Raw genomic sequence first — 57671 nt, 5'->3', positions numbered from 1 at the left:
CCACCGGCGGCGCACATCGTCACCAGGCCACGCCTGAGATCGCGCCGCTCGAGTTCGTCGAGAACGGTACCGATCAGGATCGAGCCGGTCGCGCCGATGGGATGACCGAGCGCGATCGAACCGCCATTGACGTTGACCTTGTCGCGGTCGAGCTTGAGGTCGCGGATGAATTTTTCGGCGACGACGGCGAAGGCCTCATTGATTTCGAACAGGTCGATATCATCGAGCGTGAGGCCGGCCTTGGCCAACACCTTGCGCGCCGCCGGCACCGGCGCATTCAGCATCAAGGTCGGGGAGTCTCCCATGTTCGCCATCGCAACCACGCGCGCCCGCGGCTTCAGGCCATGCGCCTTGGCATAATTCGGCGACGCCAGCAAAATGGCCGCCGAGCCGTCGACGACGCCGGAGGAATTGCCGGCGTGGTGCATGAAGTTGATGTCGAGATCGGGGTACTTGTCCAGAATGAGATTACGATAGGTCGTGCCCTTGTCGTCGAGCGGATAGTCCGCGACCGCGGTAAAGGCTGGCTTCAATCCGGCAAGGCCTTCCAGCGTCGTCTGCGGGCGCGGATATTCCTCGCGGTCCAGCGCAAGGCTGCCGTCCTCGCGGTGAACCGGCACGAGGCTCTTGACGAAATGACCGCCCTTGATGGCGGCAGCCGCCCGCTTCTGGCTCTCCAGACCGAGTTCATCGACGTCCTGCCGCGAAATACCCTCCAGCGTCGCCACGGCATCGGCGCAGACGCCCTGATGCGACTGCGGGTGCCGGGCGCGCAGACGAAGATTGCCATTGTCCATCATGAACGGCCCCTCGCCGCGGCGGCCCTCCATCGACATCATCTCGGTGCCACCGGCGATCACGAGATCCTCGGAGCCCGCCATGATGGCATTGGCCGCCATGTTGACGCTGGTGATGCCGGAACCACAGAACCGGTCCAGCGTGACGCCGCTGGCGCGCACGTCATAGCCGGCATCCAGCGCCGACATCCGGCCGAGATCGCCGCTCTGCGCTCCGCGTTGGGAACTGGTGCCCCAGATGATGTCGTCGACATCAGCGGTATTGATCCCGGTGCGATCGGCCAGCGCTCGCAATACCGTGGCGCCGAGTTGCTGTGGATGGATACCCGCGAGCGCACCCTTGCCGGCCTTGCCAATGCCACGCGGTGTCCTGCAGGCGTCGATGATCAGCGCGTCAACCATGGTGCTTTCCTCGCGGTTATTGGTTGGCTGCATTTGCAGCCGGTTAAGCCTTGGAGTCAATTCCCCGACGTGCCGGGCTGCTCTGCAACACGTTATGATACTTTCCGCGCTACGGGCATTTGGTACGCCGCGACCTCTCCACGTCATTGCGCAGCGAAGCAATCCATAACTCGGCAAAACGGATAGCTGGATTGCTTCGCTTCGCTCGCAATGACGGGGATGGTACAGCGCCAACCAATGGTGTCGTCCTCCGCGAAAGCGGGGGACCCAGTACGCCGCGGCTTCTCGATTCAATCATTGGCGCCTCTGGAATACTGGGTCACCCGCCCCCCGTGCGCAATTGCGCACTCGGGCGGGTGACGACAGTTGAATATGTGTTCACGATCTCGCGACGCATTGCGCCCGAGCTTTGCAAGTAACTTCCTTGCCCTCTCATCAAGAGGGCGCAGGGAAGACCGGGTGCGCGCTGCACCCGCGGTCTCGTGTGCGGTTAGCACAAAACAAAGTGCACACGAGCATACAGGGCAGCGGAGAACACCCGGCCTTCCCTGCGCAATGGCTTTACGGCTTATGCCGTGATCTCCCCGGAGACGAGTTCTTGGTTGACTCCGTCGCTGCCGTTCGCGCTTGCGCTTCTCCGACAGCTTGACGCCTGCAACGGGTGCCAGGACCACACGGTTTTGCCGTACGCTTATTCACGCCATCGTCGAGACGTAAACCAGCGTCCACCGCAACCCGCCCAACGTCCGTGACGACGGCCGACGCCCTTCTGAGTAGGACGGGATGGCCAAAGATAGCACCTGATTTGGCCTTCTGCAAAAGCGAAATTTGCCCGACGGGCCAATTTGTCGCATCTCCATCGTCATTCCGGGGCTCGCGAAGCGAGAGCCCGGAATGACGGAGACAGGTACGCAGCGATATCCGGGATTCTTCTCAAAGTTACCCGGATATCGCTGCGCTCATCCGGGCTACGGGCCGCTCTACCGAGCCCGCAGTTCGTAGGGTGGGCAAAGCCTAGCGTGCCCACCATTCAGGCCATCGAAGTAGATGGTGGGCACGGCGCAAGAGCGCCTTTGCCCACCCTACTTAGCCCGCAGTGCCAAGATCTTTTCGGCGGCGCGCAGATGCGGCTTGTCGATCATTTTGCCGTCGATCTTGACGACGCCGGAGGCTGGATTGTCGTTGAAGGCTTTGACGATCTTCTCCGACCAGGCGATCTCTTCGTCCGTCGGCAGGAAGGCGGCGTTGACGACATCGACGTGCTTGGGATGGATCACCGCCTTCGCCAGGAATCCATCCTGACGCGCGGCGATCGATTCTTCCCGTAAGCCTTCGAGATCGTTAATGTCGGTAGCGATGGTATCGATCGCGACGACGCCGGCGGCCGCGGCGCTGATCAGGCAGAGGTCGCGTGCCAGCAAGAACGGCCCGTGATATCGGCCCGCGGTCCGGTTGCGCGAGGCGCCGAGCGACGCCGCGAGATCCTCCGCGCCCCACATCATGCCCCACAGCCGCGGGCTCATGTTCTCGAAGTCGAGCAGCTTGAGCACCGCGCGCGCCGTCTCCGTCGCCACCGTCACGATCCGGGTGGTTCCGTGTTCGATGTCAGATGCGGCTTCGAACGCATCGAGATACAGCGACAGCCTATTAACGTCGGCAGCACCAGCGCATTTCGGCAGCACAACACCGTCGGGCCGGCCCGGGATCACGGCGGCGAGATCGCCCAGCGTCATGCCGGTATCGAGCGCGTTGACGCGGATATAGACCTTCTGGTTCGGGTTCCGCACAGCGAGCATTTCGCGCACGGTGCGCCGGGCGCCGACCTTCTCGTCCGGCGCGATCGAATCCTCGAGATCGAGGATCAGCGCGTCAGCCGCGGTCTTCCTGGCGTTTTCGAACTTGCGCAGGCTGTCGCCGGGAACGAACAGGAAGGATCGCATCAAATCACGCCTTTGGTTTGCAATGCATCAGGCCGGTGCGACGGCAGCTCGCGACTACTTCGCCGCGCTGATTGGTCATGGTGTGTTCGAACTCGACGATCCCCTGCGTCGGCCGCGATTTGCTGGCGCGTTTGGAGATAATCTTCGTATGGGATTTCAGCGTATCGCCGTGAAACACCGGTTTAGGGAATTTGACGTCGGTCATGCCCAGATTACCGACCGTCGTGCCCAGCGTCGTATCGTAGACGCTCATGCCGATCATGATGCCAAGCGTATAGAGGCTGTTGAACAGCCGTTGGCCGAATTCGGTATTCTCGGAGAAATGCGCATCGATATGCAGCGGCTGCGGATTCATCGTCAGCAGGCTGAACATCGTATTGTCCATCTCGGTGACGGTCCGGCTGAACTCATGATGAAACTCCCGGCCGACCTCGAACTCCTCGAAATATAATCCGGCCATCAGCGCCCCTTGTAGTTTGGTGTCCGCTTCTCGACGAACGCGTTCAACCCTTCCTGACAATCTTCCGTCGTCGCCACCAGCGCAAAGCTCTCGGCGGTGTTCTCGACCGAACGGCGGAAATCGGCATCGACCGCCCGCATGAACGAATCGCGGCCGATCTTCATCACGATCGGCGACTTGGCGGCGAGCTTCCGCGCAATATCGCGGGCGCGCTCGAGCGCGGTCCCCTTCGGGACCACTTCGCTCAGAAGACCCATGCGGAATGCAGTCGCGGCATCAAAGGGCTCTCCCAGAAACAGCGGCCCGAACGCCTGGTGTTTCCCGACCAGCCGGGGCAGTTGCACGAAGTGGATCGCCGGGATCAGTCCGACATCGATCTCCGGATAGCCGAAGGTCGAGGCGTCGCCGGCGATGATCATGTCGCAAGAGATCGCAATCGTCATGCCGCCGGCCCGCACCGCGCCGTCGACCGCGGCGATGGTGGGCTTGCCCATGCGATACTGGGTGTCGTTGAGCGCGAAATACAGCCGCTCGAGGAATTTCTTGGTTTCGATCCCGGGCTTGCCCCTGACGATGTCGAGGTCGAGCCCGGCACAGAACACCTTGTGCAGGCTGCCGATGATGACTGATGATACCGACGGATCGTCCTTCGCTTTCTGCAGTGCGGCCAGTAGTGCATCGATCAGCGGCATGCTCAGCGCGTTGACTGGCGGCCGATCCAGCATGATCTCCGCGATCTTGTCCGAGACGGTGTAGCGAACGAGTTCAGCGCTCATGATGCCGCTTCCTTATTGTCTGGCCTGACGCACCGCGCCGGCTGCGATCAAATCATCGATGGTGCTGCGATCGAGTCCGGCCTCGGTCAGGATCGCTACGCTATCCTGTCCGATATCCGGCGCGGGGCAAAGTGCGTCTTCGGAAAGGCTGGCAATACCCGGCGTGCGCGGCGTGTAGACCGGGCCGACGCCGGGGGTATCCTGGCACACCGACGCGTTGGTCGCTTCGACGTGAGGATTGCGCAGCCACTCCCCGGGATTGAGGATGCGTTCGGCAATGATATCGGCCGCATGCAACCGCGACAGCCAGACGTCGGTCGGTCGCGCCAGGAAAACCTCGCGCAGCTGCGAGATCAACGTGTCGGCCGCGTCGGCCCGGCTGGCGAAGTCCGCAAAGCGCGGATCGCTGGCGAGATCGTCGCGCTCGATGGCGGCACACAGCCGCTTGTATTGCGGCTCGTTGACCAGCGTCACCATCATCCAGCCATCGCTGGTCTGATAGGAACCTGCCGGCACGTTAAGCGCCCGCGGTGCGCCGCCCTCCAGAATATGCTCGGCGACCTTGTGGCCGAGCAGCGCCGCCGTCGACTGGCAGAGATTGACGTCGATCCAGCGACCGGTGCCGGTGGTCGCGCGCGCGAACAGCGTGGTTGATATCGCCTGGAAGGCGTAGACGCCGGTCACGACGTCGGAGACGGTCGTACCGACCCGGTGCGGGGTCTTGTCGTTGCCGACATTGATCGACACCAGGCCGGAAAACGCTTGCGCAACGGAATCCGAGCCGGGCCGTTTTGAGTAAGGCCCGCTCTGCCCGAATGCGCTCACCGAGAGATAGATCAGGCCGGGATTGTCGCGCGAGAGTTCCTCGTAGCCAATTCCAAGCCGGGCGGCGACACCGGGGCGAAAGCCTTCGATCAAAACGTCGCAATCTTTCGCCAGTTTCCGGGCGATTGCGATCGCGTCCTTGTGCTTCATGTCGAGGCAGAGGCTGCGCTTGCCGCGGTTATAGACCGCCGACAGCGTCGTATGGCTCCCATAGGTCGTTCCCAGGAAACGCGACCAATCCCCCTCCGGGGGCTCGACCTTGATGATTTCGGCACCGTAGACGCCGAGCAGCATCGCGCAGTAGGGCGAGGCGATGCCCTGCCCGAAGTCAAGCACACGCAAACCGCGATACGGCGCCTCATGCGTCGGCGTTAGCATCCGATTGACTGCCATTGTTCCCCCACAGGAGCGCAATCGGTTCTGATGAAATCAGAACCGAAGCCCTCGATTCTTTTTTTTGCGCGTTTTCTTCACGCGAACCGGTATCCACTTCGCTTGAAAACGCTATGGCCGGGCCGAAAGCTACAGCGCGAGATAGCGCTGACGAATGTTTTCGTTGGCTTTCAGCTCTTCGATACCGGATGTGTAGACGATCTGGCCCTTGTCGATAACCGTCGCGTGGCTCGCAAGGCCAAGGCAAAAATGCATGTTCTGCTCGGCGATCAACACCGTGGCGCCGGTGCCGCGAAGCTGTCGCAGCAATTCGCCGATCCTTTGCACGATGATCGGCGCCAGCCCCTCGCTCGGCTCGTCCAGCAGCAAGAGCGCCGGATTGCCCATCAGGGTGCGTGCAATCGCCAGCATCTGCTGCTCGCCGCCCGAGAGGCGTCCCGCGATCCGGTGCCGCAAGGGCTCCAGCAGCGGAAATACATCGTAGATGCGCCGGATCGACCATTCGTCCTGGCCGTCGGGGCCCTTCTTGGCGCCGATCTCCAGATTGTCTTCCACCGTATGCTCAGGGAAAATCTGGCGATCCTCCGGCACGAAGCCGAGGCCGGCGCGGGCGATGTGATGCGGCTTCAGCCCGGATACGGTCCGGCCCCGCAGGGTGACCTTGCCGCGGCGCGCCGGCGCCAGGCCCATGATGGCCTTCATCGTGGTCGACTTGCCGGCGCCGTTGCGGCCGAGCAGCGCCATGGTCTCGCCCTGCCGCACCGACAGGCCAACGCCGAACAGTATCTGACTGCTGCCGTAGAAAACGTCGAGGTCCTCGACCTGCACCACCGGCTGCGCGCTCATATCGCAGCCTCCGCGTGATGTTCGGTGCCGAGATAGGCCTCGATGACGGCCTCGTTGCGGCGAACCGCATCGGGCTTGCCGGTGGCGAGAATCCGGCCGTAGCACAGCACCACGATCTCGGGCGCGATCTTGAACACGATATCCATGTCGTGCTCGATGAAGACGACCGTGATCTTCTGTTTCTCCCAGAGCTCCCTGACCTTGTCGATCATGCGCCAGCGCTCTTCGGTGCCCATGCCGGCGGTGGGCTCGTCGAGCAGCAGCACCTTGGGATCGAGCACCAGCGCCAGCGCGATATCGAGCAGCTTCTGGTCGCCATGCGACAGCGTCGCCGCCGTCCGGTTACGCTTGCTGGCAAGCCCCAGCAATTCCATCGCGTGCTCGGCGCGGTCACGGGTTTCAGCCAGCGGAAATCGTCGATGCATGACGCCGGCGCGGCGCTGATCGGCGCCGACGGCCGCCAGCATCGTTTCCTGCACCGTGAGCGAGGGAAAAATACTTGCGACCTGGAACGCCCGGCCGATGCCATAGCGCACGATCTCGGGCGGCGAGCGCCCAGCCAGATCAACGCCATTGAGCAGTATCTGACCGGAATCCGGCTTCAGCGCCCCAGTGATCAAGTTGAAGAACGTGCTCTTGCCGGCACCATTGGGGCCGATGACAGCGGTCAACGAACCGTCAGCAAAGTCCAGCGTCACGTTGTCGGTCGCCTTGACGCCGCCGAAAGATTTCGAGAGTGCGCGAATTTCCAGCATGGCTAACCATTCGCCTCCCGAAGTCCGCCATAGGTGCTCCATGATATACCGGCCAACCAGCCGCAATCGACCGGCAAATTGGCGCCCGTGATCGCGGACGCGGCATCGGAGGCAAGAAAGGCGACAACGCGACCGATTTCGGAAGGATCGACCAGACGGCGCAGCGCGGCATTGGCCGACAGCGCGGAGACATCCCGCTCGCCACGATCAATCGCGTTCTTCAGCGCGGGCGTTAGCGTATAGCCCGGAGAAACGGCATTCACCCGCACGCCGGAGGGGCCCCACTCCGCGGCGAGGCATTCGGTGATCGCAATCACGGCCGCTTTGGCCGGGGCGTAGGCATGCAAGGGCATCGAGCGCATGCCGGCGATCGAGGCGATGTTGACGATGCTGCCGCGTTTGCGCGCGATCATGCGCCGGGCAAAGGCGAGGCAGGCGACATAGGTGCCGCGCTGGTCGACACGAACGACGTCGTCCCAGACCGACATAGGCAAATCGTGCGGCCGCACCGGCACCTGGATGATCCCGGCACTGTTGACGAGCACATCGACCGGCCCGCATTCGCGCTCAATCGCTTCCGCGCATGCCTCGACACTGGTCTCGTCCCCGACATCGGCGGCGTAGGCCTTGCCGCCAAATTCCGCGGCGACATCTCTTGCTTTGGCCAAATCGCGATCGACGACGATCACGAGATCGCCGCTCGCGGAGAGCTCCCGCGCGCAGGCCGCGCCAATCCCGCTGGCGCCGCCCGTTACCACGCTGACCCGCGCTTTTGCCGCCGGGCTCATGATGCGCGCCCCCCGGAACGCTCGCGGCGCTGCACGTACCATTCGATCACGAAATCCATCAGGCCTTTGCGCAGGCCGATGGCAAAGAACAGGATCACGATGCCGAGAACGATGCCGTGATACTCGGTCACACGGGTGACGGTATCGTTGAGGATCAGGAACAGCGCGGTGCCGACCATCGGCCCGAGGAATGTGGTTACACCGCCGAGCATGTTGATGAAGATGCCCTCGCCCGAAATGGTCCAGTAGGCGAATTCCGGATAAGCGCCGGAGACGAACAGCGCCATGATGATGCCGCCGGTCGAGGCGAACAGCGCCGCGAGCACGAAGATCGTCAGTTTGGCGCGCCAGACGTCGATGCCGATAAAACTCGCCCGCGTGGCGTTGTCGCGGATCATGCGCAGCGTGTAGCCGAACGGCGACTGCGCGATCTGGTGCATCAAAAACAGCCCGATCACCAGCAGCGCGCAGCTGACAATGTACAAATGAAGATGGTTCGACAGGTCAATGCCCAGGAATGGCGGCCGGGGAATGCCGCCGCGCAATCCCTGATCGCCGCCGGTCAGCGACACCCAGGACAGGATGGTGGAATGGATTAGCATTTGGAATGCCAGTGTCACGAAGGCGAAATAGATTTCCTTCAGCCGCACGCAAATCGCGCCGATGACGAGGGCGACGACGAAAGTAATCGCCAGCGTTGCGACGAACGCCACCGGCACGGCAACACCCGTTTTCTGCATCATGAGGCCAAAACCGTAGGCGCCGAGGCCAAAGAACATGCCGTGGCCGAATGACGTCAGCCCGGTGTAACCGACCAGAAGGTTGAGCGACGTCGCGAACAGCCCATAGGCCGCGCAGCGGATCACGAAGTCGAGCAGGAATTTGCTGCTGGTGAGCATCGGCAGCACGGCGAGCACGACAAAGACCGCAAGCGCAATCAGGGCATCCCGGTTGGGGCGCGGCTTTGACTTGGTAATGGAGTTGTCGAGCACCTTGCTCGCCTGTTCGGCCTGCAATTCGGTCACGCGACCTCCTTGCCGAACAGGCCGGTCGGGCGGGAGACCAGCACGATCACCATGAACAGATACATCAGGCCTTCCGTAAACAGGGGAAAGCCGAGCGAACCGAACGAGCGGATCATGCCGATCAGGAGCGCGCCGATCAGCGCGCCCAGGATCGAGCCCATGCCGCCGATCACGGTGACGATGAAGGATTCGATCAGCACCGAAAATCCCATCCCCGGCGTCAGTGACCGCACCGGCGCCGCGAGCGCGCCGGCCAATCCCGCCAGCATGCCGCCGAGCGCGAACACGCCGCCATAGATCAGGCCGGTATTGATTCCGAGCGCAGACACCATGCCCGGATTATGCGCCGCGGCGCGGATCACCTTGCCGATCCGGGTGCGGGCAAGACCGAGGCCGAGAATGATCGCGGCCACCAGCGCGACGCTGATCAGCAGCAGATAATACGGCGGCACCACGCCGCCGGCGATGAACAGCGGCGGAATCTGGAACGCCGCCGGCATGCCCATCGACTTGAATTCCGGTCCCCAGATCATCCGTACGACGTCGTCGAATATCAGCACGAAGGCGTAGCAGACGAGGACCTGCATCAGCACGTCGCGGCCGTAGACCCGGCTCATGAAGACGCGCTCGAAGATCAGGCCGAGGAGCGCGGTGCCGGCCGCGCCGCACAGCATCGCCAGCGCAAAGCTGCCAGTGAGCTGATAGGCCGTCATCGCGAAATAGGCGCCGAACATATAGAAAGCGCCGTGGCTGAAATTCACCACCTTGAGCACGCCGAAGATCAGCGTCAGCCCGACGGCGACGAGAAACAGCAACATGCCGATGATGAAGCCGCTGGTGGTTTGCGTCACCAGACAGGCGGAGCTGGCGAGACAGCCGGTGAGTGTATCGAGATCCAAGGAAAATATCCGTTACGGCATGCCGGAAGATCGGCGCGCGAAAGAGCCAAGGGACGGTGAACGGAGGCGGCCTGCGCTGCCTCCGTTACACGGATCAATCAGGTGTAACCCTTGCTCTTCTTCCACTCGGCTTCGAGTTCGAGAATGGTCTTCCAGTCGCCGGCCTTGACCTCCGGCACATAGGGCTCTTGCGGGATCGTCGTACCCCACCCGATCGCATAGCCGATCAGGGTCTGGTCCTCGGCCCGCATCGTCACGGTGCCGTCGGCGCCGAACGGCGACTTGATCTTGAGGCCACGCAATGCCTCCGCAAGCTTCTTGCCGTCGGCGGAATTCGCCTTCTTCGAGGCCTCGGCGAGCAACATGATCGCGGTTGCGTTCTCCCACGACCAGTTGGTCGGGTACTCGTTGTATTTCGCCTTGTAGGCATCGCCCCAGGCCGCGTTCTCCGCGGTCGCAGGATAGGTCTTGATGTAGCGGTTGCCGGAATGAATGCCCTTGGGCAGGTTCTTCACCACGGTGAGCGCGGTGTAGTCGGCCATGTTGACCGCGAACACCTCCATCTGGGCGAACAACGCGTAGATATTGGCCTGATCGATGTACGACGTCAGATCGCCGCCCCACAGGCAGGAATACAGCGCTTGCGGCTTGGCCTGCAGAATCTTGGTGACGACCTCGGTGTAATCGGGCTGGAACAGCTTTGGCCAGGACTCGCTGATGATCTCGACGTCAGGCGCAAAGCGCTTCAGGTACGTCACATATTCGCCCGTGGTGTCGCGGCCGTAGGCGTAGTCGGGCGAGCAGGTCGCCCATCTCTTCAGGCCCTTGGCCTTGGCGATCGCCGCCGCGTAGCTGCCGCCGACGATCGAGTCATGCACGCCCTGGCGCGCGGTGCGGAAGCCGTTGGGAATATGCTGCTTGGGATCGGCGGTCAGCGACGAGGTTTCCGAATTGGTGTGAATGCAGAGCACGCCGAGATCGCGCGCGACTTCGTGCACGGCGAACGCTCCGGATGACGCCTCGGCATCGATCAGGAGTTCGCAGCCATCGGTGTTGACCAGTTCGCGCGCCACGCGGGCGGCTTCCTGCGGCTGCCCCTTGGAATCGCGGATCACCATCTCGATCTGCCGTCCGGCGAGACCGCCCGCGGCGTTGACCTTCTCGACTTCCAGCATCACGCCGTTGCGCGATGAGGTTCCGAGTTGCGCCACGCGGCCGGAGAGAATGGTGGGCATGCCGACCTTGATGGTCTTGGCCTGCGCCCGCGCCACCCATGGTGTCGCGAAAGTCACGGCACCGGCGCCCATCAGCGCCAGCGTTGAACGGCGGCTGATGCCCGGTTTGCGGGTTCTCGTCATTATTCCCTCCCTCTTGGGTTTGCGTTCCCAGTTTCCTGCCCAAATCCCAGCCGGGGATCGTGTTGCCCCCGTCCTCACAAGATTTCAGAGCAAAGGGGGTGACGTCAAGCCAAATATGAATTACGAGTCATAATTCATCTAACGGGAGATCGGGCCGGAATCCGGCCTTTTGAGCCGCGAAATGATCAACCTTTCGAGCTTCATCGCGTTTCACGCCAGGCGGACGCCGGGCCGCTGTGCGCTGAAATACCGCGGCGAGGAGATCTGCTACGCCGACTTCCACCGCCGCATCGGCCAGGTGGGCGGCTGGCTCGCCGCGCGCGGCATCGGCGCGGGCGATGTCGTCGCGGTGCTGATGAAGAACAGTGCGGCGTTTCTCGAACTGGTATTTGCGACCAGCCACATCGGCGCGGTGTTTCTGCCGATCAACTATCGGCTGTCGGCCGACGAGGTCGGCTACATCGTCGGCAATTCCGGCGCGCGCATTCTGATCGCGGACGAAGAGCTGGCCGGCGTCGCAGCAGGTAACGTTCCCCTCGTGCTGCTCGATGACGCCGCGCAATCCGGCATCTCGCGGCTCGCACCTGACATCGCCCCCGCCCCGATGCATCCAAGACAACCGCGCGACCTGGTGCGGCTGATGTACACCTCAGGCACCACCGACCGCCCCAAGGGCGTGATGCTCTCTTACGAGAACATCTACTGGAAGTCGGCGGACCAGACGCTGGTGCTGGGACTGAACGCCGATACGCGGTTGCTGGTGGTCGGCCCGCTCTACCATGTCGGCGCGCTGGACCTGCCGGGCATTGCCGTGCTGTGGCACGGCGGCATGCTTTCCATCCACCGCAACTTCGAACCCGAGCAGGCGCTGGCGGCGATCGAGGCCGAGAAACTGAACGCGGCCTGGTTCGCGCCCGTGATGACCACGGCGATTCTCACCTGCCCGACCCGCGACAGCTTTGACGTCTCGAGCCTGCGATGGGCGATCGGCGGCGGCGAGAAGACACCGGAAGCACGCATCCGCAGCTTCTCCGAATATTTTGCGAACGCCCGCTACATCGACGCCTATGGCCTGACGGAAACCTGCGGCGGGGACACTTTCATGGAGCCCGGCCGCGAGATCGACAAGATCGGCTCGACCGGCCGCGCCATCGCCCATGTCGAGATCGAAATCCGCGACGATGCCGGCCATCGCCTGGCACCCGGCGAAAACGGCGAAATCTGCCTGCGCGGACCGAAGGTCACCCAAGGCTACTGGAAAGATCCCGAGAAAACCGCGGCGGCTTTCTTCGGCGATTGGTTCCGCAGCGGCGACGTCGGCTACCTCGATGAAGACGGCTTCCTCTATCTCACCGACCGCAAGAAGGACATGATCATTTCAGGTGGCGAGAATATCGCGTCATCCGAAGTCGAACGCGTGATCTATGAATTGCCGCAGGTGCGCGAATGCGCCGTCATCGGTATGCCGGACGCGCGCTGGGGCGAAAAGCCTGTTGCGATCGTGGTGCTGGGAGAAGACGCCGCGCTGGAGCTGCCTGCTTTGACCGATCATTGCCGCGCGCGGCTCGCCGGCTTCAAGGTGCCGAAGCAATTGATCATCCGCGACAGCCTGCCGCGCAACCCGTCCGGCAAGGTGCTCAAGCGCGTGCTGCGCGCCGAACTGGAGGCTTCATGACGCAGGCAACGCGAGCCAATTCCGGCAAGGTCACAAAACTCAACCGCGTCGAGCGCAACGCCTGGACCAAGCGCAAGATATTCGATGCCGCGACCAAGATCGTCGGCAAATACGGCTATGCCGAAGCCTCGGTCGCCCGCATCACCGAGGAAGCCGGCGTCGCGCAGGGTACGTTCTACAATCATTTCGAAAACCGCCAGGAACTGCTGGATCAATTGCTGCCGAAAATCGGCATCGACATGGTGCGCTTCATCCGCGCGCGCACCGGCACGGCACAGACCGCGCAGCAGGAAGTCGAACGCTTCAGCGCCTTCTTCGACTTCATCCGCGAGGTGCCGGAGTTTCTGCGCATCCTTAACGAGGCCGAGTTCTTTGCGCCGATCGGCTATCAGAAGCATTTTGATAATATCTCGACTGCCTATGTCCGCATCCTGAAGCGCGCGCGGCTTGCCGGCACCGTCGACAGTTACAGCGACGCGGAGTTCGAAGCGATCGTTCAAATATTGATGGGCGCGCGCGGCTATCTGAGCCGGCGGTATTCCTATTCGGACGGTGCGGTCACGGCCGTGCCCGACCATGTCATCTCCGCCTACCAGAAGCTGATGACGCGCGGGCTTTTCAATTCAGCCGGCAAAGGCAACGACCATGAACGCTGAGGGTATCATTCTCGTCACCGGCGGAAGCCGCGGCATTGGCGCTGCAACCGCAACGCTTCTGGCCGAACAGGGCCAGCGTGTCGTGATCACTGACATTGCGCCGGAACCACTGGCCGGCACCGGGACGATCCTGTGGCCTGCCCCTTTCGATGTCGCCAGCGAGAGCGCCGTCGTCAGCGGCATCGCCGATATCGAGACCGCCCACGGGCCGATCACCGGCCTCGTCAATGCCGCCGGCGTGTTCGGCAAGATGCATCCGGTCGAACGCGTGCGGATGGATCAGTGGGACCGCGAGGTCAATATCGACCTGCGCGGCACATTTCTGGTCGCCCGCAGCGTCGGTGTCAAAATGGCCGAGCGCCGGCATGGCGCCATCGTCAATGTCGCATCGGTCGCGGGCATGACGTCAGGTCCGATCCACGCCTATACGGCTGCGAAAGCCGGCGTCATTCAGATCACGCAGACGCTTGCCGCCGAATGGGGCCGTACCGGTGTGCGCGTCAATGCCGTCTCTCCCGGCTTCACCCGCACCGCGGCGCTCGAAGCCGGCATTGCCTCCGGCGCGCTCAACAAGCGCCTGCTCGAAAACCCGACCGCGATGAACCGATTGGTCGAGCCGATCGAGGTCGCGCAGGCAATTGCGTGGTTGCTGTCACCGATGAGCAGCGGTGTCACCGGCATCAACCTGCCGGTCGACGCCGGATATATCGCCGGCACCACCTGGGCCGCCTATGGCGGCCTGCGCGAAGCGCCTGGCATGTAACAAGGATACGAGCATGAACATCGAGATGCCCCGCAAAAAACTCGATTTGCCGTCGGCCATCGCCGAAGGCGATATCCGCGTGCTGCTGATGGTGCTGATCCACATGACCGGCGACGAGCGCTGGCTGGAGCCGCCGTACAAGCCGAGGCGCGACGTTCGCCTGATCCCCGACCCCGAGGCCGGCCTGCCTCGCGAAGTGCAGGACGAAATCCGCGCGGCTGTCGTGAAGCTGTTCGCCAATGGCGAGCCCAAGCCTGTGATATCGGACCCCGGCGACGAATTGATGCTGAAGATGATGCGCGCGACGCTCGGCGAAAACGTCACGCCGGAATATGCGCCGCTGATGCGCGAGGAGATGGGCTTTATCCCCCGCGACATCAGCTGGACCAGACCTCCGGCCGACGACAAACTGGCGCAGCAGCATGTGCTGATTGTCGGCGCCGGCGTCTGCGCGATCGCACTTGGCGTCGCGCTGGGCCGGCTCGGCATTCCCTACACCATCGTCGAGAAGAACGCCGAACTCGGCGGTACCTGGTACGTCAATCGCTACCCCGGTTGCGGCGTCGATACGCCGAACCACTCTTACTCCTTCTCGTTCGGCGCCCGTAATCCATGGACGCGCTACTTCGCCCAGCGTCAGGAATTGCTCGACTATCTCAAGAAGGTCGCGCTCGAATACGACATTCGAAAGCGCCTCCGCCTCAACACCGAACTGACGTCTGCGCGCTGGGATGAGAGCAAGCGGCGCTGGATTTCGACGCTGAAGACGGCGGATAGCGAGGAGACCTTTGAATCGACCACGCTCGTGAGCGCGATCGGCCAGCTCAACGACCCCTCGCCCGCGCATTTCAAGGGCGACGAAAACTTCAAGGGCCAGACCCTGCACTCCGCATTGTGGTCGGACGACATCGAGCTCGACGGGAAGCATGTCGCGGTCATCGGCACTGGCGCCACCGCGATGCAGCTGGTGCCATCGATCGCTGACCGGGTGGCGTCGCTGACCGTTTATCAGCGGACCGCGCAATGGGCACGGCCGGTCGCGGGCTATTCCGACCCGATCAGCGACGGCGCGCAATGGCTGCTCGCCCACCTGCCCTTCTATGTGAAGTGGTACCGCTTCAACATGTTCTGGCGCTACGGCGACGGCCTGCTGCCGTTCCTGCGCAAGGATCCGAACTGGCCGCATCCCGAGCGCGCCGTAAACAAGGGCAACGACCGCCATCGCGAGGAGTTGACGGATTTTATCCTGTCCGAACTGAAAGACCGTCCCGACCTGATTGAAAAATGTGTGCCGACTTATCCGCCCTACGGCAAGCGCATCCTGCTCGACAACAACTGGTTCAAGACGCTGACAAAACCGAATGTCGAACTGGTCACCGACAGCATCGACCATTTCACAAGTGACGGTATTGTCGCCTCCGATGGCAAATCGCGGCCGGCCGACATCATCGTGATCTCGACCGGCTTCAAGGTCACCGAGATGGCGGCGCGCCTCAACATCACTGGCCGTGACGGCAAGGACCTCAGGCAGGCCTGGGCCAACGATAACCCGACGGCCTATCTCGGGCTCACCGTGCCTGACTTTCCGAACTTCTTTGTCATGCTCGGCCCGAACTCCGGGCCCGCGCATGGTGGCAGCGTGATCTTTCAGTCGGAATGCCAGAGCCGTTACATCAGTGCCTGCCTGGTCGAGATGATCGAGCGCGACATCGCCGCGATCGATGTTCGCCGGGACGCGCACGATCAGTACATCGAAAAAGTCGACGCCGAGCATGAACAGTTGATCTGGTCTCATCCGGGCATGACGACTTACTACCGCAACAGCCAGGGTCGGGTGTTCTCGGCGATGCCATGGCGGTTCGTCGATTACTGGGCGATGACACATGATCCGGATTTCAACCAGTATCGGCAGACCAAAGCATGAGTTCATCGCTTTAAAATTGCGCTCAGGAGCGGAACTCTCTTCCATCCGGCGGGCGTAGGCACGGGAACCCAAGTGCGATTTTTCTCAGCATAAACTTGACACCTGACAATATCTGCCGCAGCATTTCAAACGCTGCACCTGTCGGCGTAGCGGAGCCTTCGGCTCCCTGCCTCGCGGGAATGGCGACCGATCATGTGATCGACCTGCAAGCAGCGGATGCGGACGTAAGTCCGTCGGGCCCACTCTTGGAGAGGAGCATGACGCCACCGGCTAAGCCAGTGACCTTGCTCAACCGCAAGGTCTCGACGCAAATTGGGTGAACAGCAGCTGCTAGCCCCGTTGCGCCGCCTAAAAATTCAAACATATGCGCAAGATCGGAGCGCAAAGGCCAAGCGCTTTTCGATTTTGAAGATGCACTGGTGTCTACCAGATAATCCTTCGCCTATAACGAAGATGTAGGGCCCCGCGCTGCTTGAATGCACCGGGGCCCATTCGTTTGGCTCTCATTCGTCTGACTCCATGACAGCTTTCCGGCGATCGACGAGGTCTCCGCAGATTGCTTCCGTCGTTTGGATCGGAAACAATTACCCGATCTGACAGGAAGCGGCGATGACAAAACCTCGCATACGAATCTATACCGACTACAAGAGCCCCTACGCGTTTGTCGCGAACAAGCGGCTGTTCGAACTCGAGGACGAATACGGCGTCGAGCTGGAATGGCTGCCCTATACGCTGCGCGTCGCCGAGTTCATGGGCACGGTGGAAGAGCGTACACCGCATTTCTGGCGCAAGGTTCGCTACGCCTATATGGACGCGCGGCGCTATGCCAACGCTCAGGGTCTCACCATGAAGGGCCCGCGGCGCATCTATGATGCCTTCTATGCCAGCGCGGGCATGCTGTTCGCGCAGCGTCATGGACTGTTTCGTTCCTACCACGACACGGTGTTCCGGCGCTTCTGGAGCCATGATCTAGAAATCGACGAACTGGCGGATATTGCCGGCGTGATTGCATCTGTCGGCGGTTCGGCCGAGGAATTCAAAGCCTACGTCCACGGCCCGGCTCGGTCCGAACATGACCGCATCATCGACGAGGCGGAGGAGCTCGGCGTGTTCGGCGTGCCGACCATGGTGTTCAACGGCGAACTGTTCTGGGGCGGCGACCGCATCGACCTGCTGATCGAGCGCATCAAGGACCCTGAATCGATTGCGACCGCGCTGGGCAGCCGGCACCGGAAATGAGGCCACTAGGCTCCTGTTTTCAATCTGTTTACCACCTTCAGCTAACCTGCGCGGTGCTGGAAACGCCAGGACCGGGGCATGTTCAGAGAAAGCCTCCCGATCGCTTATGATGCGCCTGCCGACCTGAAAAAGTGGCCCTCGCTCAGGAATGAGCGGGTCACCAGCAAGACGCCGTATCTCGTTTACAACGGAACATTGGCGGACTGCATCCGGCAATTGATGGCGAAGCCGATCAAGCAGATATCGCTCTACGACATCGTCACCGAACGCCAGCCGGCCTTCGACGGCAACGTGCTTTCACCAGGGGACGCCGCCGAAATCGCGATGCGCAAGGATTTTCCGAAGGGTTGAGCTTCTCAGAAAAATGAGTTGCTTTTCGTCATGGCCGGGCTTGTCCCGGCCATCCACGTCTTGCTTGCTGTCGGACTGAAAGACGTGGATGCCCGGGACAAGCCCGGGCATGACGACTTTCGCGGCAATCAGGCTCTCAAGAAGCCATCAAATGCGCCCAGCACCCGGTGCGCTCCAGCACCGGTCGTAACGCCACGCAATCGTCCGCATCGAGTGCAGCAAATTTGTCGCGAAGCTGTTGCAGGCACTTCACCTGATATTTGAACGGCGCCAGCGTATAAGGCAGGCCCCAGACGTTGATCTCGAGCCGATCGAGACCATTTTCAAAAGCCTTCGCGTTTGCGACCAGGAACGGCAAATAGAGTTCGCCCGTAATTCTCAACAGCGCCTCCGCCATTCCGCCAAGCGCCTGATCTCGCGGATGCCATTCGCCCTCGACACCGGAAGCGTCGTCCAGCCGCCGCACCCAATGATCGGTAAAGGGCGCCTTCTCGCGCATGATCCGCATCGGCGTCGGGTCGGCCGCCATCTCACTGAGCTGGCCGAACCAGGCGAAGTCGGCAAGCGACGGCCGGCTGCCGAACAGATAATTCGTCATGCCGACATGCGGCTCGAACGCCGCAAGCATTCGCAAGTAGCTTTCCTCGAGCAGCGGCTTGTTCTCCGCGGTCGCACCGAGAATAACCATCCGTGAAATCTGCCGCTGGCGGAAACTCTCGATCTCCTCAGGGCTGCCGGTCGCATCCTCCGACACCGACCACTCTTCGCCGGCCCAGCGTGAGACATAGGCCTGATCTTCCGGATCCCACCATCGATACAGGAACAACGGCTTGACCGCCCATTCGTCGGCGAGATCTTCCAGCAGGTCGCACACGAATGCGACCGCCTTGTCGTCGGGGATGACGGAGCGCTCCTGGTGACGCCGCTCCAGATCGTAAGCCAATGTCGTGGTCTCGCCACGAAACGTGCCGTCAGGATATTGCAGCACCGGAATCAGGTTCGGACGCAGGTGCTCCGTGGCCTTGCGCAGCGCCTTGGTCATGATGACCCAGTCAAAGGGAATCCGGCGATAGCGCATCAGTGCGCGCAGCTTGATGGCGTAGGGCGACGCGGTCGAACCGATCAGCCGATAGCGGCCTTCACTCATGACGCTCACTCGATCATCCAGAATCTAAACGTCGATGGTAACGCTTTGTCCTCATACTGGCATTGCAGCGGATTGTCCGGCAACGGCGCATTCGGATTTCGCCCGCCAGCCCTGCAATAAACCGCTACGACTTGCCTTGCGGCGCAACGAGCTCTGCAGCTATTCTGCGCGCCAATGATCGGGTCCTGCCCGCCCCAACAAATCCCGCCCGGTGGAGAAACGCCATGAATCCTCCTGTCAGTTCGCCTGCCATCAAGGTCGTGAAATCGGTCCGGGAACAGGTCAGCGCAGAAGAATGGCAGGCGCGGGTCGATCTGGCTGCCTGCTACCGCCTTACGGCGCTGTACGGCATGACCGAAATGATCGCCAATCATATCTCCTGCCGGGTGCCGGGAACGACAGACCAGTTCCTGATCAATCCTTACGGTATGCTCTATGAAGAGATCGACGCGTCGTGCCTGATCAAGGTTGACGTCGAGGGCAACACGCTGCTCAACGCGACCGACTACAACGTCAATCTCGCCGGCTTCGTCATTCACAGCGCCATTCACATGGCCAAGCACGACATGGATTGCGTGGCGCATACGCACACGCCGGCCGGCATGGCCGTTTCGGCGATGGAGTGCGGATTGCTGCCGCTGGCGCAGACCTCGATGCGGTTCCTCCACGTCGCGTATCATGATTTCGAAGGCATCGCCGATGATGTCGACGAGCGTGCCCGGCTGGTCAGGGACCTTGGCGACCACGAAGCCATGATCCTGCGCAACCATGGCCTGCTCGTGGTCGGCCGCACTGTGCCGTCGGCCTTCAACGTGCTGTGGCGCCTGGAGCGCGCCTGCCAGGTGCAGGTCATGGCACTGTCCTGCAACACCAAATTGATTTACCCGTCGCAAAGCATTCTCGAAGCGACCTACGACAAGATGCGGCCACGGGTTGACCGGCCGGCGCGAAACGGCGACCTCGCCTGGCCCGCGTATCTGCGTAAACTCGATCGCATCGATCCATCCTACCGAAATTGAGGTTCCGTCCGGCTCATTGACGCTTCGCACGAACTTTGGGCGGGGCTTGCCTGTAATTTGATCGCACACACCGTCGCTAAATCGCCGATGCTGGTCGTCGATGAGGCGATAGGTGCTTCCCGATGAAGACGTTCATTCGAGTGGTTGAACTGTGGGTACCGGACCGGACCCGCACGCGTCTGGAGTTCGGCGGCAGTCTTTGCAGCGAGGAGTATTCGGAGTTCAAGGCGGTCAGCGAAAATGCGCTGTTTGCCTTTGATGAAGGGTTGCCCGGCAAAGCCTGGGCCTCCGGACATCCGGTCATTCTCACGAAATTTGCCAACTCCTACTTCAAACGCACCGACGAGGCGATCGAAGCCGGGTTGACCTGTGGCGTGGCGCTGCCGGTGTTCGCCGGTGAATTCCTGATGGCCGTCATGGTGCTGTTCTGCGGCGACGACGAGAAGCACGTCGGCGCCATCGAGCTCTGGCACAATGATGCCGACGTCAGCCACGAAATGGGGCTTGTCGACGGCTATTACGGCACGGCCGACATGTTCGAGTTCAACTCACGGCACACCAAGTTTCCGCGGGGCTTTGGCCTGCCCGGCCGGACCTGGAAAGCCGGCATGCCGCTGATCATCAAGGACCTGCACAATTCCAAGCGCTTCCTGCGCTGGGAAGAAGCTTCCGAAATCGGCATCAATTGCGGCGTCGGCATTCCCTACACGACGTCACCTGAAAAAACCTGGGTGATGACGTTCCTGTCCGCGCAGGCCACCCCGATCGCCAAGCGTTTTGAAATCTGGGTACCGAATCCATCGCGATCGGCACTGGTGTTTCATTCCGGCGATTGCAGCAAGAATACCGAGCTTGAATCGCTTTACGCGTCAAAGAGCATAGGCAAAGGCGAAGGCAGCATCGGCGGGGCCTGGGCAACCGGCATGCCGGCGATCAACGAGCATCTGAAGGTCGATGAGTCCGTTGCGGCGCAGGCAGCGCGCGCGGCCGGGATGAATCAGATCGTCGTGCTGCCGGTGATCGAGAACGCGCTGCTCAAGGCCGTCCTCGCCTGGTATCTCTGAACGATCGGATCAACGCGCCATAGGCTGGCGCAAGGTCCTGAAGAAGTCTCGCACCTCCCCGGCAAACAGCTCAGGCTGCTCGAAGGCCGCGAAGTGACCGCCTTTCGGCATTTCGCGCCAGTGCCGGATATCGGTATAGCTTCCTTCCATCCACCGCCGTACCGGCGTGACGATCTCCTTGGGAAACACGGCAACCCCGCTCGGGATCGTCACCTTGTGGGGCGTCCGACGCTTCGGCCCAAAACTCTCCCAATAGAGGCGCGCCGACGAGGCCGCGGTCGCCGTCACCCAATACAGCATGACATTGTCGAGCAGTTCGTCGCGGCCGAGGATGTTCTCGGGATGCCCGTCGCAATGGGTCCAGGCCCAGAATTTCTCGAGAATCCACGCCGCCTGGCCGCTCGGCGAATCCGTCAGCCCATAGCCCAGGGTTTGCGGCCGGGTCGATTGCTGCTTGGAATAGCCGGAATCCCAGTCGGCATAGTATTTGATGCCATGCAGCGCCCGCGCCTCCTCCGGCGTCGGCTGTCCGTCCACGTTGGGGCGTGCTGCCATCGCCAGCGTGATGTGAATGCCGGCGCAATGTTCGCCATCCTGCGCGCCCAGCGCGGTCGTCACTGCCGAGCCCCAGTCACCGCCTTGCGCGCCATAACGCGCATAGCCAAGACGGTCCATCAACACCGCCCAGGCGGCGGCAATGCGATCAACGCCCCAGCCTGTCGTGGTTGGCTTGGCCGAAAAGCCGAAGCCGGGCATTGACGGGCAAACGACATGAAACGCGTCGGCGGCGTTGCCGCCGTATGCGGTCGGGTTGGTGAGCGGCTCGATCACCTTGTGGAACTCGACCACGGAGCCCGGCCAGCCATGGGTGATGATCAGCGGCATCGCCTGCGGATGCGGCGAGCGGACATGCAGGAAGTGAATATCGAGGCCGTCGATTTCGGTCGTGAACTGCGTAAAGCGATTGAGGCGCGCCTCGCGGGCGCGCCAGTCATATTCGTCGGCCCAGTACCGGCAAATATCCTTGATCCATTTCAATGGCGCGCCCTGGCTCCAGTCGTCGACCAGTTCGGCCTCCGGCCAGCGCGTGTTCCGCAACCGCGACTTCAGATCATCGAGCACATCGTCGCCAACCGAGATGCGATAGGGTTTGATTTCAGCGCTCATGGAGAGTTCTCACAATGCCTGATGGCAAGCCGCAATTGCATCCTGCCGACTTCATTTGCGTGACATTACGCAGACGCGTCAGCTTGATGCAAATTGACGGGTTGGTCGAGACGTTCCGGAGCGCTGTCGATTGCTCCTCCCTTGACCTTGCGGCAGTTGTGCGGCGCTGGCGCGTCAGGGCGCCAGACGCTGCTTGAAGAACCCCAAAATCTCGTCGCGGGCTGCGATGGTCGGCTGACCGGCTTCGTCGATCAGGTGGGCGGTCACGACACTGTGCGGCGTCGTGACGTAGCGCTCAAAGAACTCGGGAACATCGGTGTTCGCCACATTGTCGGGAAGCACCCGGCCGATGAAGCGGTCGCCAAGCGCCTCCTGATAGGCCGCAAAGCGCTGCGCCATGCAGAATCTGTCGCCCTCGAACCGATAGGCCAGCACGGTCAGGTCTTCCCGATCGAGCCGTTCGCGGACGGCCTCGATTTCGTCCGGCGCGATTTCGATGCCGGCCGGATCGTTCAGCGGTAGTGATGGCTGCGAGAGAACCGGCGCCAGCATCGACGGCTCCAGCATCATCGTCAGCGCGAAATTTCCCGTAAAACACATCCCGATGGCGCCGACGCCGGGACCGCCGCACTCCCCATGCGCAAATCTCGCCAGCGACCGCAGCCACTGCGTCACCGGGCTTGATTGATTGCCGGCCAAGGCCCGGAACTCAGCGCTGACACAGGCGCGTTGAAACACGGCGGTGCCCTCTTCCACATTGGGAACAGCGCCATCGCGGCCGAACAGCGAAGGCATGTAGACCGTGAACCCGGCGTCGCGCACCCAGCGGGCGAAACGCGCGACGTAAGGGCTGATGCCCGGCATCTCCGTCATCACGATCACTGCCGGCCCTCGGCCTGCGACATGCACCGCCTTGGTGATGCCGTCGAGTGCAATCTCGCGGCGCTCGAAATCCTCGAGCGGGTCGTCCTGCTTCATGGATCGCTTCGGCATCTGGTCACTCCCTGCGCGCGCAACGATCGGCGCCGCCAGATTTGACGACGCCGCGTCAGCCTTGATGCCGATCATTGCGATACCGCACCGGATTGCCTAGTGTCAAAAATGACATTGATCGGGGATTTTTGGACATGACCAGGGTGACGGTCGTTGAAATCGAGGGCTGCCTGGCTTCCGGCGCCGCCATCACCCATGACGTGATGGCGACTGCCAACCAGATCAGCAAGACGGCCAAACGCGCTTTGCCGTTCGATGTCACGACGGTGCGCCTGGGCCCGCGCCGAAAACGGGAAAGGCTGCGTGGCGCCGACCTCGTCATTGTGCCGGGCCTTGGCCTCGGCGTTGCGTCAGCGGACGAACTCGACGCGAAACTGAAAAGCCCGGCCTGCCGGCGTGCTTGCGACATGCTGATTCAATCGTTCGAAGCCGGCGCCGCGCTCGCGGCGGCATGCGCAAGCACTTTCCTGCTCGCGGAAACCGGATTGCTGGACGGCCGGCGCGCGACCACGACATGGTGGCTCGGCCCGCTGTTCCGCGAGCGCTATCCGATGGTCGAACTGGCGAGCGACCGGATTGTCGTCGCCGATTGGCCAATTGCAACCGGCGGCGCGGCGATGGCGCAGATGGATTTGATGCTTGCGATTGTGGGCAAGTTTGCCGGCCCGAAGCTTGCCGGCGCCTGCGCCAACTATCTGCTGCTGGATGAACGGCGCTCCCAGGTGCCGTTCATGGCGATCAATTATCTGGCGAGCCAGGACGCGAAAATCGCGAAGGCGGAAAAATGGGTGCGAGAAAATATCGCGCGCGATTTTGCGATGGAGGAACTCGCCGAGGCCGTCGCGCTCGCGCCGCGCACGTTTGCCCGGCGCATCGCGGCAACCTGCGGCGTCTCGCCTATTCAGTTCGTTCAACGCATCCGGCTTGAGACCGCCAGAACCCTGCTCGAGACCACGCGCCTGTCGGTCGATCAAATTTCCCGGCAAGTCGGCTATGCGGAGCCGTCCACCCTTCGCCGCCTGATCCGGCGCGATACCAAACGTTCACCCGGGCATTTCCGGCCAGCGGCCTGAATCATCGCCCGCGGAGATTCCTTGCGATCGTCTTGCCGATAAGTTCGGCGCCGGCATCGATTTCGGCTTCATTCCAGGCGGCGAATCCAAGAAACAACCCGTGCTCGGCGGTCTTGCCGGTAAAATGGCGGGAAAGCGGCCGCGCCGTAACGCCAACCTTGGCCAGATCGGCCACGAGACGGCAATCATCCGATCCCGGCTCCAGCCGGGCGAGAAGTTGCATGCCGCCGGCCGGCGGCGTGATCGCGAGCTTGCTTCCGGCCGCTGAAGCCAGCGCATGTGTCAGCCGGTCACGGCGGCCGCGATAGATGCGGGTCATCCGGCGAATATGGGCTGCGAAATCGCCGTCGCCGATAAACTCCGCCAGCGCGAGCTGCATCGCACCCATCACCATTTGGCCGGTATGCCGCTGCATCCTTTCGAATGTCTCAACGAGGCCGTCGGGCACGATCGCGTAGCCCACGCGGATATCCGGCAACATCGGTTTCGAGAAGGTCCCGACATAGAAGACGTTGCTGGCGGTATCGATGCCCTGCAACGCGACCACCGGCCGGCCGTCGAAATGAAACTCGCTGTCGTAGTCGTCCTCGATGATTGCCGCGCCCGCTTCCGCGGCGAACGCCAACAGTTCCTGCCGCCGCTTAATCGGCATCAGCCGGCCCGTCGGGTATTGATGCGAGGGTGTGCAGAAAATCAGCCGCGGACGATCCGTCCGCCCCGCCAGGCGCAGCCCGCTGCGATCCAGCGTCACTCCCTTGACCCGTGCACCGGTCGCCTCAAGCGCCACGCGCGCGCCGCCATATCCCGGGCTTTCGATCCACGCCGGATCGCCCTCATTGAGCAGGACCCGCGAGATCAGTTCGATGGCCGCCTGCGCCGACGATGTAATGATCAGCCTTCGCGCGTCGGCCTTGACGCCGCGATGTTCCACGAGATGGCTGAGCAACGCCGCGCGAAGAGCCGGATGGTTGGCCCTGATTCCCGCCGCATGCCTGCTGCGGGCCGCACGGCGTAGGCAGCGCGCCCACACCTCGTGGGGAAACTCGCGGGCATCGGCGAGCCCCGGAGCAAATGGCCGCGGGCTGCCTCCTTCGTTCGTGAAGTGCCAGTCCGACCGGGTGACCTGCCTCGCCCAACGGGAGACCCGCATGAAGCCGGAAGGCTCATGATCCAAAGATTGATCACCGGAGACCAGCTGCATTTTCTCGACCGCCGCGACCACCGGCCGGCGTCCGCGTGCGACGACGATGTAACCTTCCACCGCCAGCTGATCGATGACCGTTGAGACCGTGTTTCGCGAGACGGCGAAATCTTCCGCCAGCACCCGGCTGGACGGCAGCCGGTATCCGCGCGGCAAGGCGCCCGACAGGATTGCGGTGCGCAGGCGATCGTAGATCTGGCGTGTCAGGCTCCCGCCATCCTGCGGGGCGAACTTCAGATCGATCGTTCCGGAGAGCAGGCTGGACAAAACTGGCCCCATGATTTTCCGGAAAATGGACCTATCAATCATGCCAGTCAAGGCTATGGTTTGTGCGGCCCAATCCGCCAACAGGGATCATCATGCAGACCCATCTGTCGCGCCGCGGCGCATTCCTGCTGTTCGCGGTGATCGTGATCGCCTGGGGCCTGAACTGGACGATTACCAAGACCCTCGTGCAGAGCGCTTCGCCGCTGTGGATCACGGCGATTCGTTGCGCCATCGCCACGGTGGCCCTCGCCATGCTCCTGTTCGCGCGGGGCGAGATGATCGTGCCACGTCGCGGCGATCTGCCTGTGATCTTCGTCAATTCGATATTTCACATGGTGGCATTTTCAGCGCTGGTCGCATTCGGGCTGCAATACGCCGCGGTCGGCCGTTCAATCGTCCTTGGCTACACGACCCCGCTTTGGGTGATGCCTGCGGCCTGGCTGTTCCTCGGCGAGAAAATGACGCCATCGCGTTCACTGGGAATGGCCGTTGGCCTGGCCGGCCTCGCCCTCATGTTCAATCCATTCGCCTACAATTGGGCCGACGCCGACACCCTGGCCGGCAGCGGCTGCATCCTGCTGGCTGCCCTGTGCTGGGCGGTGAGCATCGTATACGTGCGCGCGCACCGCTGGATTTCGACGCCCTTCCAGCTCGGGTTCTGGCAAACACTGCTCGCCACGCTGGTGGTCTCCGTGCTGGCGTTTCTAAAGGACGGTGTTCCGCATCTGGAATGGAATGCGCAGCTGGTTGGGCTGTTTCTCTTCAGCGGAGTTATCGGAACGGCATTGGCCTATTGGGCGATGGCGACGGTCAATCGTAGCTTGCCCGCCGTCGTCACATCGCTCGGACTGCTCGCGACACCCGTCGTCGGGGTCGCAAGCTCAGCGATCATTCTTGGTGAAGTGGTCACGGCCGACCTGGTGGTCGCGATGCTCCTGATCCTGGGAGGCATCGCCATCGGAACGATCCCCCGCAGGGAAAAGGCTCCGGCGCAAAAGCACGCTCCCTTAGTCGTGGAGTCGTAGATCCCGCAATTCGGGCGGTGAAACCGGACGAACGCACTCGGCCGATGCGAGGACATTGACAGGCCGCGCTCTGTAAGGAGCCGGGTAATTGTAAGCAACCGAGCTCACCGCATTCCGGGGAAGGCGTTCGGCCGCAGCCGCGATGGTCAGCAATGCCAGGATCGCGGCGATAAGGCCCAAGGCCGGATTGAGCCACATCAGAACGTCATTCAGCCGAACGAGCCAATACGGAGCCATGTTCATCAGCCAGTTGCATTGTGAATCGACGTTGTATCGTCGTCCCGCGCCATCGCGAATACAATCTGGAACGTCCGAACCGTGCCTTCGTCGAATTCGAAGGCTGCTGGCAATAGGGTGCGAGACAACGCATTGTTGACATTCATGGCGATCCTGCAATTCTTCATCAGCGACCAACAAGATCTTGCGACAGCAAGACTGATGAAAGGGATGAGGAAACGCAGCATGGGGCTCAATCGTCGCGCAATTCTTGTCGCCTTCAGCGCATTCCTGTTCTGTGGCACCGCCACGGCGCAGGATTATCCGTCCCGCCCCGTCAAGATCGTCGTACCGTTTCCGGCCGGCGGCTCCAACGACATCATCGCCCGTATCGTGGCGCAGAAACTTGGCGAGCGGACCGGGCAGACATTCCTGATCGAAAATCGCGCCGGCGCCGGCGGAAATATCGGCGCGGATGCGGTCGCGACTTCGGAGCCGGACGGTCACACGCTGCTGCTCACGGCACCGCCGCCGCTCACCATCAACGCAGCGCTCTACAAGAGCCTGCCTTACGATCCGGCCAAGGCGTTCGCTCCGGTGGCGCTGGTCGCCTCGGTGCCGATCGTGCTTATGGTGCATCCGTCGGTCGAAGCCAGGAACGTCGGCGAACTCGTCGCGCTCGCCAAGGCAAAGCCGGGCACCATCAATTTCGGATCGTCGGGCAACGGCTCCACCAATCATCTTGCGGGCGAATTGCTGAAGAGCATGACCGGCATCAATATCGTTCACCTCCCCTATCGCGGCGCGGCACCCGCCATGAACGATCTGATCGCGGGGCATATTCCCATGATGTTCGACAACATCCCGGCGGTGCTGCCGCAGGTTCAGGCCAAGACCGTCAAGGCGATCGCGGTGGCCGGCGCCACACGCGCGAGCGCCCTTCCCGATGTGCCCACGGTCGCCGAATCCGGCGTGCCCGGCTTCGAAGCCTCCGCCTGGTTCGGGCTGGTGGCGCCGGCGAAAACGCCCGCGCCGGTGCTTGCGAAGCTGGAGAGCGAAGTCGACGCGATCCTGAAGATGCCCGACGTGCAGAAGCGGTTCACCGAACTCGGCGCCGAGCCGGCTAACATTTCGGGCGCGGCGTTCGGACAATTCCTCGCGGATGAAACCGCTAAATGGACGAAAATCATCCAGTCATCAGGCGCAACGGTGAACTAGGGCGTGACCCCGTCACACGCAACAGCCATTTTCCAGAGCCAGGTCCTCTACTGACGATATGGTTCCACGAACCTCGCGAAAAGCGAGTATGCCGTGGCATCAAGTTTCCACCACTCGCATGATTGGTCAGGATCTTCGCTAGTCCATTTTTCGCCATCCCAGCATTGGCCCACGTAGCTTGCGGCAGCGATAGGATTGAACTCACCCAAGAAATAGCGCAGCTTGGCGCTCGCTGGCATTGTGTCCCACATTCTTTCGTGCAAGCCGTTCGCCAGATCTTCATGATCCTCTTTTTCCTCGCTCCACCTGCACGCCGCGAACATCGCGGCCCCAACTTTGTCAGTCCAGCGGAAGCGGCCGTTCAACTGTCCTGCATATCCATGCTCGGCAAAGCGGCGCATTAGGATGAGATACTCCTCACGCGGCGTAAACCAGTTCCTGCTCGACGGAAGCAAGCCGTACTGGTCGCAGGCCAATCCCAAAAAGGCCGAGATCAACTTGTGCAAATCAACAGTAACGTCCGGGAACTGAGCCAGCACGTGCGCGTCCAGCTCATTCACGCTCAAGCACAGACGATAGGAATTTCCAGTTGGCTCGAATACACCAAACGGCTTCAACTCGCTCACGGCGGTCTTGAAATGGCTAACAAGTGCCCACGAACAGATTTGTCCGGAGTGCCCATCGGCACTTGATCGACCAATTTCGACGGGTTCTCCCCCATCGCTCAACGCAATCCGGACGGGTGCTGCCAAGTCCAGCGCGATGGCGTTAACCAGCGCTGCTACAAGGTTGCGCTGCGAGCTCATCATTTCGAGATGAATCCATTCCAGTGATTCGGCTTACCGCGATGCTACATCGTCAGCCGCCATCACGCAGTGGTTCGCTATCTGTCGAACAACGGACACGGCGGAGCTAATTTCGTAAACGGCGTGAATTGGCCCACAAGCGATGTCAGACTACGTCCGCTTATCGGTAGCACAGCAGACATCAAGTGCAGCGTGATCAATGGGTACACGCCCCAGAGCCTGGACCCTCGCTCATGGAACCACGCCGAGCGCCTTCAACTCGGCGTTGGCGGCCTCCCACTCGTGGAAACTGCGCGGGCAATCGCTTGCCGCCAGGCGGAAAAGGCGGGTTGCTTCATCTTTCAACCCCTTCGTCAGCGAGAGCTCGCCACCGTAGAAATTCGCCTCGCAGACCTGCCCCCTCTTCCTGCCGGCGTCACGATGGTCTGCGGCAGCAAGTGCAGCAGCGGGCGTTATCTGGCCCATGAACAATCTGATGACAGGCGCCGGCCAGACGTTCATGTCGACCCCGGAACTGGTTTGCGCCAGACGGCTCGGGAGATTGTTCCGCTGACTGGCGATCTCGACCCACAAGGCCAGATAGGCATTGTCCGGTGCATGCGCACTTGCCTGGGTGAGGTCGGCCAGCGCCTTTTCGGCCGAGCCAGCAAGGAGATATGAACGGCCGCGAGCAAAGTAGGCCAGCGGGGATTTCGGATTGAGCCGGGTCGCCTCATTGTAGTCGGTGATCGCGCGGTCGAGGTCGCCCTTGGCGTGATAAGTAACACCTCGGCCGACGAAAGCCTTGACTGACTTTGGATCGAGCCGGATCGCCGCGTTGTAGTCGGCGACGGCGCGGTCATGGTCGCCCCTGGCGCGATAAGCGCTACCTCGCCTGTTGAAGAAGCTGGCATCTTCGGGATCGATCCGGATCGCCTCACTGTAGTCGGCGATGGCGCGGTCGAGGTCGCCCTGTTCGAGATAAACGTTGCCTCGCTTGTCGAAGGCCATGTCGGATTTGGGATCGAGTCGGATCGCCTCATTGAAGTCAGCGATGGCGCGGTCGTTGTCAGCCTTGGCGCCGAAGGCGATACCTCGACCGAGGAAGGCCCTGGCGTGTTTGGGTTCGAGCCGGATCGCCTCATTGTAGTCGACTATGGCGCGGTCGTTATCGCCCTTGTCGTGGTAGGTGCTACCCCGATTTTGGAAGGCCCTGGCGAGTTTGGGGTCGAGCCGGATCGCCTCATTGAAGTCGGCGATGGCGCGGTCGTTGTCGCCCTTGGCGTTGTAGGCGTTGCCTCGATTGTTGAAGGCCATGGTGAATTTTGGGTCGAGCCGGATCGCCTCATTCAAGTCGGCGATGGCGCGGTCGTTGTCGCCCTGTTCGTTGTGAGCGGCACCTCGATTGTTGAAGGCCATGGCCAATTTCGAATCGAGCCGGATCGCCTCATTCAGGTCGGCGATGGCGCGGTCGTTGTCACCCCTGGCGCGATAAGCGACAGCGCGATTGTTGTAGTAAGCCGCCAGATCGCGCCCTTTCGATTTCCCCGACTTGATGCCCCGGGTACAGTCAGCGATCGCAGCCTCGGGGTCCTGCGCAGAATCACACTGATCAGCGGCGGCTGAATAACCCAGGAATGTGGCTGAATAACCCAGGAATATCGTGGCGGCAAAAAGCGCGCTCCAGAATCTCCAATCCGTGGGCCTCATGCCATTTCCCTGGGCGAACTTTGAAATCCTGAGATATGTGTCGGTACTTGGCGTTCCGGTTCACATTCAACGGGCAAAGTCGCTTACTATCGGGGCAATCACGTCGATTTTGGCATCTCGGCAGCATGTCCGGTTTGCGGCTAATCCCGGAAGTCAGCCGTCATCAACCCCGCTGTAATCCCTGATTTGGCTGCGCGCCAATGGGCGCCACGCCCTGCAGGGACCCGACGTACAATGCTCCACACCATGCGCCGACGGCGCACGCCTTTGCGCCGCTGGCGGGGCTGCAGCGTCGCTTTGGCACCAACGCGCCTGTATAGGATGCACCGAAGAGTTTTCCGCAGTGATGGCTCGCAACAAAACAAACGGGAGAAAGCCATGTCTGAGAAGGTCGCCATCATCGGAATGGGGCAGATGGGATCGGGGATGGCGGGGCGACTGAGGGAGTCCAACCGCGACGTCGTCGGTTATGACGTCAACGCCGATCAGCGGGCGCGCCTGACCAAGGACGGCTTTCGGATGGCATCGAGCATCGCCGAAGCGCTCTCGGGCCGCGGAATCGTACTGACCAGCCTGCCCGATCCGAAAGCGGTGACGGAAGCCTGGCTAGGCGCCAACGGCATCGTCGCCCACGCGGCCAAGGGCACCCTGTGCATCGAGCTGAGCACCATCGATCCGCAGACGATGCGGCAGGCCGCCGAGGCAGCGGCCGCCAAAGGGATCGCGGTGGTCGATTGTCCGGTCAGCGGCAGCCCGAACGAGGCGCGTGCCGGCAAGCTGATCCTGATCGCCGGCGGCGACAAGGCCGACGTGACCCGCGCCGAGCCGATCCTGAAACTGCTCGGCAACAACTGGAAGTACACCGGCCCGGTCGGTACCGCCAAGGTCGTCAAGATCGTCAACAACATGATGTCGATGGGCAACGTCCTGGTCGCGGCGGAGGCCTTCGCGCTCGGCGTGGCCGCCGGCGTCGAGCCGGACAAACTCTATGACGTTCTGTCGGTCAGCGGGGGCCGCTCGCATCACTTCACCAAGCGCTTTCCGAACGCGATCAAGGGGGACTTCTCGCCGGGGTTCAAGATGGAGCTGGGCGAGAAGGACCTTGCGCTCGCGGTCGAACTCGGGCGAATGACCCGGATGCCCACACCGTCGGCTTCCGCGACCCGCGAACTCTACGCCCTGGCGCTGGCCGAAGGCTTTCGCGGCCAGGATATCGTGGCGCTGCTGAAGATGTATCAAAACTGGGCAAAGCCGGCCATTTAGACCTGGCACCGCGCGGCCGACTCGTTGCCCCCTTGATGGCGATCGTAGGGTAACTGGCGCACGCCAAGGCGAACGCGCTCCGCCAATAGCCGAGCCGTAGCGATGGCTTGAGTTTGTGACACGCATCACAGTGGCTGTGGCTTGAAGCTGTATGATGGCACTAGTGGACTAGTTCACAAACGTACCTGAATGGAATTGAGAAGGTTGGTTGTCGTATCGATGAACTGCAGCGCCTGCTGCGTTTTGCCGAAGGCCAGCGGGAAGCGCGAACAGCGGTCCGACAACTGAACCAATCGTTTTCGTTCCTCGGCAAGAATCGTATTCGTCTTTTCGATCGCGAATTTGACGACGCCCTTCACCGGGCTGTTTTCGCCAAAGTCAGTGATCTCCTTTTCGATCGTGATGAGATATTCGTAACTCGAAAGCTCCTCGGAGATCTGAAGCAGTTCTCGGATTGTCGACGTAATGCAATCGGCATCGCCAGTGGAAATATCGGGTCGCTTGGCGGTCTGAACGAGATCACCCATCAAGTTCTGGAATAGCGGCTTTATGGCTTCGACCTTTTTGAAATCGCTTTCGCTGAGGACGCCGCTGCTGGACACGTTCGGCCCCAGCAGGAGCATCATGGTGCCGAGGGCGAGCGGCCGCACCCATTCGCGACGCAGGCCGGTTATGGATCGCCCATCAGGCGCGCAAGCGGGTTTCTTGCCGCCCACCGCCACTCTGCCAATCATTTTCCAGACGGCGGTTACGCCCATTGGATCAGCCTCGGACCTGGTGGCCAAGCATAGTTCGCGATTGCATGCGCTGCTAGGGCGGACCGGAGCTGGCCTGCGTCATTTTTGCACGACGAACGCGCGTTCCGGCGTGGGTGGGCAGGCCCGTTTGGTTGTTCTGCATCCTCTTTTGTGTATTATCTGCCCCGAGAGGAATAGAGCTGTGCGTGATGAGAAAAATCAGCGACCGCTCGCGGCTGGGGAGGCCATCCCCGGTTTGGTTACGGACCCGGGAAAATGACCGATCTCTCGCAGCGGACATTTCGCGCCGTCGCGCTGCAGCGCGCCGCATCACCCGAACAGCTTGACCATCTCGTCCGCATTACCAGACCGTTCGACTGGATGCTGGTTTTCGCCATTTGCATCGCCCTTGTCGCTGCGATCACATGGGGCATTGTCGGCCGCGTCCCTACCCGTGCTGAAGGCCAGGGCATTCTGATCAGCGGTGGCGGCCGTGTCGTCGAGGCGTCTTCTGCCGCCGCCGGCAGGTTGGCGACCATCAGCGTCATGGTCGGCGACCGCGTTACCCAGGGACAACCGATCGCGGAGATCGTTCAGACCGATATCCAGCAACGCCACCAGGCTGCCGTCGAGGTCTTCCGCGAGAAGGAACGCCAGCACGCCGACCTGATCGACAAAACCAAGCGCGAGCTCGCGTCGAAGGCGCAGAATTTTGCGAAGCTCGAAGCCGCGTTCAACCAGGTCATCAAGGCGACCACGCAGCGCATCGACTATCTGACGAACGATGTCAAAACCCTCGAGGATTTGATGACGAAGGGATTGACGACGCGGCGCACGCTTGAGGAGCGGCGCCGTGACCTCACCGACGCCCAGCAACGAAAAGAAGATACGTTCAACGAGATCCTGAAGCTCCGGACGACACAGACCGACCTGGAAACCCAGCGCGAACGCGAGACCCAGACATCGGAGTTTGCTCTCAATGACGCCCGCCGGCAGATGGATTCCGCGGCGGGGCTGCTGACCCTGAACACCAAAATCGTCAGCCCGGTCGATGGTCGCGTGCTCGAAATCAAGGTCTCCGCGGGCGCCGTGCTTGCGGTCGGCGCACCTGTCGTCGCGATCGAAAGCGAGGGCCAGAAGCTGGAAGCCCTGATCTATATTCCCGCCGAGCGCGGCAAGAACGTCAAGCTCGGAATGCCGGTCCGCATCGAGCCAAGCACGGTGAAGCGCGAGGAATTCGGGACCATGGTCGGCACCGTCGTGACGATCTCGGATTTCCCGATGACGCCGCAGGGCATGGCAGCCGTACTCCACAACGACAATCTGGTTACCCGGTTTTCAAAGGAAGGAGCCGCCTACGCCGCAACGGTCAGCCTGGAGCAGGACCCCGAAACCGTGAGCGGATACCGCTGGGCGGTTGGACAGGGGCCGCCGATCCGCCTCAGCAGCGGAACGCTGACGCGCGCGGAGATCACCACACGACGGCAACGCCCGCTCGACCTGGTGGTGCCCCTCATCAGGCGGTTGACCGGAATAGATGGATAGCGCCCCGCCGCAGCAACCGCTTCCGCCACAGTTCCGGCCGCCTTCCCTCTGGCACCGGTTCCGAAGGCTGTTTTGGCGCCGGAACGTCAAGAAGACACCGACCATTCTTCAGATGGAGGCCGTCGAGTGCGGCGCGGCGGCGCTGGCGATGGTGCTCGCGCACCACGGCGCGTGGATTCCACTGGAGCAGCTTCGCGTTTCGTGCGGCGTCTCGCGCGACGGCAGCAAGGCAAGCAACATCGTCCGGGCGGCGCGCACCTTTGGTTTCGATGCCAAGGGTTTTCGCAAGGAGCCGACGACGCTGCACGAACTGCCGATGCCGTGCATCATCCATTGGAATTTCAATCATTTCGTGGTGCTCGAAGGGATCGACGGCAACGACGTTTACATCAATGATCCCGCGACCGGACGCCGGCGCACCGATATGGCCGAGCTCGACCTCGCCTTCACCGGCGTTGCGCTCACCATGGAGCCGACGGCTGAATTCCAGCGGTCGGGCAGCAAGCCGCAAGGCTTGCGATTGCTGCTGCGCGAATTGCGCTCCTCGAAGACGCCCGTCGGCCTGCTGGTGCTCGTAAGCCTCGCGCTGGTGGTGCCCGCCATCGTCGCTGCCGGCTTTTCGAAAATATTCATCGACAACATCCTGATCCAGCGCACCAGCAGCTGGTTTATTCCGCTCTTGATCGGCATGGCCTTGACCGCGATCATCCGCGCGCTGCTGACGCTGGTGCGCCAATCGCTGCTGCTCCGGCTGCAGACCAAGCTTTCGGTCGTGATGGTCAGCCGCTTTCTCTGGCATGTCATGGCGCTGCCGGTCGAGTTCTTCACCCAGCGTCACGCCGGCGATATCTCCAACCGCGTGGGCGCGAACGAGCAGATCGGCCGCCTGCTCTCGAGCGGCGTCGCATCGAATGCGCTCAATCTGACGTCGATCGTCTTCTTCGCCGCGGCGATGGCCATCTACGATCTTCCGCTGGCCATCATTGGCGTGAGCATGACGCTGGCGAACGTGCTGGCGTTGAAGTTCATCGGAGGACGTCGCGAAGACCTCAGCCGCAGTCTCGCGCTGGAGCAAGGCAAGCTTGTCGGCTCCACCGTCAGCGCGGTGCGCAGCATCGAAACCCTCAAGGCCAGCGGCCTGGAGGACGAGGCGTTCGGCCAATGGGCCGGCATCCAGGCCAAGGCATTGAACGCTGAGCAGGAACTCGGCGCCTCCTCGATCTATCTTGATATGCTGCCGACGCTGTTCACGGGACTGACCGTGGCCGCGATTCTCGGTGTTGGCGGCCTGCGCGTCATCGAGGGATCGCTGACCCTCGGAGGCCTCGTCGCCTTCCAGTCCCTGATGGCAAGCTTCTCCGAACCGGTGACCGAACTCGTCAATTATTTCGGCAACGTGCAGACCATCAAGGGCGGGCTGGAGCGCCTGGAAGACGTCTACAACTATCCGCTCGGAAAGTCGGACAAGCCAACGATCGCGCCGGAGCGCTTTCCGCCAAAACTGACCGGCCGGGTCGAGCTCAGCAATATCAAATTCGGCTACTCGATTCTGGAGCCGCCGCTGCTGGACGACATCTCGATCGACATCCATCCGGGTTCGCGGGTGGCCCTTGTCGGCGCTTCCGGTAGTGGAAAATCGACCCTCGGAAAGCTGATTTGCGGTCTCTACAAACCCTGGGCCGGCGAGGTTCGCGTCGACGGATGGAATCTGCCGGAGATCCCGCCGCAGGTGTTTGCTAATTCGATCACCTATGTCGACCAGGACATCTTCCTGTTCGAGGGGACGGCACGCGAAAACCTCACGCTGTGGGACTCGACCATCACCGAGGCCGACCTTTCGCAGGCATTGAAGGATGCCGTGATCCACGAAGACATCGCGACGCGAACGGGAAACTACGACTGCTATATCAACGAGGGCGGCACCAATTTCAGCGGCGGCCAGCGCCAGCGGATCGAGATCGCCCGGGCGCTGGTTTCCAATCCCTCCATCCTGGTGCTCGATGAAGCCACCGGCGCGCTCGATCCGATCACCGAAAAGATCATCGATGACAACCTGCGGCGGCGCGGCTGCACCTGCATCATCATCGCGCACCGCCTCAGCACCATCCGTGACTGCGACGAGATCATCGTGCTGCAGCAGGGCAAGATCGTCGAGCGGGGCACCCACGAACAACTGATGGGCCTTCAGGGCACGTACGCAAGACTAGTGGCGCAGGAATGAGTGAATCTCTCCTCCAGCAGGCCCACGCGATGGCCAATCAGGAAGCGACCGCCCATCCGGCGGTCCACATCGCATTCGATGGACGGCATCCAAAGCTGCTTGATCACCGCGGCTATGCGCTCCAGATCACCGCGGGGCATGTCGATGTCTTCGCGGTCCGGGTTGTCGAAGGCAGTACCGACGGCGCCCGGCACCATCTGTTTCGGGCCGAGAGTGGAGAGATCATTCTCGATCTGCAGGAAGGCTTCAACCGGTCGGATCCGCAGATTCAAGTGCTCGCGGTCGGAAGCCCCGGCACCGAAGCCCTGCTTGTGCCGCGCATGGACGTTCAGTCTCCGGACCCGGTCAACACCTGGATCAGGCGGCTTGCGCGGCTGATCGCCGGACCCAACCCGAGCTGGGACATGCTCGAAGTCGCGAGCGATGGCGCGGCCGAGATCCCGCCGGGCGAACGGCGCCGCGGCCCCGCGCGCAGCATCGTCTGGGTCTCCCTGCAAGCCGGGACGGCAAAGCCGATGGGGCTTGAACCGTCGATCACCGCTGACGGACCCCCACTGCCGATGACGTCAGGCATGTGGATCGAGGCGGGTCAATCGGGCTGCAGTGCACTCGGCAGTGAGACGATGCCGGACGCCGACCAATTGTGGCGTGCCATCGACCAGTTCCATCTCAGCGTGGCCAGCTGCATCAGGGAATATCTGGCGCGCGACGTCGAGCGCGAGGCACGGCGTCTGGTGCTTCGCACCGAATTGATCACAACGCAGACTGCGGAATCCTTTGAACGCCTTTCCGACGTCGTCGTGCAGCGCTCCACCCACACCGAGATGGCAACCGACTCGGCGGATCCCCTGTTCAACGCCTGCCGGATCGTCGTGGAAGCGATCAAGATGCCGTTCTCCGTCCCGCCCCGCTCCGTCCTTGCCCAAGCCGGGTTTAACGGTGCCGTCGAGATCGCTCGCGCGGCACGCTTGCGCGTGCGCCGGACGCTGTTGCGGGGCGAGTGGTGGACCGAGGACGCCGGGCCGCTGGTCGCATGGTACGGCGAGGCGCGAAATCCGGTCGCGCTCATTCGCCGCGGAAACCGCCGCTATGTGATGCTCGACACAACAACGGGAACGCGGCGGCCGGTCGACCGGTCGGTCGCCATGGAATTGGCGCCGGAGGCCGTGTCGTTCTATCCGGCGCTTCCGGCCCGCCCGCTTCGGTTTCGGGATCTGCTGACCTTCTCGTTCCGGCACTCCACCGGCAGCTTCCTTCGCATCGCGATTTCGATCGTCGCGATCGGGTTGTTGTCGCTGGTGACGCCGCTGATCACCAACGTCCTGATCAATTCGGTGATCCCCCGCAGCGAACTCGATCAGCTCACGTTCTGCGCCCTCGCCCTCGCCGTCACGGCCATCGCTATCGCCAGCATCCAGACGATGGAGGGGCTCGCGATGCTGAAAGTCGAAGGCCTGATGGATTGGCGGCTGCAGGCCGCGGTGATCGATCGGGTACTCAGGCTGCCGACGTCGCTGTTTCGAGAATACACCGTCGGCGATTTCGTCGACCGCTCGATGGGCATCGACGCGGCGCGCCGGGTCTTCACCGGGCGTGCGCTTCGCAGCATGCTGATGGGCGTGTTCGCCTGGTTCAGCATTGCCCTGATGCTCTATTATGATGTCAAGCTGGGATTGATCGCGCTGTTGCTGACCCTGATCCGGGCGCTGCTGATCGTCGCCACCAGCGCGCTGCGCCTCTACTACGAAAACAAGTATTTCACCCAGCAGGGCAAGATCGACGGCTTCGTGCTGCAATTGATCGCCGGCATCGGAAAGCTGCGCGTCGCCGACGCGACCGCGCGTGCGCTTGCCGTATGGTCAAAGCAATTCGCCGGGCAGAAGCGCAATTTCATTTCGTCGCAGAAGGTCTCCAATGCCCTTGGCGTTTTCGAGACGGCATATCCGCTGATCGCCACCCTCATCATCTTCGCGGCGGCGACATATCTGCAGAGCAAGCTGCTGCTCGACGTCGGCGGCTTCCTGGCGTTTTTTTCCGCGTTCGGGCAATCGATGGCCTCGATCGGCGCCTGGGCATCCGGCATCAGCGAATCCTTGATCGCCATCCCCCGTATCACCCGCCTTCGGCCCCTGATTTCGGGGGCAGCCGAACTGTCGGACGAACGGAAATCCCCCGGCGAACTGTCCGGAACGATCGAGCTGTCGCGCGTGACCTTCCGCTATACGCAAGGTGGCCCGCCGGTGCTCGAGAATGTCTCGCTCCGAATCGCGCAAGGCGAATACGTCGCCATCGTTGGTCCGTCAGGCAGCGGCAAGTCCTCGTTGTTCCGACTGCTGCTGGGGTTCGAGAAGCCGGAGTCCGGCACGGTGTTCCTCGATGGAAAGGCCATCGACACGCTCGACATCAGCGCGGTGCGCCGCCAGCTCGGCGTCGTGCTGCAAAACGGCAAGCTGGCAACCGGCAGCCTCTACGACAATATTTGCGGCGGCGTCCAGCTGCCGCTCGACCAGGCCTGGGAGGCGGCGCGGCTCGCCGGCCTGGAGGACGACATCAAGGCGATGCCGATGGGCATGAACACCGTGGTCGCCGAGGGCGTCAATACGCTGTCGGGCGGCCAGCGGCAGCGCATCATGATCGCCCGCGCGGTCGCGCGCCGGCCGCGTGTTCTGCTGTTTGACGAGGCGACGAGTGCGCTCGACAATCAGTCGCAGGCGATCGTCAGCAACTCGCTCGGCAACCTCAATGTGACGCGGATCGTCATTGCGCACCGGCTCTCCACGGTCCGCCAGGCGGATCGCATCATCGTGCTGGTCGACGGCAAGGTGGTGCAGACCGGAAGCTATGACGAGCTCAGCAACACGCCGGGAATGTTTGCATCCTTCGCCAAGCGCCAATTGCTTTAGTGATATGAATCACCCGGCACGAACGCCTTTCGCAGCGTGATGCCAGTCACGGCGCCAGGCCGGGCACGGGTCTTAATCTCTTGACCATAGACGAAGCGGATCATCCCTTCGCTACAGAACAGGAGACGACCATGAACCACGACCTTCTCAACGACGAAGCGCTTTCCATCGTTAGCGGCGGCAAACCCGCCGGCGGGCACGGCAGCGGCACCGGTGGCGGCACCGGCGGCGGCGGCGGCAACGGCACCGGTGGGGGCGACGGCCTCGGCTGGCTCCGTAACCTGATCCGCAACATCTTCCCCTTCTAAGGGCTGAAGGCGTTGACGCCACGGAAGAGACCGCCTCCACAGGCGGTCTCTTTTGTTTTGGACGGTCGTTGCAGTGCCGCATCGCGTTTTGCTGCGCAGCAACGATCGACCTTTACCGCCTGTCCGGAGCCACGCCCAGCCATCGACAGTTGCCGCAGCAAGCGACGCGGACCTTGATATCGCTCGCAGTCCAGCCCCTTCGGCGATAGCATCACAGCCTCGCAGTGGAAGGCGCCGATGAGTAAGCCAGGTCCGGTATTTGCGTGGGGGAGGCTGTCGGAGGACCTCGCGTTGTTCAAGGCGCTCACGCCGGAGCAGCGATTCAAGACCTTTGATGCCATGGTCCGGCAAGACCTCGTCCGCGGCGAAGTGCTGGTCGCGCAGGGGGACCCTGCCGACTCACTCTACATCGTGTTGCACGGTGCCCTCGCGGTACGCCGAACCGGCGACTCCCTCCCCATCGCCGAGCTGCGCGCCGGAGAACTGGTCGGTGAGATCGGGTTCTTCGCCAACCTTGCCCGTACCGCCAATGTGATCGCCATCCGCGACACCAGCGTACTCGTGCTGACGCGCGCCGCCTACCAAAGCCTCGCGGAGAACACGCCGGCGATAGCCGAAGCGCTGCTTGCAGCGCTCGCGCTTCGGTTTGCCAAGCGAACGGAACAGATTCCAACGACCCGCACCTCGCCGATGGCGCGCACGGTGGCGCTGATCGATGGGGGCTTTGAGCCGATTCCAGCCGACTTTTATCGACGCATGCGCGAGACCCTCGCCAGGACCAACGCCCAGATCGTCGATCCGGCCCGCGTCAGCTCGATGTTTCCCGGCCGCGAGCTGGATGCCCCCGAGGTCACCGACTGGCTCAACAAGCTCGAACAGGTTTCGCCGCTCGTGATCTATCTCGGCAGCGGTGAGGTGCCGGCCTGGACGCGGAAGGCAATCCGGCAGGCGGACATGGTGGTTCTGGCATGTCGCGGAGACGCGCCTGCGGAAGGCCTGACCGACATCGAAACCTTCGCCTGCCAGGTGCATCCGGTGTCGGCCCGGCGGATCGTGCGCATCCATGACCGCCGCAGCGGCGAAGTCAGCGGCACCACGGCGTGGCTCGCGCGCCTGCCCTGCTTCATGCACCACCACGTCGCGCTCGAGGATCAGCTCGACATCCACAGCCTGATCCGTTTTCTGTCCGGGCGTGCGATTGGTTTCGTGGCCGCGGGAGGCGGCAGCTTCGGATCCGCCCATGCCGGCATCTACAAGGCGTTTCGCGAGCGCGGCGTGACGTTCGACATCTTTGTCGGCACCAGCGTCGGCTCCGCCATGGCCGCCGGCTTCGCCAAGAACTACGAGGCTGACCGTCTCGAACGCGGCGCCCATGAGATCTTCGTGAAGAGCCGCAGCTTCCGCCGCCCGACCTGGCCGCGATACGCGCTGCTCGATCACAAGGCGTTCGATCGCGCGCTCGCCGAACAATACGGAGCGGAGTGCAGGATCGAGGATTGCTGGCGGCCTTTCGCGGCGGTCGCAACCAACCTTTCGACGCACTGCCTCGAACTGATCCAGTCAGGGTTGCTCTGGCAGGCGGTGCGCGCGTCGAGCGCCATACCCGGGCTGTTGCCGCCCTTCTACACCAAGGACGGCGCGATGCTGGTCGACGGATGCCTGATCGATAACGTCCCGCTGGATCCGATGCACCAACTCAAGGGCGGCCCCAATCTGGTCGTGCATTTCGGCGAACCCGAGGTCGAGACGTTTGACGTCGACTACGCGGCGCTGCCCGGCCGGCTGGAACTGGCTGCCGCGATGCTGGTACCGTTCCGCAAGAAGCTGCTTCCGGCGGCGCCCAACGCGGTCAACGTGCTGTGGCGGAGTCTCGTCGCCCACCAGCGCTATGACACGATCCCGGCCGCACCGCTCGATCACGTCATGCGGCCACCGATTCCGGCCGGAGTCGGCGTAACCGAATTCGAACGCCACACCGAGATTTTCGACTCGGCCTATCTCTGGGCACAGCAGCGCATCACAGCGCTCGAAGCGGAGGGCAATTCCGCTATTGCCGCGATTCTTGGAAGCAGTGCGGCGACCAGGCTGTGAGCGCCGCATCTGGCTCAAGTCGACAGCACGGATCGCAACTCCGCGGCCAGCAGGCGCGGAACGGGGTCGCCAGGACACTCCGCGGCCAAGCCCTCAAACAACTGCGCCGCGCCGGCCTTATCGCTTTCGATCAGCCGGTACGCCGCAATGTATCGTTCGCGCCAATCCGCCGAGGCTTCCGGCGGCCAGGGTTCGAAAACCTCGACGGGCACGTCAAGGCCGCGCAGTGACGCGACACCGAGCGGCCTGAACAGGGTCGTCGTGCAGCGCGCGGCCGCGAATGGGCCGACGCAGATGGTCGACCCATAGCGCTTGTTGAGCGCCTCCAGGCGCGCCGCCGAATTGATGGAATCGCCGTGGGCCGTGTAGTCGAGCTTCGACCTGATCCCGATATCGCCGACAATGGCTTCACCGGTTTCGATACCGATACGCGTGCGGCCAAAGCCGATGTGAGACGGTTCGTTCCGGGACTGGAATTCCTTCGCCCATATCCGGATCTCCTCGGCGCAGTCGAGCGCGCGTTGCGGATGATCCTTGAGATCGAGCGGCGCGTTGAAGAACGCGTGGACGGAGTCGCCGACGATCTTGTCGACCATCCCGCCATGCTTCATCACAATGGCCGCCATCCCTTCAATGTATTCGTCGAGCACGGCGACAAGCTGCTCGGGCCCTGCGCGATGGGTCATCGCGGTAAAGTCCTCGATGTCGGTCCACAGCGCAGTGATCTCGCGCTTCTCGCCGCTCAACTTCAGGAGGCCCGGATTTTCGGCGATCCGCTTCACAACCGCGGGCGCCAGATGTTGCTCGAAGCGGCTCCGGATGCGAGCTTCGCGACGGGCCACCAGCGCGTAAGAGCTCACGGAGGCTGTCATGAAGACGAACAGGCCTCCTATGGACGGCATAACGGGATCGATCAGCCTATCCCCGAGCAGAGACGCCAGGATCGCCCCCGACCAGAGCGCCGCCAAAGCGGTCAGGCCGACAAAGGCACCCAACACCGGCGACAAAGCCGACGCCGCGACCACGGCTATCAATCCCATGACCAGGGTCAAGGCAAAGCCTAACGGGAGCGCTTGTGGCGCCCGGCGCGCGTAAATCTGCTGGATGGCATCGGCCTGAATCTCGACCGACGGGACAAGCGGATCAGTTGCCGTTTCGCGCAATCCGCCAAGCTCCGGCGCCGACCCGCCGATCAATACAATAGCGCCGGCAAGCCGCGCACGTTGCATGGCGCTGTTGTTGACGACATCGGCCGCGGAGATGGTGCGTGCCTCCCGTTTGCGGATATCGGCGCCGGCCAGGCGCAACAGGCCGTCGCCGGGCAGCGGCACTTCGAGATCGCCGACGATGATCCGCTGCGGGTTGGCATCGACGGAATAGGCCGGCGCGCGCTCAAACAGCCGGATCGCTTCCAGCGCCAGGCCCGGTCGCGTCGCTTCGCCGGCGCCGACGAGGAGCGGCACGCGCCTGATCCTGCCATCTGCGTCTCCGGGCAACGAAAGCGCGCCGAGCCCTTTCGCCGCGTCGACCAGCGGCGATACCGGCCCGAGGCCGCCGGTCATGCGCCAGAGGCCATCCAGCACAACCGGGCGGCGTGCCAGAACCGGCACCCCCGGCACGGCATCGGCCCTGTCGGCATCGAGAACAAATCCGAGCGCCACCGGAACGCTCTTCAGCGCCGCGGCGAGATGCTTGTCACCGTCGAGAAGACCGCCGGCGAGCGCGCTGATATCCTGATTGCCGGTGAGAGAGCCGAGCTGTCGCGCCAGCGCCGCTGGCGAGCGGGTATCCACTTGCGTAAAGAGGACATCGATTCCAACGACGGCCGGCTTGCCACTGGCCACCGCTTCGACGAGGCGCGCCATCGTCTCGCGCGGCCACGGCCACGGCCCCAGATCGTCAAGCGTGCGCCGATCGATATCGACAACGACGACCGGCACAGCGCTTGCTGTCTCCTGCGGCTTCGATCGGCGGATCTGCCGGTCGGCCGCAAGCACCACGTCGAATGCCCGTTCACGAGATACGTTCCGCCATTCCCTCGGCATCAACAATATCGCGGCGAGGAACAGCGCGAGCGCTAGAAGTCCGGCAATCAGACCCGAATGAGTCTTGCCCAGCCGGCTAAGCATGAGACCCGTCAACTTCGGCGAGCTTGAGCGGATCGCAGAAGATTCGGTCCAGCGTGCGGCCAATGGCGCCGACTTCCTCCAGCTTGCCCAGTGCCTCGTTGATCTTGGGACGACTGGCGCCGAGCAGCAGGGCGAGTTCGCCCTGTGACATGCCGAGATCAAGCGGCAGCCGCTTTCCCGGCACGGGCTTGCGGTCGCCAATCGCGACCAGGAAGAAGCGCGCCAGCCGGACATGCATCGGATGCAGCGCGATCGACTCAAGTTGTCCGCTGGTGTCGCGCAGCCGGCTGCAGAGGAACGATATCAGCCGCTCGGACAACACCGGCCGCGCGGTCCAAAGCTTGCGAAAATCCTCCTTGTCGAGCCGGTAGGTCGTCACCGCCGTGAGGGCGGTGGCATCGGCGCTCCTTGTGCCGCCATCAAGCGCCGCAATTTCACCGAGCAATTCGCCCGCTGTCGCATGCCGAAAGCTCAATTCGCGACCATCCTCGGTGGCGATCGCCAGTCGCACGCGTCCTTCGGCGACGAGGTAAAGGCCCGTCGCGCGCTCGCCGCGCGTAAACAGCGCCTGTCCCTTTTTGAATTTGGCTTCGCGAAAGGACGGAACGCAGGCCTCGAGATCCTCGATAGCCAGGCCCTTGAAGAGTTCGGTTTTCGACAGAAGAGAAACGAGAGTATCTTTGCTGGACATTTGCCGCCTGAATGAAAGGCCTCGGTTTGCAATGATTGACGTCAGACCGGAAAATCTCTCCGCGTCTTCAGGATCTCCATCGTGAAGTTTGCCTGCATGCCGTGCGAAATAGAAACGAGAAGCTAGCTAACGCTGTCCAAAGCGCCGCGGATCCGCTCCGTGCCCCACTTGGTGGCCGCGGAGGGTTTCGAACCCGGAGTGGCCAGGTTTGTCCCCTCTCCTGCCTGTAGCACGACCTCGCTTCCGCCTCCGGAAACAGTGACCGTGCCGTGATCGACAAACACGCCAAAAACGCCGTTGCTCGGTCCGGCAAAGAATTTTGTGCCGCGGACGGCGATGAGGCCGTAGGAACTCCTGATCTTCATTGCGACGGGCCGGCTTCCAATCGGCCGGTCAAGAAGCATCGGACCAGACTGCAGCGAGATTTCGCCTCCGGTCGTCGAAAGAAACTGGTCAATGACCAGTTGCGCCTTTTCGCCGAGCTTGATCGTCGTGTCCTCGCCCATCAACATCGTCAGGCGGGAGGATGGCCCCGTCCCAACGCGATCACCGACAAAAAGCGAGGATGCTTTCTGCAAGGGCCGCTGCTGGCTGCTCGCTTCGACAAATGCTTCGCCCTTGATCTCTTCAACGCGGCCGGCAGGATCGGCGGCGCGCGCCGGCTTGCTGAAGGCCGCTGACGCAAGCAGCGTACCGACGAAGCCCAACGCCTCTCGTCGATCGAGCGGATGCCCGCAATAGCGCCGCGATCCCGGAATCATGAAGCGCATCGTACAACCCGCTGTATTAGGGAAATTGATGCTAGCGGAGCTACCAAGTGCAGGCAACCGGAAGCAAAGGTCTGCGGGATACGGTCAGAACTCAGCTGCCGGTCAACGCGACGGCGAATTGTAAACCAAATGGATGACACGTGGTCACGGGTCATATTCCAAGGCCCGCGTCGCGCGCATTTAGATGCTGCCTTGATCGATCGCTGCGACAAAGTGCAGCGACGACATCAGCAACTCCGAAGCTCTGGCACCTGCATGCGGGCGCCGCGAAGCGAAATAGCCGCCGAGCTCTAAATTGCCAACCTGCCCGCACCATATTTCTCCAATATAATTCTTCATTTTCAATACGTTAGATAAAATGAAGTACTCGAATTCCGCTGCCTTGAGCTGTTCCGTACGGAACAGCGCGGCACAGCGCGGTCCTCTATTCTTCAAAATCGACCCGAGGGAAGCGATATCCGCGTCCTCTCGACCAGATGGAGAAAGTCATGATCAGCCGGCCCAGCAACACCCACAGCCAACTCGGCGACAACGAACCCAATGCCGTCATCGGCGGTCACCGCAAGTTTCGCTATAAAACGATGAACGGCCACACCTACGCCATCGGCTACGTCAACGGCCGCACCCTGATGGTGAGGGTCGACTGATTAGCCGGCCGAGGATACGGCCGTCATCATCACCGTATTCTTGCAGATTGATGGTTCGCTTGATGCAGACGAAAGAGGATGGGACAGCAATTCGCTGTCCCATCCTTTGCCCTGTCTGATGAACACCCTCAGCGACGCCTTCCGCGAGGCCTCAGCGATCTCGACGATGCCGCCTCGGCAACATCGAGTCCTTCCGGGCGATGTCGCAAACCGTCATGCGCGTTCGAGCAAGGCGGCAAGGCGCGGATCGCTGTACTTACTGGCGACTCCAGCGCGGCGCAGGTCCTCTGCATACATCTCCAGCATTGCACGGATGACGGCAGGGTGCTTAGGCGCCACGTTGGTCGTTTGCTTCGGATCGGAGCGCAGATCATAGAGTTCGACCGGCTCGCCCGGAGTGGCGTAGAGCAGCGACCAGTCTTTCGTGGTGATGGTGACAGGTTGCCATTCGACCACCGTCCGCATCAGGTCGTCGACCACTTCGACCGTCTCGCCGGGATTGGCGAGCGGCAGAGCCGTCAGCACGTGATCGCGCCCTTCGAAGGGCTGACCGCGGACCGCGGGAAGCAGCGAGAGTCCCTGCATCTCCGCCTGGCGCGGCAGGCCGGCCATGTCGCAGATCGTGGGAGCGAGGTCGAGCGCGCAGGTCAGCTTGCTGGTTCGTCCGGGCTTCGCGCCCGGCACATGGATCAACAGCGGCACCCTGGCGATCTCCTCATAGAGCGGCGAACGCATCCACGTCGCTTCGCCGGGCGCCCTGCGGACCATCTTGCCCATCAGCCCGTGCTCTCCCAGCAGGAAGCCGTGGTCCGAGACGAAGATGATGGCGGTGGAGTCCTCGATGCCGAGATAGACGAGTTGATCGAGCAGATGCCCGATCCAGCGATCGACCAGTTCGAGCTCGCCGCTATAGAGCGCGCGCGCCACCGCGATGTCGCGATCCGTCATGCCGTGCTTCTTGCAGTCGCCATAGGGCGGGTGCACGCGTTCGCCGGCATAGTCGGGAAGATAGTGCCTGACGTAGTAGGCGGGCGGGTCCCACGGTTCATGCGGATCCCAGGTGTCGACCAGCGCAAAGAATTTGTCCTGGTAGATTTCCTCCAGGCACTTGGCTGCCTGCACCATGGTGATCGGCGCAGGGCAATCCATCTCGCCGGTGCGCGGATCGGGCTTCACCTTGCCGGTGATCGGCCATTGCGGAAGCTTGCCTTCGCCCTGGCGCTTGGTCTTGTTGGGTGCGGTGTAGGAGCTGTAATGCGGCGTTCCCAAGAGCTGGGATTTCATGTCGTAGAAGAAGTTGAAGCCGCGATCATATGAATAACCGTTGACCTGGTAGAACGGCGTGTCCACCACGCCGAGCGTCGTGTAACCCGCTTCGGTCAATGAGGTCGCAATCGAGCGATCGGCGCGCGGCAGCGCGCCCCAGCCGACGCCGGCAAAGGCAGGCTTGCCGGTGAGATAGTCGTAGCGCGCAGGCACTGTCGGAAAGCTCGACGCATAATAGCGATCGAAGACCATCGAGCGCGCGGCGAGCCGATCGAGATTGGGAGTTCGGACGTGGCCCCCGTTGTAGCCGAGCATGTCCCAGCGGACAGTGTCGGATACGATCATCAATATGCGTTCCACCACGGCAAACCTCCCATTTCTGTGTTCTTTTCTAGTAATATATCACATATCACATTACATCGGTCAACAGTAATATGTCACACGTTACATTTACTCACCCGCGCGTTTCGGGTAGTGACAGCCATGGATCTTCAACAAATCGGCGGATCGAGCCTGGTGTCCGGGCCCAGCCTGCGGGAGCAAGCGAGGCAGGTAATCCGTGGACTGATCATCACGGGACAGATGCAACCCGATCAGCTCTATTCCGTCCCGCGTCTCGCGATCGATCTCGGCGTCTCGGCGACACCCGTACGCGAAGCCCTGCTCGATCTCGCGCGCGAAGGCCTGCTCGAGCCCGTGCGAAACCGCGGCTTCCGCGTGGTCTCGCTGTCGCCTGGCGAACTCAACGATATCTTCGCGATCCGCGTGCTGCTGGAAGTGCCTGTTGTCGCCGAGATCGCGCGGGCCCGCCTCACGCCCGCGCAGACCGAGCAACTGCGCGACCTTGCAGAAGCCACGAAACGCGCCGCCGATGACGGCAATCTCATTGAGTTCCTGGAGACCGATCGCCAATTCCACATTGGCCTCATCGCCACACTCGGCAACAAGCCCCTCGCCGACCTGGTCGAGACGCTACGTGATCGCGTTCGGCTTCACGGCTTCAAGAATGGTTCGACCCGGGAGCATATCGCGCAGTCGGCCAGCGAGCATTTCCAGCTGCTCGACGCGCTGTCGAAGCAGGATGAGGCCGGCGCTGTTGCGGTGATGCGCCGCCACCTCGAACGTTCGCGGCATGTCTGGGGCGAAGGCGATCGCGAGCCGCACAGCTGAAGGTCAGACCTGAACCGAGGTCAGCTTCTTCAGGCACCGCAGCGCGAACGACGATCGGCTATGGCGGATCCCCGGAATGCGATAGAGCTTTTCTCGCAGGAAGCGTTCGTAGCCGGCCGTACTCTCGACCGCGACCTTGACCAGATAGTCGTAATCTCCTGTCGTGAGATAGGCCTCGATCACTTCGGGCAAGCCCGCGAGCAATTCTCCGAACCGCTCCAGCACCTCCTCGTCGTGACGGTCGAGCGTGATTTCGATGATCACTGTTTCCGGCAGACCGAGCTTCTCCTGGTTGAGGAGCGCAACATAGCCGTCGATGTAACCCTGCTTCTCCAGTCGCTTGAGTCTGTTCCAGCACGGCGTCGTCGATAGCCCGACCTTGTTGGCCAGCTCCGCCGTCGTGAGCCGTGCATCGGCTTGCATCGCCCGCAGGATGCGCCGGTCGGTCTCGTCAAGGCGCAGAGAGTCCTTCCGCCGGGTCGCCTTCATAACCAAGAACTCTATTCTGGGTATTAGTTAGTTTCCGAGGATAATTATATCGCTAAATCGCCAAGTTGCCAGGAAAAAGGAAGCCTCTTCTCAGCAAATACGGATACAACTTCTCCAAATTTGAATGGGGACGGCCGTGTTCATTCTGGAGCTGCACGCAAGCGATCTACATGCCGCGCTCGGTCGCCTGCTCGACCAGGTGCGCGTCGCCGACCTTCGGCTGGCGGCCGTCGATGCCCGCGAGGAAGCCGGCGAATACAAAATCCAGGCTTCCATCGACGTCCGTGACCGCCAGGCCGTCGAAAGGCTCGCCCGCCGCGTCGGCGCGATCATCGGCGTTGCCGCGATCGAGGTGAGAGGCGGACGCCAGCACGCGATACTAGCGGCCGCCCCATGATCTCACCCGATCAGGCGCGCAATGGTCGCCGCAACAGCTCCCGACAGGTCGGCTAACCGCCCCTCGCGAGGCGGCTATTCCCAGGACCAGGCGGAGAAGTCGTTCTCGAATTGCGGGACTTCCTTCCACACGCCCTTCAGCTTCTTGCTCGCAATGGTGATCCATTGCGGCTGGAACAGGAAGCCGGCAACCGCGTCGGTCGCCAGCATGCGCTGCGCGTCGCCGAGCAGCTTGGCGCGTTCGGCCTCGGCGGGTGTCGCCTTGATCTGCTGGTAGAGCGCGTTGAAGGCCTCGTTGTTATAGCCGAGATAATAGTCAGGCTCGGTTATCTTCACGAGATCGAACGGCTCGACATGCGAGACGATGGTGAGATCGAAATTGTGCGGGCCGTTGCCGGCAAACACCTGTGACAGCCATTGCGCCCATTCGACGTTCTCGATCTTGGCTGTTATGCCGACCTTGGCGAGCTGGGCCGCTAGGATTTCCCCGCCGTTGCGCGCATATGATGGCGGCGGCAGCTTGAGGCTGAGCTCCAGCGGCGTCTTGACGCCCGCTTCTGCCAGCAGCTTCTTGGCCTTTTCCGGGTCGTATGGATTAATGCCTGTCGTGTCGACATAGCCGAGCGATCCCGGCGTATAAAAGCTGCCGATCGGCGTGCCAAAGCCATCGACGGCACCGTCGATCATCGCCTTGCGATCGATGGCCGCGAGAATGGCGCGGCGGACCCGTACATCGTCGAGCGGCTTCTTCCGTTCGTTGATGCCGACGATGGTCTTGGCCCTGGAGCCGCCAATCAGGACATTGAAGCGCGGATCGCTCTTGAACTGCGCCACGCTGCGCGCCACGGCGCCGCGCGGAAACACGTCGATGTCGCCTGACAGCAGCGCCGCGACCTGCGCGGCGGGATCGCCGATGAAGCGGATGGTCACCTTGGAAAGCTTGATCGCGGCGGCGTTGCGATAATCCGGCCATTTGTTCAGGGTGATCGACGAGCCTTTGGCCCAGGCACCGAGCGTATAGGGTCCGGTGCCGACCGGCTGCGTCGCATTGGTCGGCGCACTCTTCGGCTCGACGATCGAGCCGCCGGCCTGCCCGATCAGGAACGGCAGGTTCGGTTCGGAATATTTGAGCACGACCACGATCGTCTCCGCGTCGGGCGCGGTGACCGACTCAAACGCCTGGTACAGGCTCTTGTCCTTGTTGGTGCTGGTCGGCGCCGCGTTGCGATCATAGGAGAACTTTACCGCGGCGGAATCGAACGGCTCGCCGTTGTGAAAATTGACGCCCTTGCGGAGCTTGAACGTATAGGTCTTCAGGTCTTCCGACGCCTTCCAACTCTCGGCGAGCAAGGGCGACACCGAACCGTCCTCGTTGATCTTGGTCAACGTCTCATAGAGGTTATAGAGCGTGACCTCGGCGATGGCGGCTGCAGCTGCGTTGGTGGGATCGAGCCCCGGCGGCTCCAGCGTCATACCCATGACGACGCTGTCCTTCTTGCCCTGCGCCAGGCTCGGCAGCGGCGCGGCGGCGAACGCGGCCACAACTGCAAAAATGGCTAACTTCCTCAACATCGCTTGCTCCCCTGACATATCGCGCGACCAGATTAAGCCAGTCCCGCATAAAAGGCTAACTCTCCTCCGACGCTACCGGAGGCAATGCCATGACCGTCTCGGCACGATGGCACGCGGCTGATTGCAACGGACCCACCTTGCGCAGCGCAGGCGCGACCTCGCGACAGTGCTGGTCAGCGAGCGCACAGCGTGACGCGTAGGGACATCCCGTTGCGCCCACCGAATGCGAGGCGATCACCTGCGCACCGCGGCGCCGGCGCACTCCGCCGGCCCGGGCGCGCGGCACCGCCTCGAGCAGCGCCCGCGTGTAGGGATGGGCGCAATGCGCGAACAGATCCTCAGGGCTCCCCTGCTCGACGATCCGCCCGAGATACATCACCGCGATCTCGTCGCAGAGATAATCCACCACCGCCAGATCGTGGCTGATCAGGACGTAGCTCAACCCGAACTGATCCTGCAGGTCTTGCAGGAGATTGAGCACCTGCGCCTGCACGGAAACGTCGAGCGCGCTGACCGGCTCGTCGGCGACGATCAGTTTTGGCTGGGTGATCAGCGCGCGCGCGATCGCGATCCGCTGGCGCTGGCCGCCGGAGAATTCGTGCGGGAACTTGTCCATGTCGGCCTCGCGCAGCCCGACCTGCCGCAGCACGTCGGCAACGCGCTGACGCAGCGTGGCGCGATCCATGCGTCCGAGCGCGGTCAAGGGCTCCGCGACGATGCGCGCAATGGTCTGTCGCGGGTCCAGCGAGCCGTAGGGATCCTGGAACACCATCTGAAAATCACGCCGGGCTCGGCGTAACTCGTCGGCCGGCAGCCGGTTCAGGTCGCGACCCATGAGCGACACCGAACCCGACGACGGCCGCTCCAGCGCCATCACCAGCCTCGCGAAGGTCGACTTGCCCGATCCGGACTCGCCGACCACACCGAGGCTTCGGCCCGCCGTCACCTGTGCGGTGACGCCGTTGAGCGCATGCACCTGCCCGGCCGGTTTGAACACGCTTTCGCGCGGCAAGGTGTAGCGCTGCGCCAGATCTCTCACATCGAGCAGCGGCAGTTCGGCGGACGATGACACCTGGTCCAGCACGGTCATGCGCCCAAAACTCCAACCGCTTCGGTCATCGAAACATCGGTCCTGAGACAGCGCACGCCGTGGCCGGCGCCGACATCCACCGCGGCCGGCGGCGCCACGCGGCAACGATCCTCGACGATCGCGCAGCGGTCGGCGAAAGTGCAACCGGAGGGCAGATCGGCAAGCTCCGGCACGGTGCCCGCGATGGTCTTCAGCCGGGTGCCCTTGCGCGCGCCAAGGCGCGGGCGAGCGCGAAACAGACCCTGCGTATAGGGATGTCCCATGCGCGTGAACACCGCATCCGTCGCGCCGCTTTCGACGACGGTGCCGCCATACATCACCATCATGCGCTGCACATTCTCGGCGATGACGCCGAGATCGTGCGAGATCAGAATCATCGACATGCCGCGCTCGGCAACGATATCCGCGATCAGGTCGAGTATCTGTCCCTGGATGGTGACGTCGAGGGCCGTGGTCGGCTCATCGGCGATCAGCACGTCGGGCTGGCAGGCCAGCGCCATGGCAATGGTAACGCGCTGCCGCTGCCCTCCGGAGAACTGGTGCGGATAGGCATCGACGCGCTTCGCTGCATCGGGAAGCCCGACACGATCGAGCAAGGCGATGGCCTGCTTGCGCGCCTCTCCCGCAGAGCAGTTGGTGTGGCGCCGCAATGGTTCGGCCACCTGGCGGCCGATCGTGTGCATCGGATTGAGCGCGGTCATCGGCTCCTGGAAGATCATGCTGATGCGATTACCGCGCAGCTTGCAGTAGTTCGCATCCGGCAGGCCCACCAATTCGCTGCCGTCGAGGCGGATGCTGCCGCTGATGACGGCGCTGTCAGGCAAGAGGCCCATCAGCGCCAGCGCGGTGACGGATTTGCCGCATCCGGATTCGCCGACGAGACCCAGGGTCTCGCCGCGCCTCAGTGAGAAACTGACGCCACGAACGGCCTGCGCGGGACCGCGGCTGGTGTTGAGCCGCACGCCGAGGTCGCTGACTTCGATCAAAGGCGCGTTGTCGGACCCGGTCATGTTCAACGCTCCCGCGCCAGCCGGGGATCGAGCAGATCGCGCAACCCGTCTCCGAACAGATTGAGGCCAAGCACAGCGATGGCGATCGCAGCGCCCGGATAGACCGCAAGCATCGGCGACTGGAACAGCAGCGTCTGGGCGTCGTTCAGCATGCGACCCCAGGACGGTTGCGGCGGCTGCGTGCCGAGCCCGAGATAGGACAACGCCGCTTCGGCCAGGATTGCGAGTGCGAACTGGATCGTCGACTGCACGATCAGGATCGGCAGGACGTTGGGCAGCACGTGCTCGATCGTGATGCGGAAGCCACCCTTGCCGCAGGCGCGCGCGGCCAGCACGAACTCCCGCGCCCAGATCGCATTGGCCGATCCACGGGTCAACCGGACGAGGGTCGGAATCTGGAAGATGCCGATGGCGACGATCGAGGTCACCATGCCCGGGCCGAAGACCGCCGCCAGCATGATGGCCGAGAGCACCGCGGGAAACGCAAAAGTGAAGTCGCTCATCCGCATGATGATCTCTTCGGTCCAGCCCTTGCGCGCGGCGGCGATCAGCCCAAGACAGACCCCGAAAGTGAGGCCGATCCCGACGGCGATGATGCCGACCATGATGGTGGAGCGGGCGCCGACCAGCAGCAGCGAGACGATATCGCGGCCGAGCACGTCGGTGCCGAGCCAATGCGCAGCCGACGGCGGTCGCAGCTTGGAGGCCACGTCGATTTCATAGGCGGACCACGGCGTCCAAACCAGCGACAGCAATGCGGCACAGAGCACCATCAGGCTCAGCGTGCCCCCCGTGACAAAGCTGCGGTGGCGCAGCGCGCGGCGCCAGAAGCCGGTCGCAAGCCGCGGACGCGCAGTGGCGCCCCCAACCTCGACTGAGGCGCTCAGCGGGGTGCTCATAGGCTGTGTACCTTGATGCGCGGATCGATGAAGGCATAGAGCACATCGACCACGAAGTTGACGATGACGACCACCGCCGCCAGCAGCATCACGCAGTTGCGCACCACGATCAGGTCGCGATTGGCGATCGACTGGAAGATCAGCCGGCCGAGACCCGGCAGATAGAACACGTTCTCGATCACGATCGTCCCCGCCAGCAGGTTGGCGAACTGAAGGCCCATGATCGTCATCACCGGGATCATCGCATTGCGCAGCACGTGCTGCCACAAGACGGCGCGCTTGCTCAAACCCTTGGCGCGTGCGGTGCGCACGAAATCCTCACGCAGCACCTCAAGCACCGCCGAACGCGTGACCCTTGCCAGGATCGCCGCCTGCACCACCGATAGCGAGATCGCGGGCAGCAACAGCGACTTGATCCCCGCAATGATGCCTTCGTCCCAGCCGGCAAATCCGCCGGCCGAAAGCCATTGCAGCTTCACCGAGAACAGCAGGATCAGCAGGATGGCGAACCAGAAATTGGGAAGCGCGATGCCGAACTGCGTCAGCGACATCACGCCCACATCGCCGAGCTTGTTGTGATTTGCCGCCGTATAGATTCCGGCAGAAAGGGCCAGCACGACCGTCATGGACATCGACATGACGGCCAACGGAATGGTCAGCGTGAGGCGCTCCCCAATCAGGCCGGCGACAGGAGTGCCATAGGCATAGCTGTTGCCCAGATCGCCCGTCAGCATCCCCTTGATCCAATGAAAGTACCGATAGTACAGCGGCTGATCCAGCCCGAGCTTGACCGTCAGCGCCCGGACGGCGTCAGGCGAGGCATCCGCTCCCATCAGCATCTGCGCGGCGTTGCCGGGCAACGCATCCAGAACGAAAAAGATGATGAGCGACGCGCCGACCAGCGTCGCCAGCAGCGTTAGAAAGCGGCGGAAAAGGAAGACGCTCAAGTCTCGATTCCCATGTTGGCGGCCCGTCCCTTGTCAGCGATCAGGTGTGATGGCGGCCGCATTTTCGTTTAGCCGTCCAGTCCCGGCCACCGGCCAAGAAGATCTTGCGAGCCCTCAAACAACGCGCTGACGCGCAGCAGTTCGATGTCTCCACGGAATTTGCCGACGAGTTGAATGCCGATCGGCAGGCCGTCCGCGTCAAAGCCACAGGGCATACTGACCGCCGGGTGCCCGGTCATGTTGAACGGCATCGTCCAGGGAAACCAGCTTGGCCGGACGTCGCTCAACACCCGCCCGTCGATCTCTATCGTGCCGAACAGGTCCTGATCGATCGGAAGCGCGGTGCGGGTGATGGTTGGCATCGCGAGAATATCGACCCTCTGCAACAAGCTCTGAATCCGCCGGAACAGAGCCGTACGGTCAAACATCGCCTGCTGATAGTCAACACCACTTACCTTCGTGGCCAGCGCCAGTTGCTTCATGAAGGTCTCGCTCAGCACGTCGCCATGATCGGCCGCTAGCTTCTCGAATCGTGCGCGCCAGGCGGTGTGATTGATGGCCCGCCAGATCGGCTCCACCTCAAATCCGTCGGCGGACATCTCCTCGACCTCGGCCCCAAGGGCTTCCAGTCTGGCAAGCGCCGCCTTGAATGCGGCTGCGACACCGGCCGCAACCGGCCGGCCTGAAGGCGCAAGGCAGAATGCAACCTTGCGCCCGCGCAAATCGCCGTTTGGAGCCGATCCCTCGACAAAATTCCATTGCGGGAATCCCATCGACCACGGATCGGAAGCGTCCTCTCCCGACATTGCCTGCATCATCAGGGCGGTGTCCGCGACGGTGCGCGTCATCGGGGTGACGTAGGTCTGGTTGCCGAACGCGTCCTGCACCTGGCTGTGGGGAATAACGCCGTTGCTTTGCTTCAGCCCGACAACGCCGTTGCAGGCCGCCGGAATCCGCGTCGAGCCGCCACCATCCGTCGCGATCGCCAGAGGCGCGATGCCGCTGGCAACGGCAACCGCCGCGCCCCCACTTGAGCCACCGCTCGAGCGCGCGCCGCTCCAGGCATTGCGCGTGCGGCCGAACAACGGCGAATCCGTCAGGCACTTGGTGCCGAACTCCGGCGTCGTGGTCTTGCCTATGAGGATGGCACCCGCTGCCCGCATTCGCGCCACGGCGACCGCATCATGGTCAGGAACGTTGTCATTGTAGGGGACCGCGCCGAAGGTCGTTCGCACCCCCCTGGTGTTGACCAGATCCTTCACGGTGTACGGAATGCCGTGAAGAACGCCCAGCGGCTCCCCCGCCATGACCGCCCGCTCCGCCTTGCTTGCCTCGGCCATAGCCTCATCGCCGCAGAGCGTGATGAAGCAGTTCAACTCGGGCTGCATTCGCTCGGCGCGCGCAAGCACGGCACGCATGATCTCAAGCGGCGAGGCGTCCTTGCGGACAATCCGCGCGCGGAGTTCGGTGGCGGGCAGCAAGCACAGTTCGTCGCTCATCACGCTAAAGTCCCAGGATCGATTTGACGCAAAGATGACATTGGCATTGACTTCAGGTCCAATACCATTGCACAGCTGAGCCATACGATTTCGGTATGGCATGAGATTTTGGTATGCCGATAATGGACCTCCGCCGTCTTCGCTACTTCGTTGCCGTTGCAGAAGAACGCAGCGTGGGTCGGGCGGCCGTCCGCCTTCGTATGGCGCAGCCGCCATTGTCGGTTCAGATTCGCAAACTGGAATCGGAAGTAGGAACTTCGCTGTTTCGTCGGGACACCCGGGGAATGGAGCTGACGGCGTCCGGCCGCGCCTTACTGTCACGTGCGCGCGAAGCGCTGGCCTTGACGGCTGAAGGTTTCGAGGCAGCCCGCGCGGTGGCGGCGGGCCGCCGGGGAAGATTGTCAGTCGGATACATGTTCGCGCTCGCCCACGCCGTGTTGCCCAAGCTCGTTCCAGAACTCCGAAGGTCGCTTCCGAAGGTCGACCTCGAGTTCATAGAGCTGAGCGCGTCGACGCGGGAGGCGCGGTTACTGGACCACAGCGTGACTGTCGCACTGTGCATGCCTGCAATTCGCCACAGCGAGATTGACGCCTCCACCATCGGAACGCAGCGATTGATGCTGGCCATGCCGGCCGGTTCGCCGCTGGCACGCTCCGCGGCCGTACCGGTGAAAAGACTTGAGGGCCGCCCGCTGATCAGCCTCCCCTGGCCCGCCGAAGATCCCGCGACCTCTATTGTCACGTCGCTGCTGAGGCGGCATCAAGTCGGTATGCCGGTTGCGAACCGGGTCGAAACGGTCCACTCGGCTCTCAGCATGGTCCTCGCCGGGGAAGGCCTGGCGATCCTTCCAGCCTGCGCCGAACTCGGATGTCCAACGGGCGTCGTGTTCAGGCCCTTCCTGGATGCCGACGATGCCATCGATGTCGCGGTTTGCTGGCGCCGCGATTCTCTCAATCCGTTAGTCCGGAATTTCCTGAAGTGCGCCGAAAAGGTGATCCGTCAGGCTTGAGCCGATCGATATTATCGCGCGTTCGCGCTCTTGCCGGCCGGGTTGGCGACGAGGACTCTTAACCGAAGATTCTCCGGGACAGTTCGGCCGCGCTCCACAATTTCCAGCAGGCTTAAGCCGATGCCTGGACAGCGACCTTACTGCCAGATACGGAAGCGCCTGCTATTGCGCCGCGCCCAGGGCGATCCAAACCGCAACAGCGATGCACCAGACAATAGCCGCGTATGGCAGAGCAATACGCATTTTGCCTCCGCTCGAAAA

Annotated in this window: 52 protein-coding genes (2 of these 52 cut by a window edge); 21 read left to right on the top strand and 31 right to left on the bottom strand. The window is 62.5% G+C overall.

Annotated elements, in window-relative coordinates:
* The 11 genes from JQ641_RS25815 to JQ641_RS25765 form a co-directional block, all read right to left on the bottom strand.
* On the bottom strand, positions 1-1199 hold the 5' portion of the coding sequence (locus tag JQ641_RS25815; protein WP_211998690.1) for an acetyl-CoA C-acetyltransferase. Its footprint begins 34 nt before the window's first position; 1199 of the gene's 1233 nt are visible here — the first part of the coding sequence; the start codon lies at positions 1197-1199; its stop codon lies beyond the left edge, outside the window.
* A gap of 1082 nt (positions 1200-2281) precedes the next feature.
* Positions 2282-3139, bottom strand: coding sequence for an HpcH/HpaI aldolase/citrate lyase family protein (locus JQ641_RS25810; RefSeq protein WP_211998689.1), 858 nt, complete (start codon positions 3137-3139; stop codon positions 2282-2284).
* A 4-nt stretch (positions 3140-3143) separates the two neighbouring features.
* Positions 3144-3599: a MaoC family dehydratase gene (locus JQ641_RS25805; RefSeq protein ID WP_211998688.1), complete on the bottom strand. Its 456-nt coding sequence runs from the start codon at positions 3597-3599 to the stop codon at positions 3144-3146.
* Complete coding sequence (locus JQ641_RS25800; RefSeq protein ID WP_211998687.1) at positions 3599-4375, bottom strand: enoyl-CoA hydratase/isomerase family protein; 777 nt, start codon at positions 4373-4375, stop codon at positions 3599-3601. The genes JQ641_RS25805 and JQ641_RS25800 overlap by 1 nt, the downstream gene beginning before the upstream one ends.
* A 12-nt stretch (positions 4376-4387) precedes the next feature.
* Positions 4388-5593: a CaiB/BaiF CoA transferase family protein gene (locus JQ641_RS25795; protein WP_211998686.1), complete on the bottom strand. Its 1206-nt coding sequence runs from the start codon at positions 5591-5593 to the stop codon at positions 4388-4390.
* 129 nt (positions 5594-5722) lie between these two features.
* Positions 5723-6439: an ABC transporter ATP-binding protein gene (locus JQ641_RS25790; protein ID WP_211998685.1), complete on the bottom strand. Its 717-nt coding sequence runs from the start codon at positions 6437-6439 to the stop codon at positions 5723-5725.
* Positions 6436-7194 carry an ABC transporter ATP-binding protein gene (locus JQ641_RS25785; protein WP_211998684.1) on the bottom strand — a complete coding sequence of 253 codons (759 nt, stop codon included), beginning with the start codon at positions 7192-7194 and terminating at the stop codon, positions 6436-6438. Before JQ641_RS25785 ends, JQ641_RS25790 begins: the two co-directional genes overlap by 4 nt.
* Positions 7195-7196: 2 nt before the next feature.
* Positions 7197-7982 (bottom strand): SDR family NAD(P)-dependent oxidoreductase, encoded by a 786-nt coding sequence (locus JQ641_RS25780; protein WP_211998683.1) that lies wholly within the window; start codon positions 7980-7982, stop codon positions 7197-7199.
* Positions 7979-9007, bottom strand: coding sequence for a branched-chain amino acid ABC transporter permease (locus JQ641_RS25775; protein ID WP_502754991.1), 1029 nt, complete (start codon positions 9005-9007; stop codon positions 7979-7981). Before JQ641_RS25775 ends, JQ641_RS25780 begins: the two co-directional genes overlap by 4 nt.
* Positions 9004-9906, bottom strand: a complete 903-nt coding sequence (locus tag JQ641_RS25770; RefSeq protein WP_211998682.1) for a branched-chain amino acid ABC transporter permease — start codon at positions 9904-9906, stop codon at positions 9004-9006. Before JQ641_RS25770 ends, JQ641_RS25775 begins: the two co-directional genes overlap by 4 nt.
* A gap of 98 nt (positions 9907-10004) precedes the next feature.
* A complete protein-coding gene (locus JQ641_RS25765; protein WP_211998681.1) occupies positions 10005-11264 on the bottom strand; it encodes an ABC transporter substrate-binding protein in 1260 nt (419 codons plus the stop codon).
* Positions 11265-11445: 181 nt separating this feature from the next.
* Between JQ641_RS25765 and JQ641_RS25760 the strand changes: the two genes are divergently transcribed.
* The 6 genes from JQ641_RS25760 to JQ641_RS25735 all read left to right on the top strand — a co-directional run bounded on the left by JQ641_RS25760 (position 11446) and on the right by JQ641_RS25735 (position 17872).
* Entirely contained in the window at positions 11446-12939 is a 1494-nt protein-coding gene (locus JQ641_RS25760) for an AMP-binding protein (protein ID WP_211998680.1), read from the top strand.
* Positions 12936-13595 (top strand): TetR/AcrR family transcriptional regulator, encoded by a 660-nt coding sequence (locus JQ641_RS25755; protein ID WP_211998679.1) that lies wholly within the window; start codon positions 12936-12938, stop codon positions 13593-13595. Before JQ641_RS25760 ends, JQ641_RS25755 begins: the two co-directional genes overlap by 4 nt.
* A complete protein-coding gene (locus tag JQ641_RS25750; protein WP_211998678.1) occupies positions 13585-14358 on the top strand; it encodes an SDR family NAD(P)-dependent oxidoreductase in 774 nt (257 codons plus the stop codon). The genes JQ641_RS25755 and JQ641_RS25750 overlap by 11 nt, the downstream gene beginning before the upstream one ends.
* 13 nt (positions 14359-14371) lie before the next feature.
* Positions 14372-16282 (top strand): flavin-containing monooxygenase, encoded by a 1911-nt coding sequence (locus tag JQ641_RS25745; protein ID WP_211998677.1) that lies wholly within the window; start codon positions 14372-14374, stop codon positions 16280-16282.
* Between the two features lie 609 nt (positions 16283-16891).
* A complete protein-coding gene (locus JQ641_RS25740; RefSeq protein ID WP_211998676.1) occupies positions 16892-17521 on the top strand; it encodes a 2-hydroxychromene-2-carboxylate isomerase in 630 nt (209 codons plus the stop codon).
* Positions 17522-17599: 78 nt separating this feature from the next.
* The gene (locus JQ641_RS25735) at positions 17600-17872 is read left to right on the top strand and encodes a hypothetical protein (protein ID WP_211998675.1); all 273 of its coding nucleotides are present in this window, start codon (positions 17600-17602) and stop codon (positions 17870-17872) included.
* A gap of 136 nt (positions 17873-18008) precedes the next feature.
* Here JQ641_RS25735 and JQ641_RS25730 read toward each other — a convergent pair whose 3' ends face one another.
* Complete coding sequence (locus JQ641_RS25730) at positions 18009-19019, bottom strand: glutathione S-transferase N-terminal domain-containing protein (RefSeq protein WP_249150697.1); 1011 nt, start codon at positions 19017-19019, stop codon at positions 18009-18011.
* A gap of 224 nt (positions 19020-19243) precedes the next feature.
* Between JQ641_RS25730 and JQ641_RS25725 the strand changes: the two genes are divergently transcribed.
* Positions 19244-20038, top strand: a complete 795-nt coding sequence (locus tag JQ641_RS25725) for a class II aldolase/adducin family protein (protein ID WP_211998673.1) — start codon at positions 19244-19246, stop codon at positions 20036-20038.
* Between the two features lie 122 nt (positions 20039-20160).
* Positions 20161-21102 (top strand): GAF domain-containing protein, encoded by a 942-nt coding sequence (locus tag JQ641_RS25720; RefSeq protein ID WP_211998672.1) that lies wholly within the window; start codon positions 20161-20163, stop codon positions 21100-21102.
* A gap of 9 nt (positions 21103-21111) precedes the next feature.
* On the opposite strand, the gene JQ641_RS25715 is transcribed toward JQ641_RS25720, so the two are convergent.
* Both JQ641_RS25715 and JQ641_RS25710 read right to left on the bottom strand, forming a co-directional pair.
* On the bottom strand, positions 21112-22269 hold the full coding sequence (locus JQ641_RS25715) for an epoxide hydrolase family protein (protein WP_211998671.1): 1158 nt from the start codon (positions 22267-22269) through the stop codon (positions 21112-21114).
* Positions 22270-22443: 174 nt separating this feature from the next.
* Entirely contained in the window at positions 22444-23262 is an 819-nt protein-coding gene (locus tag JQ641_RS25710) for a dienelactone hydrolase family protein (protein ID WP_211998670.1), read from the bottom strand.
* A 134-nt stretch (positions 23263-23396) separates the two neighbouring features.
* Here JQ641_RS25710 and JQ641_RS25705 point away from each other — a divergent pair, with 134 nt between their 5' ends.
* Positions 23397-24335, top strand: a complete 939-nt coding sequence (locus tag JQ641_RS25705; RefSeq protein ID WP_211998669.1) for a GlxA family transcriptional regulator — start codon at positions 23397-23399, stop codon at positions 24333-24335.
* Between the two features lies 1 nt (position 24336).
* Here JQ641_RS25705 and pdxR read toward each other — a convergent pair whose 3' ends face one another.
* Positions 24337-25815 (bottom strand): MocR-like pyridoxine biosynthesis transcription factor PdxR, encoded by a 1479-nt coding sequence (pdxR, locus tag JQ641_RS25700; protein ID WP_249150672.1) that lies wholly within the window; start codon positions 25813-25815, stop codon positions 24337-24339.
* Between the two features lie 80 nt (positions 25816-25895).
* Here pdxR and JQ641_RS25695 point away from each other — a divergent pair, with 80 nt between their 5' ends.
* Positions 25896-26828 (top strand): DMT family transporter, encoded by a 933-nt coding sequence (locus tag JQ641_RS25695; protein ID WP_211998668.1) that lies wholly within the window; start codon positions 25896-25898, stop codon positions 26826-26828.
* Positions 26829-27070: 242 nt separating this feature from the next.
* Here JQ641_RS25695 and JQ641_RS25690 read toward each other — a convergent pair whose 3' ends face one another.
* The gene (locus JQ641_RS25690) at positions 27071-27292 is read right to left on the bottom strand and encodes a hypothetical protein (protein WP_211998667.1); all 222 of its coding nucleotides are present in this window, start codon (positions 27290-27292) and stop codon (positions 27071-27073) included.
* Here JQ641_RS25690 and JQ641_RS25685 point away from each other — a divergent pair.
* A complete protein-coding gene (locus JQ641_RS25685) occupies positions 27291-28262 on the top strand; it encodes a Bug family tripartite tricarboxylate transporter substrate binding protein (RefSeq protein WP_211998666.1) in 972 nt (323 codons plus the stop codon). The genes JQ641_RS25690 and JQ641_RS25685 overlap by 2 nt on opposite strands.
* A 47-nt stretch (positions 28263-28309) precedes the next feature.
* Here the strand turns inward: JQ641_RS25685 and JQ641_RS25680 are convergent, their stop codons facing one another.
* The gene (locus tag JQ641_RS25680) at positions 28310-29071 is read right to left on the bottom strand and encodes a hypothetical protein (protein WP_211998665.1); all 762 of its coding nucleotides are present in this window, start codon (positions 29069-29071) and stop codon (positions 28310-28312) included.
* Between the two features lie 228 nt (positions 29072-29299).
* Positions 29300-30757 carry a tetratricopeptide repeat protein gene (locus JQ641_RS25675; RefSeq protein WP_211998664.1) on the bottom strand — a complete coding sequence of 486 codons (1458 nt, stop codon included), beginning with the start codon at positions 30755-30757 and terminating at the stop codon, positions 29300-29302.
* A gap of 234 nt (positions 30758-30991) precedes the next feature.
* Between JQ641_RS25675 and JQ641_RS25670 the strand changes: the two genes are divergently transcribed.
* Entirely contained in the window at positions 30992-32020 is a 1029-nt protein-coding gene (locus tag JQ641_RS25670; RefSeq protein ID WP_349628620.1) for an NAD(P)-dependent oxidoreductase, read from the top strand.
* Positions 32021-32193: 173 nt separating this feature from the next.
* Here the strand turns inward: JQ641_RS25670 and JQ641_RS25665 are convergent, their stop codons facing one another.
* Positions 32194-32778 (bottom strand): hypothetical protein, encoded by a 585-nt coding sequence (locus tag JQ641_RS25665; RefSeq protein WP_249150670.1) that lies wholly within the window; start codon positions 32776-32778, stop codon positions 32194-32196.
* 255 nt (positions 32779-33033) lie between these two features.
* Between JQ641_RS25665 and JQ641_RS25660 the strand changes: the two genes are divergently transcribed.
* The 5 genes from JQ641_RS25660 to JQ641_RS25640 all read left to right on the top strand — a co-directional run bounded on the left by JQ641_RS25660 (position 33034) and on the right by JQ641_RS25640 (position 41825).
* On the top strand, positions 33034-34302 hold the full coding sequence (locus JQ641_RS25660; protein WP_211998662.1) for an NHLP bacteriocin system secretion protein: 1269 nt from the start codon (positions 33034-33036) through the stop codon (positions 34300-34302).
* Positions 34303-34369: 67 nt separating this feature from the next.
* Positions 34370-36523 carry an NHLP family bacteriocin export ABC transporter peptidase/permease/ATPase subunit gene (locus tag JQ641_RS25655; protein WP_502754993.1) on the top strand — a complete coding sequence of 718 codons (2154 nt, stop codon included), beginning with the start codon at positions 34370-34372 and terminating at the stop codon, positions 36521-36523.
* Positions 36520-39426, top strand: coding sequence for an NHLP bacteriocin export ABC transporter permease/ATPase subunit (locus JQ641_RS25650; protein ID WP_249150668.1), 2907 nt, complete (start codon positions 36520-36522; stop codon positions 39424-39426). Before JQ641_RS25655 ends, JQ641_RS25650 begins: the two co-directional genes overlap by 4 nt.
* A gap of 131 nt (positions 39427-39557) precedes the next feature.
* A complete protein-coding gene (locus tag JQ641_RS25645) occupies positions 39558-39734 on the top strand; it encodes a hypothetical protein (protein ID WP_211998660.1) in 177 nt (58 codons plus the stop codon).
* A 237-nt stretch (positions 39735-39971) separates the two neighbouring features.
* The gene (locus JQ641_RS25640) at positions 39972-41825 is read left to right on the top strand and encodes a patatin-like phospholipase family protein (RefSeq protein ID WP_211998659.1); all 1854 of its coding nucleotides are present in this window, start codon (positions 39972-39974) and stop codon (positions 41823-41825) included.
* A gap of 14 nt (positions 41826-41839) precedes the next feature.
* Here the strand turns inward: JQ641_RS25640 and JQ641_RS25635 are convergent, their stop codons facing one another.
* From JQ641_RS25635 to JQ641_RS25625, 3 genes are all read right to left on the bottom strand, one after another.
* Positions 41840-43954: a CHASE2 domain-containing protein gene (locus JQ641_RS25635; protein ID WP_211998658.1), complete on the bottom strand. Its 2115-nt coding sequence runs from the start codon at positions 43952-43954 to the stop codon at positions 41840-41842.
* Positions 43947-44645: a Crp/Fnr family transcriptional regulator gene (locus tag JQ641_RS25630; RefSeq protein WP_211998657.1), complete on the bottom strand. Its 699-nt coding sequence runs from the start codon at positions 44643-44645 to the stop codon at positions 43947-43949. The genes JQ641_RS25635 and JQ641_RS25630 overlap by 8 nt, the downstream gene beginning before the upstream one ends.
* A gap of 122 nt (positions 44646-44767) precedes the next feature.
* Complete coding sequence (locus JQ641_RS25625) at positions 44768-45415, bottom strand: FecR family protein (RefSeq protein WP_211998656.1); 648 nt, start codon at positions 45413-45415, stop codon at positions 44768-44770.
* 488 nt (positions 45416-45903) lie between these two features.
* On the opposite strand from JQ641_RS25625, the gene JQ641_RS25620 reads away from it, so the two are divergent.
* Complete coding sequence (locus JQ641_RS25620) at positions 45904-46062, top strand: hypothetical protein (RefSeq protein WP_211998655.1); 159 nt, start codon at positions 45904-45906, stop codon at positions 46060-46062.
* A gap of 213 nt (positions 46063-46275) precedes the next feature.
* Here JQ641_RS25620 and JQ641_RS25615 read toward each other — a convergent pair whose 3' ends face one another.
* Positions 46276-47673 (bottom strand): sulfatase family protein, encoded by a 1398-nt coding sequence (locus JQ641_RS25615; protein WP_211998654.1) that lies wholly within the window; start codon positions 47671-47673, stop codon positions 46276-46278.
* Between the two features lie 138 nt (positions 47674-47811).
* Between JQ641_RS25615 and JQ641_RS25610 the strand changes: the two genes are divergently transcribed.
* Positions 47812-48498 (top strand): GntR family transcriptional regulator, encoded by a 687-nt coding sequence (locus JQ641_RS25610; protein WP_211998653.1) that lies wholly within the window; start codon positions 47812-47814, stop codon positions 48496-48498.
* A gap of 3 nt (positions 48499-48501) precedes the next feature.
* Here JQ641_RS25610 and JQ641_RS25605 read toward each other — a convergent pair whose 3' ends face one another.
* Complete coding sequence (locus JQ641_RS25605; RefSeq protein ID WP_211998652.1) at positions 48502-48987, bottom strand: Lrp/AsnC family transcriptional regulator; 486 nt, start codon at positions 48985-48987, stop codon at positions 48502-48504.
* Positions 48988-49123: 136 nt separating this feature from the next.
* Between JQ641_RS25605 and JQ641_RS25600 the strand changes: the two genes are divergently transcribed.
* The gene (locus JQ641_RS25600) at positions 49124-49384 is read left to right on the top strand and encodes a hypothetical protein (protein WP_211998651.1); all 261 of its coding nucleotides are present in this window, start codon (positions 49124-49126) and stop codon (positions 49382-49384) included.
* A 74-nt stretch (positions 49385-49458) separates the two neighbouring features.
* Here JQ641_RS25600 and JQ641_RS25595 read toward each other — a convergent pair whose 3' ends face one another.
* From JQ641_RS25595 to JQ641_RS25570, 6 genes are all read right to left on the bottom strand, one after another.
* Entirely contained in the window at positions 49459-50955 is a 1497-nt protein-coding gene (locus JQ641_RS25595) for an ABC transporter substrate-binding protein (RefSeq protein ID WP_211998650.1), read from the bottom strand.
* Positions 50956-51010: 55 nt separating this feature from the next.
* Entirely contained in the window at positions 51011-52045 is a 1035-nt protein-coding gene (locus JQ641_RS25590; RefSeq protein WP_211998649.1) for an ABC transporter ATP-binding protein, read from the bottom strand.
* The gene (locus JQ641_RS25585; RefSeq protein ID WP_211998648.1) at positions 52042-53055 is read right to left on the bottom strand and encodes an ABC transporter ATP-binding protein; all 1014 of its coding nucleotides are present in this window, start codon (positions 53053-53055) and stop codon (positions 52042-52044) included. The genes JQ641_RS25590 and JQ641_RS25585 overlap by 4 nt, the downstream gene beginning before the upstream one ends.
* 2 nt (positions 53056-53057) lie before the next feature.
* A complete protein-coding gene (locus tag JQ641_RS25580; RefSeq protein WP_211998647.1) occupies positions 53058-53954 on the bottom strand; it encodes an ABC transporter permease in 897 nt (298 codons plus the stop codon).
* Entirely contained in the window at positions 53951-54901 is a 951-nt protein-coding gene (locus JQ641_RS25575; protein WP_211998646.1) for an ABC transporter permease, read from the bottom strand. The genes JQ641_RS25580 and JQ641_RS25575 overlap by 4 nt, the downstream gene beginning before the upstream one ends.
* 68 nt (positions 54902-54969) lie before the next feature.
* Positions 54970-56400, bottom strand: a complete 1431-nt coding sequence (locus tag JQ641_RS25570) for an amidase (RefSeq protein WP_211998722.1) — start codon at positions 56398-56400, stop codon at positions 54970-54972.
* Between the two features lie 122 nt (positions 56401-56522).
* Between JQ641_RS25570 and JQ641_RS25565 the strand changes: the two genes are divergently transcribed.
* The gene (locus JQ641_RS25565; RefSeq protein ID WP_211998645.1) at positions 56523-57410 is read left to right on the top strand and encodes a LysR family transcriptional regulator; all 888 of its coding nucleotides are present in this window, start codon (positions 56523-56525) and stop codon (positions 57408-57410) included.
* 162 nt (positions 57411-57572) lie between these two features.
* Here JQ641_RS25565 and JQ641_RS25560 read toward each other — a convergent pair whose 3' ends face one another.
* Positions 57573-57671, bottom strand: the 3' end of a protein-coding gene (locus JQ641_RS25560; protein WP_211998644.1) for a hypothetical protein. 288 nt of this gene lie beyond the right edge of the window; the window shows 99 of its 387 coding nt (coding positions 289-387); its start codon lies beyond the right edge, outside the window — the gene reads right to left on this strand; it ends in the stop codon at positions 57573-57575.

The sequence above is a fragment of the Bradyrhizobium sp. JYMT SZCCT0180 genome, assembly GCF_018130165.1.
GTDB lineage: Bacteria > Pseudomonadota > Alphaproteobacteria > Rhizobiales > Xanthobacteraceae > Bradyrhizobium.
Note: the sequence above shows the minus strand (reverse complement) of the source record. Positions and strands in the feature narration are given on the sequence as shown.

Coding starts and splice junctions, on each gene's coding strand:
- JQ641_RS25570 (WP_211998722.1), bottom strand. CDS start 56,400: ATGAGCGACGAACTGTGCTTGCTGCCCGCCACCGAACTCCGCGCGCGG.
- JQ641_RS25690 (WP_211998667.1), bottom strand. CDS start 27,292: ATGCTGCGTTTCCTCATCCCTTTCATCAGTCTTGCTGTCGCAAGATCT.
- JQ641_RS25665 (WP_249150670.1), bottom strand. CDS start 32,778: ATGGGCGTAACCGCCGTCTGGAAAATGATTGGCAGAGTGGCGGTGGGC.
- JQ641_RS25685 (WP_211998666.1), top strand. CDS start 27,291: ATGGGGCTCAATCGTCGCGCAATTCTTGTCGCCTTCAGCGCATTCCTG.
- JQ641_RS25695 (WP_211998668.1), top strand. CDS start 25,896: ATGCAGACCCATCTGTCGCGCCGCGGCGCATTCCTGCTGTTCGCGGTG.
- JQ641_RS25790 (WP_211998685.1), bottom strand. CDS start 6,439: ATGAGCGCGCAGCCGGTGGTGCAGGTCGAGGACCTCGACGTTTTCTAC.
- JQ641_RS25805 (WP_211998688.1), bottom strand. CDS start 3,599: ATGGCCGGATTATATTTCGAGGAGTTCGAGGTCGGCCGGGAGTTTCAT.
- JQ641_RS25720 (WP_211998672.1), top strand. CDS start 20,161: ATGAAGACGTTCATTCGAGTGGTTGAACTGTGGGTACCGGACCGGACC.
- JQ641_RS25670 (WP_349628620.1), top strand. CDS start 30,992: ATGCTCCACACCATGCGCCGACGGCGCACGCCTTTGCGCCGCTGGCGG.
- JQ641_RS25745 (WP_211998677.1), top strand. CDS start 14,372: ATGAACATCGAGATGCCCCGCAAAAAACTCGATTTGCCGTCGGCCATC.
- JQ641_RS25810 (WP_211998689.1), bottom strand. CDS start 3,139: ATGCGATCCTTCCTGTTCGTTCCCGGCGACAGCCTGCGCAAGTTCGAA.
- JQ641_RS25680 (WP_211998665.1), bottom strand. CDS start 29,071: ATGATGAGCTCGCAGCGCAACCTTGTAGCAGCGCTGGTTAACGCCATC.
- JQ641_RS25730 (WP_249150697.1), bottom strand. CDS start 19,019: ATGAGTGAAGGCCGCTATCGGCTGATCGGTTCGACCGCGTCGCCCTAC.
- JQ641_RS25765 (WP_211998681.1), bottom strand. CDS start 11,264: ATGACGAGAACCCGCAAACCGGGCATCAGCCGCCGTTCAACGCTGGCG.
- JQ641_RS25625 (WP_211998656.1), bottom strand. CDS start 45,415: ATGCGCTTCATGATTCCGGGATCGCGGCGCTATTGCGGGCATCCGCTC.
- JQ641_RS25640 (WP_211998659.1), top strand. CDS start 39,972: ATGAGTAAGCCAGGTCCGGTATTTGCGTGGGGGAGGCTGTCGGAGGAC.
- JQ641_RS25675 (WP_211998664.1), bottom strand. CDS start 30,757: ATGAGGCCCACGGATTGGAGATTCTGGAGCGCGCTTTTTGCCGCCACG.
- JQ641_RS25610 (WP_211998653.1), top strand. CDS start 47,812: ATGGATCTTCAACAAATCGGCGGATCGAGCCTGGTGTCCGGGCCCAGC.
- JQ641_RS25595 (WP_211998650.1), bottom strand. CDS start 50,955: ATGTTGAGGAAGTTAGCCATTTTTGCAGTTGTGGCCGCGTTCGCCGCC.
- JQ641_RS25800 (WP_211998687.1), bottom strand. CDS start 4,375: ATGAGCGCTGAACTCGTTCGCTACACCGTCTCGGACAAGATCGCGGAG.
- JQ641_RS25660 (WP_211998662.1), top strand. CDS start 33,034: ATGACCGATCTCTCGCAGCGGACATTTCGCGCCGTCGCGCTGCAGCGC.
- JQ641_RS25705 (WP_211998669.1), top strand. CDS start 23,397: ATGACCAGGGTGACGGTCGTTGAAATCGAGGGCTGCCTGGCTTCCGGC.
- JQ641_RS25605 (WP_211998652.1), bottom strand. CDS start 48,987: ATGAAGGCGACCCGGCGGAAGGACTCTCTGCGCCTTGACGAGACCGAC.
- JQ641_RS25715 (WP_211998671.1), bottom strand. CDS start 22,269: ATGAGCGCTGAAATCAAACCCTATCGCATCTCGGTTGGCGACGATGTG.
- pdxR (WP_249150672.1), bottom strand. CDS start 25,815: ATGGGGCCAGTTTTGTCCAGCCTGCTCTCCGGAACGATCGATCTGAAG.
- JQ641_RS25780 (WP_211998683.1), bottom strand. CDS start 7,982: ATGAGCCCGGCGGCAAAAGCGCGGGTCAGCGTGGTAACGGGCGGCGCC.
- JQ641_RS25615 (WP_211998654.1), bottom strand. CDS start 47,673: ATGATCGTATCCGACACTGTCCGCTGGGACATGCTCGGCTACAACGGG.
- JQ641_RS25635 (WP_211998658.1), bottom strand. CDS start 43,954: ATGCTTAGCCGGCTGGGCAAGACTCATTCGGGTCTGATTGCCGGACTT.
- JQ641_RS25565 (WP_211998645.1), top strand. CDS start 56,523: ATGGACCTCCGCCGTCTTCGCTACTTCGTTGCCGTTGCAGAAGAACGC.
- JQ641_RS25795 (WP_211998686.1), bottom strand. CDS start 5,593: ATGGCAGTCAATCGGATGCTAACGCCGACGCATGAGGCGCCGTATCGC.
- JQ641_RS25645 (WP_211998660.1), top strand. CDS start 39,558: ATGAACCACGACCTTCTCAACGACGAAGCGCTTTCCATCGTTAGCGGC.
- JQ641_RS25650 (WP_249150668.1), top strand. CDS start 36,520: ATGAGTGAATCTCTCCTCCAGCAGGCCCACGCGATGGCCAATCAGGAA.
- JQ641_RS25590 (WP_211998649.1), bottom strand. CDS start 52,045: ATGACCGTGCTGGACCAGGTGTCATCGTCCGCCGAACTGCCGCTGCTC.
- JQ641_RS25585 (WP_211998648.1), bottom strand. CDS start 53,055: ATGACCGGGTCCGACAACGCGCCTTTGATCGAAGTCAGCGACCTCGGC.
- JQ641_RS25620 (WP_211998655.1), top strand. CDS start 45,904: ATGATCAGCCGGCCCAGCAACACCCACAGCCAACTCGGCGACAACGAA.
- JQ641_RS25750 (WP_211998678.1), top strand. CDS start 13,585: ATGAACGCTGAGGGTATCATTCTCGTCACCGGCGGAAGCCGCGGCATT.
- JQ641_RS25740 (WP_211998676.1), top strand. CDS start 16,892: ATGACAAAACCTCGCATACGAATCTATACCGACTACAAGAGCCCCTAC.
- JQ641_RS25785 (WP_211998684.1), bottom strand. CDS start 7,194: ATGCTGGAAATTCGCGCACTCTCGAAATCTTTCGGCGGCGTCAAGGCG.
- JQ641_RS25735 (WP_211998675.1), top strand. CDS start 17,600: ATGTTCAGAGAAAGCCTCCCGATCGCTTATGATGCGCCTGCCGACCTG.
- JQ641_RS25630 (WP_211998657.1), bottom strand. CDS start 44,645: ATGTCCAGCAAAGATACTCTCGTTTCTCTTCTGTCGAAAACCGAACTC.
- JQ641_RS25725 (WP_211998673.1), top strand. CDS start 19,244: ATGAATCCTCCTGTCAGTTCGCCTGCCATCAAGGTCGTGAAATCGGTC.
- JQ641_RS25580 (WP_211998647.1), bottom strand. CDS start 53,954: ATGAGCACCCCGCTGAGCGCCTCAGTCGAGGTTGGGGGCGCCACTGCG.
- JQ641_RS25760 (WP_211998680.1), top strand. CDS start 11,446: ATGATCAACCTTTCGAGCTTCATCGCGTTTCACGCCAGGCGGACGCCG.
- JQ641_RS25755 (WP_211998679.1), top strand. CDS start 12,936: ATGACGCAGGCAACGCGAGCCAATTCCGGCAAGGTCACAAAACTCAAC.
- JQ641_RS25710 (WP_211998670.1), bottom strand. CDS start 23,262: ATGCCGAAGCGATCCATGAAGCAGGACGACCCGCTCGAGGATTTCGAG.